At 45.4% G+C, this 52704-nt stretch carries 86 protein-coding genes (2 of these 86 only partly in view); 5 read left to right on the forward strand and 81 right to left on the reverse strand.

Annotated elements, in window-relative coordinates; genetic code table 11:
* The 39 genes from AAV35_RS12810 to AAV35_RS12985 form a co-directional block, all read right to left on the reverse strand.
* Positions 1-159: the beginning of a DUF4054 domain-containing protein gene (locus AAV35_RS12810; protein WP_008592669.1), read on the reverse strand. It extends 180 nt beyond the left edge of the window; 159 of the gene's 339 nt are visible here — the first part of the coding sequence; its start codon is at positions 157-159; its stop codon lies beyond the left edge, outside the window.
* A gap of 12 nt (positions 160-171) precedes the next feature.
* On the reverse strand, positions 172-501 hold the full coding sequence (locus AAV35_RS12815) for a hypothetical protein (protein ID WP_008592668.1): 330 nt from the start codon (positions 499-501) through the stop codon (positions 172-174).
* Entirely contained in the window at positions 501-1400 is a 900-nt protein-coding gene (locus AAV35_RS12820) for a DUF2184 domain-containing protein (RefSeq protein WP_008592666.1), read from the reverse strand. The genes AAV35_RS12815 and AAV35_RS12820 overlap by 1 nt, the downstream gene beginning before the upstream one ends.
* 25 nt (positions 1401-1425) lie before the next feature.
* Positions 1426-1884 carry a structural cement protein Gp24 gene (locus AAV35_RS12825; RefSeq protein ID WP_008592664.1) on the reverse strand — a complete coding sequence of 153 codons (459 nt, stop codon included), beginning with the start codon at positions 1882-1884 and terminating at the stop codon, positions 1426-1428.
* A gap of 18 nt (positions 1885-1902) precedes the next feature.
* Complete coding sequence (locus tag AAV35_RS12830) at positions 1903-2991, reverse strand: DUF2213 domain-containing protein (protein ID WP_008592662.1); 1089 nt, start codon at positions 2989-2991, stop codon at positions 1903-1905.
* A gap of 34 nt (positions 2992-3025) precedes the next feature.
* Entirely contained in the window at positions 3026-3361 is a 336-nt protein-coding gene (locus tag AAV35_RS12835) for a hypothetical protein (RefSeq protein ID WP_008592660.1), read from the reverse strand.
* A 14-nt stretch (positions 3362-3375) separates the two neighbouring features.
* Entirely contained in the window at positions 3376-4152 is a 777-nt protein-coding gene (locus AAV35_RS12840; RefSeq protein WP_052034771.1) for a phage head morphogenesis protein, read from the reverse strand.
* Positions 4139-5470, reverse strand: a complete 1332-nt coding sequence (locus AAV35_RS12845; RefSeq protein WP_008592657.1) for a DUF1073 domain-containing protein — start codon at positions 5468-5470, stop codon at positions 4139-4141. Before AAV35_RS12845 ends, AAV35_RS12840 begins: the two co-directional genes overlap by 14 nt.
* Before the next feature lie 12 nt (positions 5471-5482).
* Positions 5483-6943, reverse strand: coding sequence for a phage terminase large subunit (gene terL, locus AAV35_RS12850; protein ID WP_008592655.1), 1461 nt, complete (start codon positions 6941-6943; stop codon positions 5483-5485).
* Positions 6924-7328 (reverse strand): terminase small subunit, encoded by a 405-nt coding sequence (locus tag AAV35_RS12855; RefSeq protein WP_040609940.1) that lies wholly within the window; start codon positions 7326-7328, stop codon positions 6924-6926. The genes terL and AAV35_RS12855 overlap by 20 nt, the downstream gene beginning before the upstream one ends.
* Before the next feature lie 68 nt (positions 7329-7396).
* Positions 7397-8071 carry a hypothetical protein gene (locus tag AAV35_RS12860; RefSeq protein WP_008592651.1) on the reverse strand — a complete coding sequence of 225 codons (675 nt, stop codon included), beginning with the start codon at positions 8069-8071 and terminating at the stop codon, positions 7397-7399.
* 291 nt (positions 8072-8362) lie between these two features.
* A complete protein-coding gene (locus AAV35_RS12865; protein WP_008592649.1) occupies positions 8363-8788 on the reverse strand; it encodes a hypothetical protein in 426 nt (141 codons plus the stop codon).
* A 205-nt stretch (positions 8789-8993) separates the two neighbouring features.
* Positions 8994-9572 (reverse strand): hypothetical protein, encoded by a 579-nt coding sequence (locus AAV35_RS12870; protein WP_008592648.1) that lies wholly within the window; start codon positions 9570-9572, stop codon positions 8994-8996.
* A 104-nt stretch (positions 9573-9676) separates the two neighbouring features.
* Complete coding sequence (locus AAV35_RS12875) at positions 9677-10270, reverse strand: hypothetical protein (protein WP_008592646.1); 594 nt, start codon at positions 10268-10270, stop codon at positions 9677-9679.
* Entirely contained in the window at positions 10267-10473 is a 207-nt protein-coding gene (locus tag AAV35_RS12880) for an XtrA/YqaO family protein (protein WP_008592644.1), read from the reverse strand. The genes AAV35_RS12875 and AAV35_RS12880 overlap by 4 nt, the downstream gene beginning before the upstream one ends.
* Before the next feature lie 81 nt (positions 10474-10554).
* Complete coding sequence (locus AAV35_RS14420) at positions 10555-10701, reverse strand: hypothetical protein (protein ID WP_156330922.1); 147 nt, start codon at positions 10699-10701, stop codon at positions 10555-10557.
* A gap of 16 nt (positions 10702-10717) precedes the next feature.
* The gene (locus tag AAV35_RS14425; protein ID WP_156330921.1) at positions 10718-10894 is read right to left on the reverse strand and encodes a hypothetical protein; all 177 of its coding nucleotides are present in this window, start codon (positions 10892-10894) and stop codon (positions 10718-10720) included.
* Positions 10895-10898: 4 nt separating this feature from the next.
* Positions 10899-11096, reverse strand: a complete 198-nt coding sequence (locus AAV35_RS12885) for a hypothetical protein (RefSeq protein WP_008592642.1) — start codon at positions 11094-11096, stop codon at positions 10899-10901.
* The gene (locus tag AAV35_RS12890) at positions 11093-11497 is read right to left on the reverse strand and encodes a YopX family protein (protein WP_008592640.1); all 405 of its coding nucleotides are present in this window, start codon (positions 11495-11497) and stop codon (positions 11093-11095) included. The genes AAV35_RS12885 and AAV35_RS12890 overlap by 4 nt, the downstream gene beginning before the upstream one ends.
* A complete protein-coding gene (locus AAV35_RS12895) occupies positions 11494-11742 on the reverse strand; it encodes a hypothetical protein (protein ID WP_008592638.1) in 249 nt (82 codons plus the stop codon). The genes AAV35_RS12890 and AAV35_RS12895 overlap by 4 nt, the downstream gene beginning before the upstream one ends.
* A 4-nt stretch (positions 11743-11746) precedes the next feature.
* Positions 11747-12172 carry a YopX family protein gene (locus tag AAV35_RS12900; protein WP_008592636.1) on the reverse strand — a complete coding sequence of 142 codons (426 nt, stop codon included), beginning with the start codon at positions 12170-12172 and terminating at the stop codon, positions 11747-11749.
* Between the two features lie 3 nt (positions 12173-12175).
* The gene (locus tag AAV35_RS12905) at positions 12176-12598 is read right to left on the reverse strand and encodes a RusA family crossover junction endodeoxyribonuclease (protein ID WP_008592635.1); all 423 of its coding nucleotides are present in this window, start codon (positions 12596-12598) and stop codon (positions 12176-12178) included.
* 12 nt (positions 12599-12610) lie between these two features.
* Positions 12611-13123, reverse strand: coding sequence for a dUTP diphosphatase (locus AAV35_RS12910; RefSeq protein ID WP_040609930.1), 513 nt, complete (start codon positions 13121-13123; stop codon positions 12611-12613).
* Positions 13124-13142: 19 nt separating this feature from the next.
* Positions 13143-13538 (reverse strand): hypothetical protein, encoded by a 396-nt coding sequence (locus tag AAV35_RS12915; RefSeq protein WP_008592631.1) that lies wholly within the window; start codon positions 13536-13538, stop codon positions 13143-13145.
* Positions 13539-13702: 164 nt separating this feature from the next.
* Positions 13703-14221, reverse strand: coding sequence for a hypothetical protein (locus AAV35_RS12920; protein ID WP_008592629.1), 519 nt, complete (start codon positions 14219-14221; stop codon positions 13703-13705).
* On the reverse strand, positions 14208-14564 hold the full coding sequence (locus tag AAV35_RS12925) for a hypothetical protein (RefSeq protein ID WP_008592628.1): 357 nt from the start codon (positions 14562-14564) through the stop codon (positions 14208-14210). Before AAV35_RS12925 ends, AAV35_RS12920 begins: the two co-directional genes overlap by 14 nt.
* Positions 14545-14766, reverse strand: a complete 222-nt coding sequence (locus AAV35_RS12930) for a hypothetical protein (protein WP_008592626.1) — start codon at positions 14764-14766, stop codon at positions 14545-14547. Before AAV35_RS12930 ends, AAV35_RS12925 begins: the two co-directional genes overlap by 20 nt.
* A 15-nt stretch (positions 14767-14781) precedes the next feature.
* Positions 14782-15234 (reverse strand): class I SAM-dependent methyltransferase, encoded by a 453-nt coding sequence (locus AAV35_RS12935; RefSeq protein WP_008592623.1) that lies wholly within the window; start codon positions 15232-15234, stop codon positions 14782-14784.
* Between the two features lie 167 nt (positions 15235-15401).
* Positions 15402-15566, reverse strand: coding sequence for a hypothetical protein (locus AAV35_RS14430; RefSeq protein ID WP_156330920.1), 165 nt, complete (start codon positions 15564-15566; stop codon positions 15402-15404).
* Position 15567: 1 nt separating this feature from the next.
* Positions 15568-16527 (reverse strand): DnaA ATPase domain-containing protein, encoded by a 960-nt coding sequence (locus tag AAV35_RS12940; protein ID WP_237757046.1) that lies wholly within the window; start codon positions 16525-16527, stop codon positions 15568-15570.
* The gene (locus AAV35_RS14590; RefSeq protein ID WP_008592619.1) at positions 16409-17323 is read right to left on the reverse strand and encodes a replication protein; all 915 of its coding nucleotides are present in this window, start codon (positions 17321-17323) and stop codon (positions 16409-16411) included. The genes AAV35_RS12940 and AAV35_RS14590 overlap by 119 nt, the downstream gene beginning before the upstream one ends.
* A gap of 183 nt (positions 17324-17506) precedes the next feature.
* Entirely contained in the window at positions 17507-18388 is an 882-nt protein-coding gene (gene recT, locus AAV35_RS12950) for a recombination protein RecT (RefSeq protein ID WP_008592617.1), read from the reverse strand.
* Positions 18388-19338 (reverse strand): YqaJ viral recombinase family nuclease, encoded by a 951-nt coding sequence (locus AAV35_RS12955; protein WP_008592615.1) that lies wholly within the window; start codon positions 19336-19338, stop codon positions 18388-18390. Before AAV35_RS12955 ends, recT begins: the two co-directional genes overlap by 1 nt.
* Before the next feature lie 77 nt (positions 19339-19415).
* Positions 19416-19619, reverse strand: coding sequence for a hypothetical protein (locus tag AAV35_RS12960; RefSeq protein WP_008592613.1), 204 nt, complete (start codon positions 19617-19619; stop codon positions 19416-19418).
* Between the two features lie 282 nt (positions 19620-19901).
* Positions 19902-20192 carry a hypothetical protein gene (locus tag AAV35_RS12965; RefSeq protein ID WP_008592611.1) on the reverse strand — a complete coding sequence of 97 codons (291 nt, stop codon included), beginning with the start codon at positions 20190-20192 and terminating at the stop codon, positions 19902-19904.
* Complete coding sequence (locus AAV35_RS12970; protein WP_008592609.1) at positions 20189-20707, reverse strand: helix-turn-helix transcriptional regulator; 519 nt, start codon at positions 20705-20707, stop codon at positions 20189-20191. The genes AAV35_RS12965 and AAV35_RS12970 overlap by 4 nt, the downstream gene beginning before the upstream one ends.
* 68 nt (positions 20708-20775) lie before the next feature.
* Complete coding sequence (locus AAV35_RS12975) at positions 20776-21105, reverse strand: helix-turn-helix domain-containing protein (protein ID WP_008592607.1); 330 nt, start codon at positions 21103-21105, stop codon at positions 20776-20778.
* Positions 21106-21831, reverse strand: a complete 726-nt coding sequence (locus tag AAV35_RS12980) for a phage regulatory protein (protein ID WP_008592606.1) — start codon at positions 21829-21831, stop codon at positions 21106-21108.
* Positions 21832-21847: 16 nt separating this feature from the next.
* A complete protein-coding gene (locus AAV35_RS12985; protein WP_008592604.1) occupies positions 21848-22072 on the reverse strand; it encodes a helix-turn-helix transcriptional regulator in 225 nt (74 codons plus the stop codon).
* Positions 22073-22216: 144 nt separating this feature from the next.
* On the opposite strand from AAV35_RS12985, the gene AAV35_RS12990 reads away from it, so the two are divergent.
* From AAV35_RS12990 to AAV35_RS13010, 5 genes are all read left to right on the forward strand, one after another.
* Complete coding sequence (locus tag AAV35_RS12990) at positions 22217-22651, forward strand: helix-turn-helix transcriptional regulator (protein ID WP_008592603.1); 435 nt, start codon at positions 22217-22219, stop codon at positions 22649-22651.
* Positions 22652-22655: 4 nt separating this feature from the next.
* Complete coding sequence (locus AAV35_RS12995) at positions 22656-23747, forward strand: SAP domain-containing protein (protein WP_008592600.1); 1092 nt, start codon at positions 22656-22658, stop codon at positions 23745-23747.
* 151 nt (positions 23748-23898) lie between these two features.
* Positions 23899-24975, forward strand: a complete 1077-nt coding sequence (locus AAV35_RS13000; protein WP_008592597.1) for a type I restriction endonuclease — start codon at positions 23899-23901, stop codon at positions 24973-24975.
* Between the two features lie 85 nt (positions 24976-25060).
* Entirely contained in the window at positions 25061-25525 is a 465-nt protein-coding gene (locus AAV35_RS13005; RefSeq protein WP_008592594.1) for an ImmA/IrrE family metallo-endopeptidase, read from the forward strand.
* 88 nt (positions 25526-25613) lie between these two features.
* Positions 25614-26744: a site-specific integrase gene (locus AAV35_RS13010; protein WP_008592592.1), complete on the forward strand. Its 1131-nt coding sequence runs from the start codon at positions 25614-25616 to the stop codon at positions 26742-26744.
* A gap of 105 nt (positions 26745-26849) precedes the next feature.
* Here AAV35_RS13010 and rpsI read toward each other — a convergent pair whose 3' ends face one another.
* The 42 genes from rpsI to rpoC form a co-directional block, all read right to left on the reverse strand.
* On the reverse strand, positions 26850-27242 hold the full coding sequence (rpsI, locus tag AAV35_RS13015) for a 30S ribosomal protein S9 (RefSeq protein WP_008592590.1): 393 nt from the start codon (positions 27240-27242) through the stop codon (positions 26850-26852).
* A 31-nt stretch (positions 27243-27273) separates the two neighbouring features.
* Positions 27274-27711, reverse strand: coding sequence for a 50S ribosomal protein L13 (gene rplM / locus AAV35_RS13020; protein ID WP_008592588.1), 438 nt, complete (start codon positions 27709-27711; stop codon positions 27274-27276).
* Positions 27712-27892: 181 nt separating this feature from the next.
* On the reverse strand, positions 27893-28633 hold the full coding sequence (truA, locus tag AAV35_RS14435) for a tRNA pseudouridine(38-40) synthase TruA (RefSeq protein ID WP_008592586.1): 741 nt from the start codon (positions 28631-28633) through the stop codon (positions 27893-27895).
* Positions 28634-28639: 6 nt separating this feature from the next.
* Positions 28640-29437: an energy-coupling factor transporter transmembrane component T family protein gene (locus AAV35_RS14440; RefSeq protein WP_008592584.1), complete on the reverse strand. Its 798-nt coding sequence runs from the start codon at positions 29435-29437 to the stop codon at positions 28640-28642.
* Positions 29430-30302, reverse strand: coding sequence for an energy-coupling factor ABC transporter ATP-binding protein (locus AAV35_RS13035; RefSeq protein ID WP_008592583.1), 873 nt, complete (start codon positions 30300-30302; stop codon positions 29430-29432). Before AAV35_RS13035 ends, AAV35_RS14440 begins: the two co-directional genes overlap by 8 nt.
* Positions 30278-31114 (reverse strand): energy-coupling factor ABC transporter ATP-binding protein, encoded by an 837-nt coding sequence (locus AAV35_RS13040; RefSeq protein ID WP_008592580.1) that lies wholly within the window; start codon positions 31112-31114, stop codon positions 30278-30280. The genes AAV35_RS13035 and AAV35_RS13040 overlap by 25 nt, the downstream gene beginning before the upstream one ends.
* A 127-nt stretch (positions 31115-31241) precedes the next feature.
* Positions 31242-31598, reverse strand: a complete 357-nt coding sequence (rplQ, locus tag AAV35_RS13045; protein WP_008592578.1) for a 50S ribosomal protein L17 — start codon at positions 31596-31598, stop codon at positions 31242-31244.
* 36 nt (positions 31599-31634) lie between these two features.
* Positions 31635-32579: a DNA-directed RNA polymerase subunit alpha gene (locus AAV35_RS13050; protein WP_008592576.1), complete on the reverse strand. Its 945-nt coding sequence runs from the start codon at positions 32577-32579 to the stop codon at positions 31635-31637.
* A gap of 172 nt (positions 32580-32751) precedes the next feature.
* Positions 32752-33147 (reverse strand): 30S ribosomal protein S11, encoded by a 396-nt coding sequence (gene rpsK / locus AAV35_RS13055; protein ID WP_008592574.1) that lies wholly within the window; start codon positions 33145-33147, stop codon positions 32752-32754.
* Positions 33148-33171: 24 nt separating this feature from the next.
* Complete coding sequence (gene rpsM / locus AAV35_RS13060; protein ID WP_008592572.1) at positions 33172-33537, reverse strand: 30S ribosomal protein S13; 366 nt, start codon at positions 33535-33537, stop codon at positions 33172-33174.
* A gap of 24 nt (positions 33538-33561) precedes the next feature.
* Positions 33562-33675 carry a 50S ribosomal protein L36 gene (gene rpmJ, locus AAV35_RS13065; RefSeq protein WP_008592571.1) on the reverse strand — a complete coding sequence of 38 codons (114 nt, stop codon included), beginning with the start codon at positions 33673-33675 and terminating at the stop codon, positions 33562-33564.
* Positions 33676-33708: 33 nt separating this feature from the next.
* Positions 33709-33927: a translation initiation factor IF-1 gene (gene infA / locus AAV35_RS13070; protein WP_008592569.1), complete on the reverse strand. Its 219-nt coding sequence runs from the start codon at positions 33925-33927 to the stop codon at positions 33709-33711.
* On the reverse strand, positions 33905-34240 hold the full coding sequence (locus AAV35_RS13075) for a KOW domain-containing RNA-binding protein (RefSeq protein WP_008592567.1): 336 nt from the start codon (positions 34238-34240) through the stop codon (positions 33905-33907). Before AAV35_RS13075 ends, infA begins: the two co-directional genes overlap by 23 nt.
* A 212-nt stretch (positions 34241-34452) precedes the next feature.
* Positions 34453-35103 (reverse strand): adenylate kinase, encoded by a 651-nt coding sequence (locus AAV35_RS13080; RefSeq protein WP_008592564.1) that lies wholly within the window; start codon positions 35101-35103, stop codon positions 34453-34455.
* A 37-nt stretch (positions 35104-35140) separates the two neighbouring features.
* Positions 35141-36433, reverse strand: a complete 1293-nt coding sequence (secY, locus tag AAV35_RS13085; RefSeq protein WP_008592561.1) for a preprotein translocase subunit SecY — start codon at positions 36431-36433, stop codon at positions 35141-35143.
* Positions 36433-36873, reverse strand: coding sequence for a 50S ribosomal protein L15 (gene rplO / locus AAV35_RS13090; protein WP_008592559.1), 441 nt, complete (start codon positions 36871-36873; stop codon positions 36433-36435). The genes secY and rplO overlap by 1 nt, the downstream gene beginning before the upstream one ends.
* 27 nt (positions 36874-36900) lie before the next feature.
* Positions 36901-37083 carry a 50S ribosomal protein L30 gene (gene rpmD / locus AAV35_RS13095; RefSeq protein WP_008592558.1) on the reverse strand — a complete coding sequence of 61 codons (183 nt, stop codon included), beginning with the start codon at positions 37081-37083 and terminating at the stop codon, positions 36901-36903.
* 17 nt (positions 37084-37100) lie between these two features.
* Positions 37101-37598, reverse strand: coding sequence for a 30S ribosomal protein S5 (gene rpsE / locus AAV35_RS13100; RefSeq protein ID WP_008592556.1), 498 nt, complete (start codon positions 37596-37598; stop codon positions 37101-37103).
* Between the two features lie 20 nt (positions 37599-37618).
* Positions 37619-37981 (reverse strand): 50S ribosomal protein L18, encoded by a 363-nt coding sequence (rplR, locus tag AAV35_RS13105; protein ID WP_008592554.1) that lies wholly within the window; start codon positions 37979-37981, stop codon positions 37619-37621.
* A 29-nt stretch (positions 37982-38010) separates the two neighbouring features.
* Positions 38011-38547 carry a 50S ribosomal protein L6 gene (gene rplF / locus AAV35_RS13110; RefSeq protein WP_008592553.1) on the reverse strand — a complete coding sequence of 179 codons (537 nt, stop codon included), beginning with the start codon at positions 38545-38547 and terminating at the stop codon, positions 38011-38013.
* 30 nt (positions 38548-38577) lie between these two features.
* Positions 38578-38976 (reverse strand): 30S ribosomal protein S8, encoded by a 399-nt coding sequence (rpsH, locus tag AAV35_RS13115; RefSeq protein ID WP_008592551.1) that lies wholly within the window; start codon positions 38974-38976, stop codon positions 38578-38580.
* Between the two features lie 29 nt (positions 38977-39005).
* Positions 39006-39191, reverse strand: coding sequence for a type Z 30S ribosomal protein S14 (locus AAV35_RS13120; RefSeq protein WP_008592548.1), 186 nt, complete (start codon positions 39189-39191; stop codon positions 39006-39008).
* 25 nt (positions 39192-39216) lie between these two features.
* A complete protein-coding gene (gene rplE, locus AAV35_RS13125; protein WP_008592545.1) occupies positions 39217-39756 on the reverse strand; it encodes a 50S ribosomal protein L5 in 540 nt (179 codons plus the stop codon).
* Positions 39757-39783: 27 nt separating this feature from the next.
* Entirely contained in the window at positions 39784-40095 is a 312-nt protein-coding gene (gene rplX, locus AAV35_RS13130) for a 50S ribosomal protein L24 (protein WP_008592543.1), read from the reverse strand.
* A gap of 39 nt (positions 40096-40134) precedes the next feature.
* On the reverse strand, positions 40135-40503 hold the full coding sequence (rplN, locus tag AAV35_RS13135; protein ID WP_008592542.1) for a 50S ribosomal protein L14: 369 nt from the start codon (positions 40501-40503) through the stop codon (positions 40135-40137).
* Between the two features lie 41 nt (positions 40504-40544).
* On the reverse strand, positions 40545-40808 hold the full coding sequence (gene rpsQ / locus AAV35_RS13140) for a 30S ribosomal protein S17 (RefSeq protein ID WP_008592540.1): 264 nt from the start codon (positions 40806-40808) through the stop codon (positions 40545-40547).
* Between the two features lie 24 nt (positions 40809-40832).
* Positions 40833-41033 carry a 50S ribosomal protein L29 gene (rpmC, locus tag AAV35_RS13145; protein ID WP_008592538.1) on the reverse strand — a complete coding sequence of 67 codons (201 nt, stop codon included), beginning with the start codon at positions 41031-41033 and terminating at the stop codon, positions 40833-40835.
* The gene (rplP, locus tag AAV35_RS13150) at positions 41023-41457 is read right to left on the reverse strand and encodes a 50S ribosomal protein L16 (RefSeq protein WP_008592536.1); all 435 of its coding nucleotides are present in this window, start codon (positions 41455-41457) and stop codon (positions 41023-41025) included. Before rplP ends, rpmC begins: the two co-directional genes overlap by 11 nt.
* An 18-nt stretch (positions 41458-41475) precedes the next feature.
* A complete protein-coding gene (rpsC, locus tag AAV35_RS13155) occupies positions 41476-42117 on the reverse strand; it encodes a 30S ribosomal protein S3 (RefSeq protein ID WP_008592535.1) in 642 nt (213 codons plus the stop codon).
* Positions 42118-42120: 3 nt separating this feature from the next.
* Positions 42121-42462, reverse strand: coding sequence for a 50S ribosomal protein L22 (gene rplV / locus AAV35_RS13160; RefSeq protein ID WP_008592533.1), 342 nt, complete (start codon positions 42460-42462; stop codon positions 42121-42123).
* A 20-nt stretch (positions 42463-42482) separates the two neighbouring features.
* Positions 42483-42761, reverse strand: a complete 279-nt coding sequence (rpsS, locus tag AAV35_RS13165; RefSeq protein WP_008592531.1) for a 30S ribosomal protein S19 — start codon at positions 42759-42761, stop codon at positions 42483-42485.
* A 58-nt stretch (positions 42762-42819) separates the two neighbouring features.
* Positions 42820-43653, reverse strand: coding sequence for a 50S ribosomal protein L2 (rplB, locus tag AAV35_RS13170; RefSeq protein ID WP_008592529.1), 834 nt, complete (start codon positions 43651-43653; stop codon positions 42820-42822).
* A gap of 25 nt (positions 43654-43678) precedes the next feature.
* Complete coding sequence (rplW, locus tag AAV35_RS13175; RefSeq protein ID WP_008592527.1) at positions 43679-43966, reverse strand: 50S ribosomal protein L23; 288 nt, start codon at positions 43964-43966, stop codon at positions 43679-43681.
* Positions 43966-44589, reverse strand: a complete 624-nt coding sequence (gene rplD, locus AAV35_RS13180) for a 50S ribosomal protein L4 (protein WP_008592526.1) — start codon at positions 44587-44589, stop codon at positions 43966-43968. Before rplD ends, rplW begins: the two co-directional genes overlap by 1 nt.
* A gap of 24 nt (positions 44590-44613) precedes the next feature.
* Positions 44614-45243, reverse strand: a complete 630-nt coding sequence (gene rplC / locus AAV35_RS13185; protein WP_008592524.1) for a 50S ribosomal protein L3 — start codon at positions 45241-45243, stop codon at positions 44614-44616.
* Between the two features lie 29 nt (positions 45244-45272).
* Positions 45273-45581, reverse strand: coding sequence for a 30S ribosomal protein S10 (gene rpsJ, locus AAV35_RS13190; RefSeq protein ID WP_008592522.1), 309 nt, complete (start codon positions 45579-45581; stop codon positions 45273-45275).
* A 319-nt stretch (positions 45582-45900) separates the two neighbouring features.
* On the reverse strand, positions 45901-47091 hold the full coding sequence (tuf, locus tag AAV35_RS13195) for an elongation factor Tu (RefSeq protein ID WP_008592520.1): 1191 nt from the start codon (positions 47089-47091) through the stop codon (positions 45901-45903).
* Between the two features lie 123 nt (positions 47092-47214).
* Entirely contained in the window at positions 47215-49293 is a 2079-nt protein-coding gene (gene fusA / locus AAV35_RS13200; RefSeq protein WP_008592518.1) for an elongation factor G, read from the reverse strand.
* A gap of 42 nt (positions 49294-49335) precedes the next feature.
* The gene (gene rpsG, locus AAV35_RS13205; protein WP_008592515.1) at positions 49336-49806 is read right to left on the reverse strand and encodes a 30S ribosomal protein S7; all 471 of its coding nucleotides are present in this window, start codon (positions 49804-49806) and stop codon (positions 49336-49338) included.
* 38 nt (positions 49807-49844) lie between these two features.
* The gene (gene rpsL, locus AAV35_RS13210; RefSeq protein ID WP_008592513.1) at positions 49845-50258 is read right to left on the reverse strand and encodes a 30S ribosomal protein S12; all 414 of its coding nucleotides are present in this window, start codon (positions 50256-50258) and stop codon (positions 49845-49847) included.
* Between the two features lie 95 nt (positions 50259-50353).
* On the reverse strand, positions 50354-50602 hold the full coding sequence (locus AAV35_RS13215; RefSeq protein WP_008592510.1) for a ribosomal L7Ae/L30e/S12e/Gadd45 family protein: 249 nt from the start codon (positions 50600-50602) through the stop codon (positions 50354-50356).
* 123 nt (positions 50603-50725) lie between these two features.
* Positions 50726-52704: the 3' portion of a DNA-directed RNA polymerase subunit beta' gene (gene rpoC / locus AAV35_RS13220; protein ID WP_008592509.1), read on the reverse strand. It continues 1630 nt past the right edge of the window; 1979 of the gene's 3609 nt are visible here — the last part of the coding sequence; its start codon lies off the right edge, out of view; the stop codon is at positions 50726-50728.

Here is a 52704-nt window from a genome sequence, read left to right on the forward strand (position 1 = left end):
TAAATAACGCGCCGCTCGTTCTTGATATCTCTCCTTAATACCAGAAGAGGACACTTCTAAAGAAGCATCCTCAATGTAAATATCAATGCTCTCATTTGGCATAGTGTCCAGATGAGTAGCGATGGATTTCACTTTATCCGCTGTAGTAAGAGGATCCATGAGATCAACTCCTTATTCCTCGTCATTTCCCTCGCCTTGCAATTCTACAAGTTTATCGGCGATAGCTTCCTGTACGCCTTTACGGTCATCGGCCTGTTGCCACTCTTCCAAGAGATCAAGAGAAACGGTGTCATTGATTAGTTCGACAGCACCATCGACATTGAAGTCTTTCGTGCTTTTCGCCTTTTCGTGAGCGATGACTTCTCCTTTTTCTATCACCTTTTGCATGATGGGATGAGCACTGCATTTTTTCCAATCCTCATCACTTACATTGTTTGTGCCTGGAAGAAGCATGACGCCCGCCACATGACGGACGTACTTGCCTTTATTATGAATGATCATTAAATGCCATCTCCTCTCACAATCGCCATTGGATAACGAATGATCGCACCGCCTGTACGTTCTTCAAGCGGAATCTTGAAGTTCGGGAATTTATACTCTTGCTGATGACGGGTGATGTCCATCGATACAAGCATCTCTACCACAGTAGGAGAGCTGTCGAATACAAGAAAGCTGTCCGTTTGTCCATCTCCCATGCCTTCAAGGTCCGATGTAGACTCAATAGAAGAGAACCACCCTTGACTGGTCAGATACTCCATAACTGTCTTGTCCGTGTTCTCGTTATATTCCTTCTCTAGTTCTTCCATAGCATCTGGCGTAACAACAAGCGTATCGGCCTGATGGCCCGGAAGACGATTAACAGCAGAACGGGCTTGACGTAGATCAGCAACAAGTTCCTTCCCTGTCTTGTCTTTCCACTTAGTAGAATTGCCTGCTTTGTTGTTATCAAGTGCTTTTACTTGAATACCTTCCGCATTAGCGACACCGAGAATGCCGTATTTTGCGTCTCCTTTCCACACGAGACGGTTCTCTTTTTCGGAGATAGCACGACGAGCTGTCGCTGCTTTTGTCGTCTCGATAGGTGTGCCGCTCATTTGCCCCTGGCGGAGCTCTTGTACGGAATAACGGAAAGCTGCAGCAATAGAGTAAATGTTCTCCGTGTGCCGCTCCATGTCTGCATCGACAAGTTCAATGTCGTCAGAGCCGGGAGCCAATACTTTCGCCGCTCCAGAACGCTTGATCACGTCATAGGAATACGTTTCTGCACCGGCTGGCACGTTTGATTTCACGTTGAAAATACTACGCGCTTTCAGTTCTTCTTTATTTGCTTCATAAATCGTATTGTCGATTGAGTTAAGGTCTTGAGGACGGATCAGTCCGTCTATTTTAAAGTCTGGCATGTTATTCACTCCTCATTTTCATTTTTTAGGGTAGGTTGATTTCCAGTTGTGCAAGATCTCCAGCAGCAGCGGATGAGCGGAAACGAGCAGATGGGAGAGCTGTCACTTCTGTAGTCGCTGTGCTGTCCGGACGGAAGTTGCCTGTGGTGTTATCGACGACCGGCTTATCACTTGCTACGACATCTTCGATAACTTCTACCCAGATGACGCCTTTCGTTACGACAGCAACCGGGGTCTGTGTTTTGTATTTCTGGTCGTCTGCTTGATTGACCCAGTCATGAACTTCCTGAGCTAGGGCAACACCTTCAAATGAGCCACCTGCAAATGGCACGGCTGTCTCTGGGTCTGTTCCAAGCTGCACTGCTACCCCGTAAGGGATGACCTCTGCAGCTGCTTTGGTATTAGCACTGTAATCCTGAAAGTTTGCTAGTTTTCCTTTGCCGGTAGCTTCCGGGAGGTACTTTCCATAGTTAGTGATTGGCATATTCATTCACTCCTTTTATTATTTAGAATTGCGCAGATTCAAGCGCTTCTGTTGTTTCTCTTGCAACGCTGCATCGGAAGAGTATTCGTTTCCTGTGTGAAGGTGGTTCTCTCCTGTGGAAGAAAAGCCGTCCTGCTTCGAGCGTTCTACTGTAGCATCATAGAAAGCATTGATATAATCATCAGACTTTTCGTCACCTTTGAAGTCTGGATTGACTGTCTGAATAACCGCTTCTTTGATGTCACGCTCTTTCTTGCCGGTGAAGTCAAAGTCATCACCGAGAAAAGATTTCGCACCGGACACAAGCTCCACACGCTCCTGGACTTTCTTATCTAGTGCATCTTCCGTGAGGTCTTTCTTCTTCGCTTCATCGAGCTCTGTTTTCGTCTGCCTGTGCTCGGCTTCGAGGGAGTCATACTTCCCTTGCAGCTTGTCATAGTCTTTTGCCTTGCCTTCTGCAGATTCTTTCTGAGCTTCCAGGGTGTCCAGTCGTGATTTCACTACCGGATCTACTTCGTACTCTTTACCATCAATTGTGTATTTAGGCATATTACTGCCACCTCCATCATTTTTTAATTGCCACGCAGCACTATCATTACGGATACTGACATCCGGTCCTGCGCGGCCTTGTTCGACAATCGCAATGTGATTGATATCAATATTGCGCTGGGCATACTCATAGTTATCTCCGTTATACGTCCCGCTTTCGGCGACGACATCAGACAAAAAACCAATGCTGATTTCTCGCTGATCTCCGTTTTTGATTTTGTCAATCAGTCCAGAGTCTGTAACGGTCAGAGACGTCTTAATCATGCCGTTTTCTACACGACTGTCTGTATGGCTCAGGCCCTTCGCATACTGGCTGTGATTATCCAATGTCACCGGTTCAGTGGGATGTCCATCCGTGACAGCTTTAGACCGTGCGGATTGGATGGTGAGGTCACTGAACACATCATCCGGAAGTTTCGCCTCCATTTGCACGGTTCCATCCTGTCGTTGATACGGAAAGACGCCGGGCCGAGTAATCGGAGCATCTACGGTCAAATAGCCCTCTGATGTTTCCTGGTAATCCATAATCATGACTTTGTCATACCGCTGTACCTTCAAATGTTCTCACCCCCTTTAAGGCATAAAAATAACGCTACCCTTTACGGAAGCGTTGGTTGTTTTGATTTACATCCACTTTTTCGTATGTCTTTTCAAATATATCCGGCTTACACGGGTAAAACTCTCCGTTCACGCCTTTTATGATGTAGTCACCCACACTGGCTTTCATGTCGCCTTCCAATGTTTTAATTATCATATGTCCTTCTGGTGTCCCGTCCGGTTCTGGTCCAGCACTTATCGGGCGCCCCATAAATTCTGCAATCTCCATGTCGTTATATTCCTTATGAACGCCATGTTTACAAGGAATCTCTTCGACTAATCTAAATTGTACAGCTTCAATCACTACTGGTTTCTTTCGATACTTCGCCATTGTCATTCCCTCCTTTAATCGAATACAGGTTCTGCTTGGCATCTGCAGGAAAAATCCTCCCCAGGAAGGCCGACAGCCGGTGGATCATCATAGGGGAACTCTTCACCATTCAATGATTCATGACTATCTCTCACTCGTTCATCTCCAGCAGTACGCCACGTGAATTTTTCCACACCCATGTTCTTATGACGTTCTGCTGTCAGTTGGCCGAATATGGTGCCTGTCTGGTCTTTGGCAATGAACTCCGCTCTCCGTATCGTCATGCCTGCCTGCTTCACAAGTTCATCACGGATCCCTTTTATCGTGGAGCTTTTCTTCGCTCCCTGGAGGATGACGCGCTCAATGTTTGTCATGTAACTGTCTTTGATGTCTGTAATGTAACTGACGTTCTCTTGTACAGCCGCTTCCAAAAAGTCAGCCATCTTGTCGTTGTTATCAATCGGAGACACGCCTTTGATTCTTCCCTGATCCTCCATGTTCTTGAGGTTCATTTTATCGAGCAACTTAATATGTTTCATAGCAATATTCGTGGAGATATGCACGTCATAAATAGCATTGGCCACGTTCTTGATGATGCCTACTGCTGAAATGATGGAGCTTAACGGACCGTCCACTCTCTCTTCCAGAGCATCGGACCGCTTCAATGCTTTGATATCCTCCTTAATCTGCTCATCAAACACGTTTAGCGTTTCCCGGTGCAGATCTCGCACCTGCTTTTTTAAAGCGCGACCATAACTGACGGCTATCGCATTCGGAAAACGTGTAGAGGGGGCTTTTCTAGCCATCCTCATCACGACTCTCTTTATACTTACCGTACACTTCTTCGGCCATCCGACGTTGCGCTGCTTCATCACCGGAGAATGCCAGAGTTTCTTCCAATCCATAACGACCAAAGCGGGTGTCCCTCACTTCGTCCGACATCAGCACGCTGTTCATGATGTAAATGTTGTCGGTCTCCGCGACAATTTTACGGATCTCTGCATCTGTCTTGCTGTCCACTTCCCAGAGCGGATTGAATTGGATTTCCCAGTCAATTGATTCTGGGTCAATGCGTCCGCCAACTTCATCCTCACACCACAATACAATGCGTATGAGTTTCTCCAGCTGCGGCTTCATCTCGTTTTCCTGCATGGCAGCAATGCGAGAGTAGTAATTCATCACATCATATTGAGCGCCTGTGATGGTACCCGCTTCCTGCCCTTTAATCACCGACTTCGGCATCCTGGTAGCACCGGAAAGCATTTCCCACCCATAATCGAGAAGTTCTTTGATACCGCCTACGTTTGTCGATTGTTTTGTGAGAGATTCATCTTCCCCGATGATAGCAAGGGCCTCTGTTCTAAACATGAAATCCATCAACATACCAAGTTCCCGGCGCTGTTCCTGGTTCATGTCCTCAATGTCTTTACTGCTGTATGTCTTGAATGTAAAGTCATGAAGAATTTGACCGACACTCCATAAGGACGTGTCCATCACCGTAAGGATGTCGTATAACGGTTCCAGAAGCGGCTGCCCTTTCGTCTCATCTTCCAGTTTGCGCGTCTGGTCATGGAGTAAGCGGCTCTCATGTACCCTTTTTTCTCGGTCGCTTCCCTCGGTTTTCGGCAATTTGTAATGTTCCACCTTGCCATAAGCAGACGAAAACACATCTTTGTTTGTTACCATATCTTCTATCTTGTGACCGCTGAATGCATGGATGTAATCAAGACGCTTTAACTTGTCGTATTCGATTTTCTTATCCAGTTCGACCGGAGAGCTTTGCGTTACACCCAAGCTGATTAAGCCATCACCTGTGAGACGTTCAAAGTGTCGCATATCCTGAAAAGCTTCTTTTGCTCCCAGGTCTCTCAGCTTTTGCATAATAGCGTTCTTCAAGTCCTCATCTTCCATCTTCAAGGTGAACCAGTTCCGGGTCATATCCTCGGCAGGTATGTTGATGATGTTCTGCACGATCATGTTCGACGCATATAGTTCTTTCAATTCTTGCCTACTTAATACACGTCGATGACTGGGGGTCTGCCGGGTGAGCGGGTCTTTCTCACTCCCTTTGCCATTGCCTTGCATAAAGTCATTGCGCATTTGTTTTGCTCGTTCGATATTCGTAGTCAACGTGTCACCTCCTTAACTTCTCAACATTTTCTTGTAACGATCGAGAGGGTTCGTCTTCTTCCCTTGCAGCTTAATGAGTGCCTGTGTCGTCGAATCCACCATGTCGTCGTTCTTTCCATTCGGAAATGATGTGAATTCCTCGATGAGGTCATTTACCCAAGGGGCGATAGATGGATGTGGTAAGTAAACGTTACCGGACTCAACAGAAGGAGCCACGGCGTTCGCTCTCACTTCTTTACCACCTTCTGGGTTCACAGGTATCAACCCAGCAATTTCATCCTTCAACATTTGAATAACAGCAGGACCGTTCGCCTTGTCCTCGATATATTTCGATTTCGCCTCTGGATACTTGCTTGTCATGTTACGAATGGCTTTCATGGTCTCCGGCAAGCTCATACGATCACGGAATTGATCAAGTAGAAAGAAGTTTGCTTTCTGTTTGCCCCACACCTGGCCAACCACATAATCAGAGGAACCGCTGTCTTTAAACGTACAGTCCCACGACTGAGCTTTCTTATCCCACACCTTCGGAAGTACGACCACGCCCTCTGGATTTGCTAATCGTGCCTTCGTTGCTTCGTCCGGAACGTAGAACTTCCACCAGTGTCTATTGAAGATGGAGCCACCAGCCGGAGAGGGTCTTTGTTGATACAGAGCGGTCCATGTACGAGTACCTACTTCTATCTTCTTACTCTCTGCCCACTCTTCATCAAAGCCAAGTTCTGTACATAGCGGCTCGCCTTTTTCGCGTCCGAGTAAATCATCTTCATCTTCGGCGATAGCTGGCATTCGTATACGCTCCCAGTTATAGGGACTACGTTCTAACAGACGACCAACAAAATCATCTTCATGCCACCGCGTCATGATAACGACAACAGACCCGCCTTTGTGTAAGCGGGTCGATAATGTGGACTCCCATTCCCCCCAAACCTTCTCGCGGATGGTAGAGGAGTCAGCTTCTTCTTTGTTTTTGAATGGGTCATCTATTAAAAGCAGATCCGCACCTTCGCCGGTAATGGAACCTCCAATACCAGTGGCAATCATGCCGCCACGTCCTCCATCAATACCCCAGTTGTTTTGGGCTGCATTGATACCGGACAGGGAGACATCAAACAACCGCTTCCCATATTCATCTAATTTCTCCCGATTCAATCGCCCGAATTTCCGAGCCAATCCGTCCGAATAAGAAGCGGCTATGACTCGCTTGTCTGGGTTTCTGGATAGAAAATAAGAGGGGAAAGACTCTGTTACCGTCATCGATTTCCCGTGGCGCGGTGGCATTTCAATGATGATGTGTTTTTGTTCTCCAATGGCAATCGGTTCTAAGCTATCGGCAATGTATTCAGTGTGCCGAAAATGTGTGTAAGCTCCCCGATGCACCCGGACCACATAATCACGAAAGGAGCGGCGGGCCAATTCATCCTGGGCCGCTACCGCAACAGCTTCTCTTTGTTCAGTCGTCAGAGTTGGCAATCTTCCTCAACTCCTCCACAGTGAGGTCGGATAGATCGACGTTATTCTGAACTTCCCCGGAATGCTCGACGCGCTCAATAAATGCCCCGTTCGTTTTCGCTATGAACTCTGAAGCTTTAAGTCGGTCTTTGGGTTCAACCATTCTGTCACGCATCATTCCTGTCCAGAACTCTCTTACCTCTTTCATGTCGGCTGTCCTTGAATCCTCAAGCTCTTTGTTACGTTTTTCTATATATTTATAAATTGCAGGTTTTTGCAGGTTCTCCTGACCAATACGATGTGCTGTCTTAGCACTGTACCCCGCATTTCTTGCTGCTTCTGAAGCGTTCCCGGTTTTAATGTAATAGTCAGCAAAGCGTTTTTGTTTTTCGGTCATTTTAGCCATCACATAACACCTTCCCCCTTGAGCTAATCGCATACAAAAAAGCCACCCGCTATGGATGACTTCATGATTTATTCTTTATGAAATTCTAACTCGACTTTATTAAGCTGGCTTTCATCTCCGTTTGTGTTCGAAAACCATTCGCTGTTTTCCTGTTCGGTCAGTGGCTCGTAAAACGTCATGGTGAATGACTCCGGATCCTCATAATCCAGATACGTCTGAAAATGCGTTTTCTCTCTTATACCAGGGTCCATATTTCCGAACTCTCCAGTAGCGAATGTTGTCTGTTCCTGCTGATCCGTAATGAACTCCGTGTCTTCTACGGAAAAAAGAGGAGCGTCTCCGTTATTCATTTGCTCGCCCATCATCGTAATACTTTTATCACCGTTGATGTCTTCGGTTAAGGCGAGAGCGTATTTTACTTCATAATCATCAAATGTAATGTTGTTCATGCCATCATCACCTGTATCCTCATTGACAAAACGATACAGAATCTTTTCTTCGTTCATACCATTGATTAACGTATCATAATCATTGTTCTTGTTGGCGACTTCCAGTGGATCGTCGGAGCTCGTCTGCGGTTCTGCTTCAGTTTCTTCGCTTTGTGTAGCTTCCGCATTCTCCATACTTTCCGTTTGTTCCGCGTTTTCCTCATTGGTCGAAGCACTACTGGACTCTGACTCTTCACCATTACCACAGGCACTCAATAACGCACCTATGAGCAACACAAATAAAACATTCTTCATACATTTGACCCCCTTCTTTACCTCTATCTTACAACTACGTTCAGAAGAAAGAAAGGTACATTTTATTTACTAGAGGAATGACCCAGGCTCACAACCTCATTTCCACAAAAGCGAGCAACAGTATCACTAACAACCACACAAGACATGCATACGTGATGGTCATGGAGTCACCCTCCCTTATTTTCTAACAGAAAAGACACCCGCGAGGGTGCCTGTGCAAAAAAATATTCCTGCTTCCTGGCCAGGGCTTCCTGCCTGTCCGTCCTGCCATCCATTATATCCTAGTCGTTTTTACGCTTGCAACGAACCGGACAAGTATGACATCTCTGCCATTTGCTTCACAATACTATTTTTAATACGGAAGATGTGCCTCTCGGACAATCCCATGTGATTACCTATTGCTCTCATACTCATCCCATCGAGCAGACACTCCAGCACTGCCTTCTCTCTTTCGTCCTCGATGATGGACATACGCTCCTGCACAAATAACACTTTCTTCTCCAGACGATTGATCCATGTATGCTTTTTATCCCGACGCACTACTTCACGAGCCACAGGATCACTCGACTCCCCTTGTGCTTTCGGCATAGCAGCTTCCTCCCCGTACATCGTCGTAAGTCCTGTACCGGCATCTTCTAACAAATGACGCTGCCTTTTAATCTCATTGAGCATCCAATTATAGTCGCGGAGAGCGTCCTCAATCTGCTTTTTGTTCATACTTCCACCTCATCTCTAGGTATTTGGCATAATCACTTTGTTTGACCGGTTGTAAAACGCCTGTGCGTTTATCTCTGCGTAAACGACTGACTTTCCATCGTATTTTGTATGTTTTCTTAATATAATTTCCTCCTCTGCAATAAAAAAGAGGACACAAACCAAGCGCGTTAACGCTCAATCCGTGTCCTCCAGTGGCCTGGTAGAACTATAAGTGTTTTTGTGTTATCTTTTTTGCAAGTTTTTGAGATTTAGCTCTCACCTTTGTTACTGAACCTTCATGTTCTTCTTCTTCAGTTGCAAGAACAGCCTCATAACTACTTTCTATATCATGAATTTCATCCCTTAGTTCTCCTATCAACTTAAAATTTTCTATAGATACGCAATCTGGATCCCAGTTTTGCATATTGGAAAGTATCTCTTCTATCTTAGTTAAATCTTTTTTTGTTTCTTCTAGTGGTTCGACATTATAGATATTATGACTTTCATGCAAACCCATGAGAAAATCAATGCTCTTTAATTTGTGGTTCATTACTCTCAATTGACTTTTCAAAAAAACCTCATATTTTGTTCTTTTCAACTCAGCTTCGCTTTCTTTCTCTTCCCTTGCGTGTGAAATCTGTTTTTCTACAGCTTTTAGTGAACTCTCTCCAGCTTTTCTTGCACCTAAATATGCCCCTCCTAATGTAGCTAATCCTCCAAGGGTTATTGTTAGTATTGCTTCAATAGATACATAATCAAAAAAATCATTATGTTGCTTAATTATTTCTACAGGGATTGGACTCAAAACTCTCACCTCTCATTGAACTTAATGCAGTCCACCTCTAACATAATACCTTTCTCAAAACGAAAATAAGCATCTGGTTCTTCCAGTAGGCTAGTAGAAGCAAACTAAAGTTCAGTATGTTGCTGTTCAGTGATAAATATATAATTATTTTCTTGTACAGAAACCACAATTGATGTTTCGTACATTTTATTCGATTGTATTCTGTACACTATTTGTACTTTGTATTCTTTAAGTTCGATCCCCTTAAGTACATTTAATACTACCCCATCGGTAGTATAGCTTATCTCATTAATATTCTTAGCTTTTATCAGATGTTCTATTTCCTCTTCTTTCTCTTCTATTGACGCTACAGCCTTAACATCAGTAATTGGAGAGGAGTTTTTATTCTGAAAATATATCCCCATAATTTTATCGGGGTCCGGATTTTCCATTATAAGCTTACCTTTATTTAAAAAAACATGATTTCTCTTCAGTTCAAATAAAGGCAATAATTTCATTTCTTCAGCTTTTTGTGTTTTCTCAAATATTTCTTTGCTCAACTCTACAGAGTCTCTACTAGCTTTAGCCGCTTTAAGACTCACTATTACTGAAAATAGCAGAAGGAGGGGTGAAGCTATAGACACTCCTAATGAAATGTAATCAAATGTACTCTTTTCTCCTAAATTACTTAATACATCGATCCAATCTTGCTTTGTCAAAACTCTTCCCCCTCATCAAACTTCACCCGCTTCACCTTCCCTTGGTGAGTAATTACTTTCGTCTCCCCATGATCTGGCAAAGTGGTAATTTTTGCTTTTCCATTACAGTATACAACACAGAAAGGGGAATTTCCTTCCGGCATATCCATTTCCAAGTTAAGTTTCCCATCTTCAATAGTAGTATCAACGTTATTCAATCGCATTGAGCAGGCCCCCTATGGTATAATAATGAACAGGGATAATGGTCGGGGGCGCTGCTCTCGGCTGTTTTTATTTGTTACTCGTTACTCAATCTCCCCACTCCATTCTTTTACATCTTCCTCATTCGCCCGTTTGATCACGAAAGCTTCTCCATCTACAAACACAATGTCTGTCATGTCGTCATCCAGAGCTTTCAGGCGACCGATGACAAATTGTCCGGCATCACTCATGATTTGCTCCCTCCTTTTATTTAATTCCTAGCTTTTCGTAATAGCCTTCCACTGCTCTCTGTATCATATTCACCCGAACATATTTGCGGAGAGCCAGAAATTCTTCAATTTCTCTTTCTGATAGATCGCTGATTTTCTTGTCGCTGAAATACTGGATACGCTCTTTCATAATTTCGATTTCTGCCTGGTTCATAAGCTCACCCCTTCTTTTTATAATCAAATGCTTCATTCCAAAACTTTGAACCTTCTCTCCCGATGATAATAATCAATGCTCCTGCGATGAATACCGGCGATGCAAAAGCTAGTGCGATATGCGCCGTCCAATCATCTCTGGCGTTTAACAGAAAGCTGATACCCAGGCCAATCATGATGTATACGATGGGTATAGCTATCATTGGTCGCCCTCCTGTTCATGAATGTTGCCGACGATTTCTACCGTGTCGTAATAATTTCCATCAGCACTCTCCGTACCATGTAACGACCAATCCTCTCCGATTTGCCAAGCAGGATATAAAATGTAGCTGGGTGAGCCGCCTTGCCGCCATTTGACCTCAAATATCCCTTTAAGGCCTTGTGACCACGCTTCAACTATATCCCCCTCAAATATTGGAACCTCATTACGATCATGCAATCCAGTAAACATCATCAACTCCCCTTCATCCTCGATCGTCACCGGATTACCTTCTACATACAACCTCCATCCTGCGCTTCCAAATACGATAGACACGCCGTCCTCGCCGACGTAGTACATTTCTTTGGTTATAGGGTCGAATACTCTGAAATGTGCTGTTTTCATTTCGTTACCTCTCCTTTTCGCTTATCCAGATATTCGTGAGCCGCTTCCGTTAAATTAAAATCGGGATCAGGGTTATTCGTGATAGTAAGCTGTTTCACTTCTTCCGAGGTAATGATGTCTAAGCAGGTAATAACTCCCGCTCTCGGATGGATTGTGGGTCTTACATACCTTACGCCCCATTCAGTCTTGCAACGCTTCATGAAAGCATTGAATTGCTCATTTGTCATAGCCTTTCTTTCACTCATACCGTCAACCTCCTATCAATTCTGAATGTTCGTAGATGTTGCCGATTACTTCCGCATACTCATCCGTTGTTCCCTCGAATGAAGGCGGGACCATGAGGTCGTAGTAATCTTTTCCGTTGTCGTGACACTGGTACATAAAAGCCCCGTTCCTGAACTCCACAATCAAATACGGTCTACTCAAATCAGTGGAAAGGATGTCCCCTTCGTAGATGTTCCATCCATTTTTGTCGTAAAGTCCTGTGAATTGCATGTACTTTAAATGTTCCATGTGTGGCAAGTGTATATCCAATTGCGGGTCGCCGTGCCGAATGTCTGTGCATGAGAGCCCTTGCCCTCTATCTTCCAAAGTGAACACAATGTCCGTATCCTCTCCGCAATAAAGCATCTCACCCTCTACGTCATCCCATGCTCTGAATTTAATTTCTCTCATGATTTAACCTACCTCCAATTCCGTCACTTGCACTTCAACCCTGGGAACCTCGCTGTAAAACTTGGAAACGATCAAGTCCACGATCATGCTATCGTCTTTATAAATCACACCGTTCATAGCATCTTCAATGCCTTTCGCATAGTTCGTATTATCCGGCTTTGTTTTAGGTCGTATAATTCCTGCCTCCGCTTGCTTTCTGTGTTGTTTTGAGAAGCTTTTCGGCATCGGGCGGTGTACGACGATAAAAACATTCAGCGGCCCTTCCAGTGGCTTTTTTGGTGCATGTTGCTGGGCTATCAGCTTCACCTGCTTTTTATAGTTTCGAGAAGCAGCCGGGTCATACATAACCGTTTTACCGTAGCGATTCTTTCCGGCCCTGGGCCTGCCTTGAGCAACAGGTGCACCGGGAATCGTGAATTCAACCATCATCGGAGCACCTCAATAGCCTGTAAGCTGTCTGGTATGATTTTTTTCATTCTTGGCAAGGTATCCTTTTTCAATCTCGCCTTCCGTAAATCCGAGCATCCGTCCGAGTTCCAGGTAAGAAAAGAACAGCTTCCTCCAAAGGTATTTGTGATTGTTCCCGTAGTCATATCTCACGTTACGCTGTAAGCCAATAGCCAAGTCATAGACTTTTAAAAACGCTGTGGTAACATCCTCAAATTCAACATCCATCGGAGTCATTTTTGCTGCGTCAATATACAGATCATTACCGAGCGATAGGATAAAATGCAGCCCGTCTCCAAACTCCTCTCTAATAACTTCTTGTGGGCTTGGCGGCTTATTGCTCCAGACCTTAAAGCACCTCGTCTCGTTCGCTAACTCACCGAGTTCCACCTGCAGCGCAAGAAACTTCCAATCGTTCGTCTTCAATTCTGCGATGTCCGGGTGCTGCTTGATAATATGAGCATCGAGACCGCCCTGGATCTCTTGTAATTTCGCTATATCCATCTTCATGTGTTCCATCTCCTTAAAACCATTTTTCTGCATCAGCTTCCACGTCTATGCCTTCAAATCGCGCCAGTGCTACCCGTAACTCTAATTGCTCCAGCGTTTCCGCCATCGTTGCAGAGACACCGCGCGCATGAAGTTCATCAATCGCTACTTTTTTGCGGAGTTCTTTGTTCGTCATCTTCTTCTTCCCGTACACCCTTGTCTGCTCGGTAGTAGCTTTGCTCTTTGGCCAGTGATAGCTCCACACCCGGCGCTCCAGGGTAGGTTTAGCTATTCCGTTTTCAGCTGCTTGTTTGTAATCGTCGGGAGTAATACGTTCATACATAGAATTACCTCCTTCTCCTTTAAAATTCATCCATCGCTTCACGTTCGTTCCAATGCGGGCATGTGCCGTGCTTCTCAACGTAATCATCTAACCTCTCCTTTATCCCTTATAGGGGGTATTAATAGGCGGTGGGTAAACTCCGACTAATACTCCGTAACAGCATGAATCGCATGTGCCCCAACGTTGGTGATATTCATCATTGGGGTCCAGTTTCTTTCCGCATTCTTCGCATTTCTCATTTACATCTTCCATCATTCATCCTCCTCCAATGCTTCTTTAGCGACTTGGCGATAGTCATAACGGTGAAATACACCGTTTATATCAATGTCTGTTTGTAGAGTCATGCTGTATATGCTCTCTAACGCTGTTGTAAGTCGGCGGTTCTGTTCCTTCAAACTTTCATTCTCGTGTGCCGCTATCGTTAGTTGATTGTAGAGTTCTTTTCGCTCCACGGATTTATAAGGCTTATCTAAATAATTAGATGCTTGCAGGCTTTTTTCGATGTCACGGAATGCCGCGTTTTTCGTGTGGGATAACTCCTTTTCGAGAAAACGAATGTAGTCCACCCTTTCCATACCGTCGCCGCGTAATTGTGTTTGCGCTTGTGTGATGGAATCGATACGCTCCTGCTGTTGCTTGATGGTTGATTTCATTTCTCCAAAAACACTACCCAAAGCTGTCATCGTATCATCATCGAAGTGGGAGGCGTTTCCGATGTATTCGATTCGTTTCCATAACTCTTCTACTCGCTTCATGTCATTTTTTCTCACGATGCCACCCCTTCAAATTCATAATCGTCGTATCAATCTCATCTGCATCAATCGGCTTGTTCCGTTTCGTTTGATTACGCAGATGGTGATAATCAGCCCGCAAGTCCTGGATAGATGCCCGTAATTGTTTCTGTTCCTGTAATAGCTTCTTGCGTCGAACGCTTTTCTTCGTTACGGGCAGGAGGGTATTTTCAATGTGCAAAAGTCGTTTCTTTTTATCGTTAATTTCAGAAGCAACGCCCCAGCTTTCTAGTTTGTTTATTATGCCTTTTCTGGCTCTTAGAACCGATTCTAAAGCTCCCATAGCGATATTTCTGAACGTCTCATGTATTGATGTGGCCATCCTTCTCACTCTCCTGTTTTGTTGTAGTGGATTCGCCTGGGAGATCTTGCTGATTCAAGAAATCGATTAACGATTCTTTCTTCACAATAATTATCTCTTTATCTTCTCCCTTTTCATCTACGATGAACACATCTCCTCTGTCTGTTTCTTGGAGTCTGACTGTTTCTTCGCCAGTAACGTCTTTAGCCATGAATGGGTCCATTTCTTCACTCTCCTTTTATTTCATGAATACCATCCAGTGTGTTTTCGACCTTCGATTTCCGAATAAAGGCTTTTGTCCAATTGCCTCGATAACTTCACTGGTGCTAATCTGATCTTCGTTCCATTTGAAAATGAGCGTACCGTTCTTCTTAAGAACCCTCATACATTCATTGAAGCCTTGTTTTAAATCGAATTGCCACAAATCGTCTAACTTGCCGTACTTTTTAGCGAGCCAGGAATCGTCTCCGGCCTTCAAAAGATGTGGGGGATCGAATACGACCATGTAGAAGGATTCGTCTTCGAACGGCATGTACCTAAAATCAGCAACAACATCCGGGTTTACTTCTAGCTTTCTCCCGTCGCATAGCTCCTCCGATAACTGCCTGTTATCCATGTAGAGCGTGTCATCATGCTCCTTGTCGAACCAGAACATCCGGCTACCACAGCAAGCGTCTAAAATCTTCTTCATTCCTTTCACTCTCCCGTCTTTACTGCGACTAAGATAATCAGAGAGACAATCCATATGCCGATGACAATGGTTAACTGTGTAGTCATGCCGACACCTCCATCAATCTTTTTCGCTTATAGAAATTATTACGATAGCCACTACAATGATTATCCAGACTACATCTGATGTCATGCCGACACTCCCATGCCAAAATACTGTTTGATGCGGTCGATATGCTTCCTGGATTGCCTTCTTGCCTCTGCCCGGCATTGTTCGTTCGGGCAAGGGGTGATGCGAGTGCTTACATTATCGTAATCATACGTTCGTCCGGTTCCTCTACAGTTCTCGCACATGTTATTCGTCCTCCCTGAGTCGATAATCTTGCCCTTCGACTTCATACAAGTTTTCTTTTCCGGTCATTCCGAACAGCCGGCTTGAAGCTGCATAGCCTATCTTGTCGCTTAAAGAGCCTTTCGCTTCATTGGAGCTGAAGATGATCGGGCGTTTATGCCTCCAGCGTTCGTTAATAATTTGGTAATACATACCTTCCTTAGACTCCGACCACTTCGCTTTCCCCAGGTCATCCCAAACAAGGACATCCGCATTGCAGGCCCCTCGAATTAAGTCCTGAAGTTTCTTACCTTCGTCGTTCGACATCTTCGCCTGAATCAAGTCCTCCATGAAGACCACGTCTGAAACGCATAGAACCTGGCACCCTCGGTCGTGCTTGGATAACGATCCATCTGATAATTCATCACGGACTCGAATGTTTTCGATGATGTAACGTGCCAGGGCCATTTGCAGGTGCGTTTTGCCTAATCCGAAATTATTGTGAGCCTGTTTAAAGCTGTATCGCTCGGCAGGATCCATATTTCTTATTTCGCTTTCTCCGTACACAGCAATGAAGCCCAAACTGTTCACTTTCGGTTTTTCTTTCAAAATTGTGTCGATGTCCTCCATGTACTGAAACGTAGCATTAAACAATGTTTTCTGAACTTCTGTCTTGCGCTCGTATTGTTTGAAACCAGCCTCTTCAAACTCTTCCGGAATCAAAGCATTCTGAAAGCGCCGTTCTAATTTCTTTTGTTCTGCGCAGCTGCATGGCTTGAAGAAATCTCGGAGTTCAACATTTCCGTCTGCACGTGTGACCTCTTTTTTGTAAAGGGCAGCCCCCGTACCACCACAGTCCGGACATTCAGCTGTATCCGAAGGCTTGTTCCGCTTGGGCTCGTCGTCGTTCGAGTTCTGCTGCGCTAGCTCCTTTGCCTGAGCTATACGTTTTTGAAGTTCGGGACTTTTGAGTGCTTCCTGGATGCTTTGCATCTTTAGTTTCCTCCTTTTGCTCATAGTGTTTATCAAGAATGAAACCGACACAGTAGTTCAAACCGTTTATTTTCTGCCTTCGATGCTTGCGATTTTGAGTGAATGAATCAATGCACTCTTCCAAATACTGAATCGCATCATCGACTGGAACACCGTAGTCAATGATCTCTTTCGCCGCTTCATAATCCTTAGGATTCGGATTCAACCTTTGATTAAAATCCAGATAAGCCTTAACGAGTTTTCCTGATGCTATTTCGTTCGTCACGGTTTCCGGCGTCCCGACATCAGATTCGTTTTTAATCTCGTGCGCGCTTGTTGTAGTATTATTGTCTTTATATTTGTTTTTAATATTGTATTTCTTGGTGGTGTAATTGCCCCCCTGTGGAGGGGGTGAATCCGCACCCTGTAGAGTAGGTTTATTGATCCCCTGTGTACTTTCTTCACCCTGTGGTGGTTTAGAACCATTTTTCTCAATAGACCACTCTTCAAAGTTCTTATTAAAGCCAATTGCTCTTGGCTGGTTAAACGTAGCTTCTTTTGCCACATACAGAACGTTGTTATCGATCAGTTGGTTCAACTGTTTTTTCACTGACGATTTATCCATTCCGGCCAGCTTGGAGATGAAGGACAGCGAAAGACTATGACTCTTTCTATTAAATCCGTAAGTGTATCTCCAAACGATCATGATGAGCTTAAATTGTGTTCCGTTAAATCTATATTTCGGAATCTCATCTAGCAGTTCGTTCGCAATTTTTACATATCCTTCTTCTATCTGTGGGTTGGCCACTTCCTTCACCCCCTTTTTATTACTGCCCTCGTTCAATGATTGCTGTCATCTTCTCTATTCGCTTCAATTGATAGCCAGGGTAGGAGTGGCGGACATAACCCGCCACATACTTTTTAAAGAGTCGCCCTGGATCCTGACTGTCTTTGCTGAGACTGATATACGCATGTGGAATAGCTACTTTTCTCATTGCTGGTCAAACAGACCCTCTGCCGCTTTCTGGACATCTTCGTCAGCCTGTTCTTCCTTTTGCTGTGGTTGTTCTTCTTCCACCTCAGTTGCTTCCACTTGAATGTAGTCCTCGTTGTGAATTGAATGAGCATCGTCTGTGATATCTTTTCTGACTGTTTCATCGTGAGAAGCTTGGTCCTGAATCTCTACGCTGATCGGAAGGTATTTGAACATCCGACGAATGACTGTCTTCTTCGCCATTTCCTCGTAGTCCGTTTTCCAAGGACCATTGCTTCCTGCCTTAGATCTCTGCTTCACCAGGTCGATGTCATTCTTGCTGAAGACTTCGAATTGGTACCCGCCATCTTTGAAATGAGCGACGGCATAAACAAAGACCATATCTCCTCGCGTTCCAAAAGCTGGTTTGTGAACTAATTTCGGGTGCAACCCTAGCTCATACTCGAATTCATCGTTCTCGTAGACCGCATGAGCATAAATGCTTTCGATGTGTCCGGACCGTCTGGCTAGGTCGATCATGCCTTTGTAACCGATGATGAATTGAACGTCTGTCTCTTTCATCTTTCCGTTGTAGAAAGGGACAAGGTAGCAATGACCCATGAGCCCCGGTTCCAGTCCTAGCTGAGCCGCTTGCATCACCGCTCCCATGAGAGAAGGAACAGATGCTTCCAATAGTTTAGGATTCTGACGGATCGTTGTTAGAGCGATGCGTCCTAGACGATCGGCATCCATGTGTTTCGGAAGTGCTCGTTCGAACTCCGGTCCCATCTTCTTGAGGTAAGCCTGGATCGTGTTTACGCTGTTGCCCCCTCCATTATTGGAAGGAGCATTATTTTTCTTCTGAGACAATTGATTTTTCGCTGTGTTGTTCGTCGCCATTATTTAGCCTCCTTGAAACGCAAAGGACGGCTGGAGCTGACTTTAGAGTATTTCTCGTATAAGTCAGGTTCTTCCGCTTTCAGACGCTTGGAATCAACCGTCCTGCGTTCTTGATTTTTGAAAGTAACTACATAGTGATTGGAGAACCCTTTTTCATAAGTTCCGAGTTTCTCTTTAAGCTGGTTCTCATATTTCTTCTTACGTTCCTTGATTTCTTTCTCTTCCTCTTTAATTTGTTCCAGTCCATCAAGCAACTTGTCCGCTTCTGCATCGAGATCTGTTTCACTCTCAGGCTCTGCTTCCGGATACATGCTTTTCAAAAGAGCTGTTGAAGCATCGGAACCATCGATTTCTGGAGGTTCCTGTTTCAGAACATTCTCTTCCCAAAACTCTTTTTCTAGGTCGATAAGGTTTGCGATGAGCTCCTCATCCCGTTCAATTTTTTTATAAACGAACTTATTACCGCCGATGAGTACAGCGATCCACCAGGCATCCGCTCCGGTCACGGCCATATAATGTTGACATTGGAGCAGGTAAGCCATTGGCGTTTCGTCACCGGTCCATTCGTCCTTTAGATACTCACTAGCTGTCTTGCATTCAAGACCTTCGTTTTTTCCGACAATAAGACGATCAACGTTTGCAAGCATCCATTCGTGCTCTGGATGCTGGAGAACTGCATTCCGCTTCCGTACCTTCATTCCAGTGCGGAGGGTGAATTCTTTCGCAACAACTTCTTCGAGCACATTACCGAAGTGAGCAGCCTCTGCATTGGAAGACTCAGACTCTATCTCTCCTACCTTTTCCATGTAAACGACCACCGGGCTTTTCCATTTGTTAAATCCAGCGATAGAAGCTGCGTCTGAGCCGCCGATCCCTTTCTTTCGTGATTCGAGCCACTCTTTGTGCTCCATGTCCGACGTGCTTTGCATTACCTGCGCTTTAACGCCCATATTGGACCTCCTCCTAATTTCTGATATAATATTGTCAAAGAACTTTCCTAAGTGACTCACGTTGCCGCGTGAGTTTTTTATTGGGCAATTTCCTCAGAAGCCTTCAACGTCTGCAGAAGCTCCTGGCTTTCAGCTGTCAGCGTTTCTTTAAGGAAAAATTCTTCGTCGATGACATAGATCTCGTCTCCGACATACACTTCATTGCCAAGACCGTCTACACCGTAGACCTCCGCTTCTGCCAGACCTTCACGTTCTAACTTCTCCACCACTGGATGATTCATCTTATTTACTCCCTTCCGTCAGCTGCAGAGACAGTGACATATGCGGTGTCTCTAAGGAGTCTCCGCAGCTGAGTGATAGATGCAAGCTCACTGTCCCGAGCAGGATACCTCCTGCCCAGGATTGCGGGCTTGCGCCCACAAGTGCTATAATAGATTTGTGATAACTAGTGTTACCCCTCAACAGTCACTCATCCGCCAATGAGTGGCTGTTTTTATGTGCCATAAGCCATAGCAACGTAGAGAAAAACATAGGATAGCAACCAGCAAACGATGTGCGCTTTTTCATGACTCGCCATAATAATCCCTCCCGCGCCGTATAACGAGTTCAGCACTTACACCTTCAACGTGCAGTTGACTTAACAAATTTTCATAATGGTTGTGGCGCTTCTTTCGTTCTTTCATGACTTCCAGCTCCCTGGAGGATCGTATAAACCCTTCTGCTGCAGACACAGCACCTTCATAATTGTTCTGCATGATTTCCTCACCCATCTTATTCAGCAAGTCCCAGGCACATCTGAATTCTTTCGTGGCCTCCGTTACATCTTCGCGTAAAAACTGTTTATCGATATTCATGATTTGACGTACCCCCTGCTTTGTAGTTTGCGCTGGTGCTCATCCCAAACGTCCTCCCAGCTAATGTTGTAGGACTTGCAGATCTCTGCTAGATATAAGATGGATGCGTGGATACTATCTGCAACTTCCATAGCTGTATTCTTAATGTTCTCCCGTTCGTAAGAAGCAACGTAATCAGGATTCATTGTGATGCTGCATTGATCCAGCGCTTCCGCTGCCTCTTGCATTTCTTCCTGGAGTTTCATGTGTATCGATGTGCGGTGTGTGTCAGCCGCCGGGCCGTCGAGAGGATCAATGTGCCATCCCATGTATTCTGACACTGTATGAAGCGCAAGCATCGGGTCATTATGCTGCTTGATGTAATGGTTCGTGAGCTCCGGCTGAATCTTTCTCTCCCCATTTTCGAATTTACTGATGCTCTCTCTGGATAAGAACGTGTCCAGTGATAGTTGCTCCTGGGATTGTCCCCTCTCCTGTCTGAGTTCCTTTAATTTTCTTCCGCTTTTACTTTTCAACGTTACCTCCTCCTTTTGGTTTGTACCGGTTTCAGTACCTACGTTTTATTTCATGAGTGGTATCTTGTTTATAGAGCTTCTTTATGGGAGAACCCTAAGTCTCTAACCTTGTGTGTAGTGTCTAGATTCTTACGGATCCACGTCTTCACTTCATCTTTTGGATAAAGGGCACGATCACCTACACGCACTTTAGGGAAGTCCGATCGATGGATAATGTGAGCATCCAGTGTTTGAGTGCTTACGTTGAAAATATGCTCGGCAAGTTGTTTTTTATTGAGTAGATAAGGAAGCTCACTTTCTTTTTGGACATCCGCTTGAGCCCGCTCTGCAATTTCGTAGAACATGTCGTAGATTTTGTCGGAGAATCCTACTTCCGGTTGCAATTCAGCTTTGAACATTTAGATCACCTCCCGGATAACCTGTTGCTTATTGGCACTTTCAATTTCCATACGTAAGCTAGTGTCCGGCTGCCACAGACTGATGTACCTGAGCCCTTCTTCAAATTGCTTCTTCGGAAGGTCACCATACCTTGGAATCATGAAGTGGTTTTTGAAGTCCCGCCAAAAATTAGAGAAAACCTGACGACTCAATTCTTTGTATGCCGAGGAACTCTTCCCGCCGATGACTTCCATGATTTTGGCATTGGCACTCTTTCTAATTCGATGTTCTTCCGTTCCATCGATACGCATCGTTTCTTCCAGGTGTGTGAGACGTTCATTGTGCTGGTTCAATGTTTCATCATGCTCAAGCGAAAATTTCATTGCTGCTTTCAGTTGATCTTTTTCAGATAATCCTTTCGGTTGCTGAAACTGCTTTTCCATTTCTTCAAAGCGAGTGACGTATTCAGCAGTGAAGAGAACTCCTTTTTCTCCAGTCATTTTGTTCGCTACCATGTCGCACCCCTTTTTCGTCAAAAGGAAGCAAGGTCGCTGCTCTCCTTTAGAGTCTGAGTAGTAGTGCGGAATGAAGAAATCCAACGAGCGCAATTCTGCGCTGGTTAAAATGCTTTGATATTGCCTGATGGATCTCATCAACTCTTTGTGTTCTTTGCCGATGGTGTCGGCAACGTCTCTGCTGTCTGTGACGAGTTGTCCTTCTGAAGCAATTACTTTTATTTGATTCATTTGATTACCCCTTTCTTTATATTGCATTTTTTGCAACTGAATTATTAAAAAAATATTCTATTTCTACCCCAAAGTATCTGGCTATTGCATGGATCTCTTCCGCCTTAAATGGTTGGTTGCCGGATTCTTTCCTGTGATAAGGGTAAAGGCTTTTCATTCCAAGTATTTCAGCCATTTCTCCTTGAGATAGTTTGTGTTTTTTTCTCAATTGCTTTATTTTCTCAAGGTTGAGTTCAGACATTTTTCTCACCTCCTGTTGCATTTATTGCAACGCTATAACTGAATTATAAATCGCAAATAATGCAAATTCAATAATTAATTAGCGTTTTTTGCAATTTTTATTTGCTGAAATTGCAAAAGTGCTAGAATAAAAGGAGAATACTTTATGGAGGCTACCATTATGGCGGACAGTGTACTAGGTGCACGATTACGCAAACTGAGAGAACAACATGAACTAACCCAAAAAAGAGCTGCTTCTATATTCGGATTGACTAACTTTCAATTATCACGATATGAAAAAGGTCAGACTAACCCTGATCCAGATTTGATCAGAAAGTTTGCTGAGTACTTCGAAGTAACTACAGATTACCTCCTCGGCCGCTCAGACGACCCTAACCAGACCGAAGACGAAAACTTCGATCCACTGGAAGAACTTAAACAGTTTATGATAGAGAACAATATGCAGGATATGGATCTGGGCTTTTATGACATAGAAAAATGGAAGCAACTTTCTCGTGAGGACATCGAGGATGTAAAGAAGCATTTTGAATATGTGTTGCATCGGGCTCAAGAGAGGAACAAAAAAGAACAGGGAGAGTAATATCATGGGGATTCTAAGTTGGCTCAAGAAATTAAGTGGAGACTCTGAAAATCAAAAAAACACCACCGATCTTTCTTCCTCTACTAAATCGGACGGCACCCATTTTGATATAAACCCCGTCTATAGAAAGAAACTTTCTAATGACTTATTTCCAGGTGAAGTGTTGTTGTTGAACTGGATCAACGGAAACAGTATCCCAGAGAGCTTTCCCAACTACTTTGCATACCATTACGGTATAGATGCTTCGTCTTCATTAGACAGATTAATTTCAGGCGGTTTCCTGAGATATGCTACCGCTACTGAAACTATCACTAAGCTCAAAAACGATGAATTAAAAGAGATCTTAAAATCTCATGACCTGAAGGTTTCTGGGAAAAAGGCAGACTTAATTGATAGAATCCAAGAATATTTGTCTTCTAACGAAATTGAAGAAGAAGTAAACAAATACTCCAGCAAGCTCTTCCTTACTGATAAAGGCCAAGAAGTATTTGAGGAATTTTATTATATCGTTCCTGCGCATAGGTTTGGATCTAAGGATGGCAGTTACAATGTAGCCAATGCGATTAAATTCATAAAGAATTCAAAAGCTGGGGTTACTAATTATGACATAGCCTTAGATCTTCTGAAAAAAGAAGAGAAATCCAATTTGAAAAGCGAGAACTTTGGACTCTACAGAAACAATAAACTTTATCTATACGACTTGCACAAACGTGAAGCGATGAACGATTACTCATTTATGTATATACTACAAGTCTTTATTATGGATATGAGTGGATTAGATAATGCCCAATATATTGATAAACCCGAGTCTATAATGTTTGCTCCTGGTATAAGAAACAATATAATTAAAGAGATAGAAAGAAATCAGATGAACGAAAGTCAGGTGCACACCAAGTTTTCTGAGGCTTGGAATCATTTAATACCCGATCTTCCTTTTCATTATCTAACTGAAGAAGAATGCCTTTCAGCTTTATGGTTATTTATTGATGAAGAAGAAGAGAAAGCTAGGCAACTTATCACCAATTCTTATAAAAATTTAAACAAAAATGAAATCACCAAGAAGACTAATTTGTATTTTCTTGATGATTTAATATAGGCACTTTGAGGATGCGCTGCAAAGGCTGTACAAGAAACAAGCGAATATTTAACGCGTCGAATGGCGTGTTTTTATTTTATATATTGTTGGCGAATTTTGTATTTTCAAGGTGTAAGAGGAACTAATCAATATTACATAAGGGGTGGAGAAAATGACAACATTTAACGAGAAAATCAGAACTTTATCCGAGAGAGTCGCTCAAATTAAGGATTCTATTACTACAGAAGAAGCTACAAAAACGAGCATTATCATGCCTTTCTTTCAGCATTTGGGCTACGATGTGTTTAACCCTGCAGAATTCACTCCTGAGTACACTGCGGATGTGGGAATTAAAAAAGGTGAAAAAGTCGACTATGCAATAATGCACGAGGCACAACCCGTAATACTTATTGAAGCAAAGTCAGTGAATGAACCATTGACTAAGCACGACTCTCAACTTTTTCGTTACTTTGGAACAACTACAGCAAAATTCGCTATTTTAACTAACGGTGTAACTTATAAATTTTTTACTGACTTAGAAGAGCAGAACAAGATGGACGCTTCTCCTTTCTTCGAATTTGATCTTATGGAAGTCCGAGAGAATCAATTAAATGAACTAGCCAAGTTTAAAAAAGATAGCTTCGACTTGGATAAGATCTTCAACACTGCTTCTGAGTTGAAGTACACTGGACTGATAAAAAGCTTCCTCCACGACCTTTGGGAAGAACCTACAGATGACTTTGTAATGTTTATTCTTAACCAAATTTATGAAGGAAGAAAGACAAAGAATGTTGTTGCTCAGTTCGAACCTATCGTCCAAAAGTCTTTCAAGCAATTCATTAATGAGTTGGTGAACGACAAGCTAAATGCTGCCTTGAAATCTACAAGTAGTGATGATTCTTCACCAAATATCCAGGAGATCGAAGAAATTGAGGAAGAAGAACAACTTCCTTCAGAACCAGAAATTGTTACAACTGAAGAAGAAATACAAGGATATACAATCGCCCGCTTGATGTTATCGGAGGTAGTAGATGAAGACAGAGTCTATTATCGAGATAACAAGAGCTACTTTAATATCCTTTTAGATAATAACATTCGTCGTTGGATCTGCAGATTGGGATTGAACAACGAAAACAATAAGTATGTTCAGTTTAATGATGAGGAAAAAACCACTTATCAACTTGAAAAGATTTCGGATTTAATGAAGTACAAAAATAAATTTGCAGAACTAGCAGAGAACTTCAAATAAATCAGTTATCAAGAAGGCGTGCATTTGTGCGCCTTTTGTTTTATACTTGAATCGAACATACGTTCTTTTACCGGAGGTACATATTATGAACTACACTACTACTCACTTAGAAGATGCAGTAAATGAATTACTAAAAAGCATCGGAATCATCCATCCCTCACAACTAGATATCTTCATCGTCGCTCCCCGATTAGGAATAGATCTCATCTTTTCTAACACTGAAACTCATTTCGAAGGCACCACAGTCTACTTAAATATCAACCTGCCACCTGATGAATTATGGTTTGCCTTCGCTCACGAACTTTGCCATATACAAAGACACGCTGGCAACCAACTCTTTTTACCAATGGACTTTGTTGCACTCCAGGAGGCGCAAGCAGAAAATTTCGCTCTTCATTTCTGTATCCCTACCTATTTATTAAAGAAGGTCAAGCTACCCAACGATATCCCCTCAGCGAAACAAGTAGTGGCAGGAGCCTTCAATGTTCCAGAAAGTGCAGCTGAAAAACGCTTGGTACAAATAGATAACAGAATCAAAAGTTTTGGCTGATTTTGTACCGGTAGAAACCGACTTGATTTTCATTTGTACAACCGAACCTTCAATTGGAACTATACGATTAGCATAAGGAGGAATAGACATGGCTTATATACGTAGAAGAAACAAAGGGTGGAGTTTTACTGTGGATTTAGGAATAGATCCAGCTACAGGAAAGCGCAAGCAGCTCACAAAGTCGGGCTTCCCGACAAAGAAAGAAGCTCAACGTGCTGTTGCTCAAATTGAAATGCAACTGGAACAAAATACGTATCAACCGGACCGCCGCTTCTCGTTTAAAGAGGTATACGAAGAATGGTGGAGCATCCACTCTCAAACGATTAAAGAGAGCACACAGGCCTTTGTGCAGTCGAAAGTAAACAGACATATCTTACCCCGGTTCGGCCATTTAAAGATCAGAGAGATATCCCCTACGTACTGTCAGCGCATGATTAATGAAATCGCTACGGAAATAAAGTCTGTGTCGGATATTAAGGTCCAGGCGAACCAGATCTTCAAATATGCCTTGAAGATGGACTATATCGCAAAGAACCCTATGCAGCATACAGTCATTCCGAAGAGAGATGAGGGAGAACTGGTCACGAAGATGGATGAGAAAAACTTCTGGAACAAACATGAAGTTATCCACTTCCTATCCACAGCAAAAGAAGAATTGGATATGAGGAACTATTTAATGTTTTACTTGCTGATTTACACCGGGATCCGGAAAGGAGAATTAGCTGCTCTTGAATGGAAGGACATTGACCTGGAGAAACGGACCATGTACATCAACAAGACGATGTTTTTCAAGAACAAAAAGGAGGTCATTCAAACAGCGAAGAAGAAAGCAAGTATCCGCTCCATCCGTATTGATGAAAATACCGCTGCACTCTTGCGCAAATGGAAGCTCCAGCAGAGTGAATGGCTATTGGAGAGAGGTATTAATCCTGAAACCAAATACGTGCTCACACGAGCCGATGGACGCCCTCTCAGACTTGCTCACCCTAATGACAAGTTGAACTCTCTCATCGATAAGCATAATCTCTCTCCAATCACCGTTCACGGCTTTCGACACACGCATGCCTCCCTCTTATTCGAAGCAGGAGCCACGATCAAAGAAGTCCAGGAACGATTAGGACATCGAGATATCCAGACCACCATGAATGTTTATGCTCACGTTACCGATGCTTCGAAAGGTAAAACCGCTGATCTGTTTGCTCAATTTATGGACCAATAAAACGTAAGTGGTCACGAATGTGGTCAAAATGTGGTCATTTGCCCATTTCAGGCATAGAAAAAGCCCTTCTCCCGATAAAGGGAAAAGGGCTTAAATACTGCCATATTAACGCTTCGAGAACTGTGGTGCACGACGTGCTTTCTTAAGACCGTATTTCTTACGCTCTTTCATACGTGCATCACGAGTAAGGAATCCAGCGCGTTTCAGTGGAGTACGGTATTCAGGGTCCGCTTCGAGAAGCGCACGTGCTACACCGTGACGGATCGCACCTGCCTGACCTGTGAATCCACCACCGTCAACGTTTGCGTAAACGTCGTAGTTTCCTTGTGTTTCTGTAACGACAAGAGGCTGGTTCAAAATCTTACGAAGAGTTTCCAATGGGAAATAGTCCTGTGCATCAGTTTTATTTACGATTACCTGGCCGGTACCTGGGACTAGACGTACGCGTGCTGTAGACTTCTTACGACGTCCCGTGCCGGAGTATTGTACTTGTGCCACTCTTAATTACCTCCTTTGTTATTAGCTATGATTAGCCGCGAAGTTCGTAAACTTCTGGTTGTTGTGCTTCGTGCTTATGATTTTCACCTGCGTAGACATGAAGTTTTTTGCTCATCTTACGTCCGAGACTTCCTTTTGGAAGCATGCCTTTGATGGATTTCTCCAGCATACGCTCAGGGAATTTCTCGCGCATTTCGTTAGCGGAACGGACTTTCAAACCACCTGGGTGATTGGAGTGACGATAATATTTCTTATCCTGCCACTTATTTCCTGAAAGTTCGATTTTCTCTGCATTAATAATGATTACGTGATCGCCAGTGTCAACGTGTGGAGTGTATGTCGCTTTGTGCTTTCCGCGAAGGATGGAAGCAACTTCAGTAGATAGACGACCAAGTGTCTGTCCAGCTGCATCCACAACATACCATTTGCGTTCCACGTTTGCTTCATTAGCCATGAATGTTGTACGCATGTCGGGTTCCCTCCTGATTTTTCATTAGATTTTTACTCTGATTCGATTTATATTTCAATACGATTAGTTTCCGGGGCTAATCGTGGTATAGAAATTAAATGCCACAAGATATCATATAACATTTTCATACCAAATGTCAATAGGCACACCAGGATTCGTTGCTTTTTTCCCGGAAAGAATATCAGTAGCTCACTTCCCACAAAAACAGGCCGTGACCGGGGGTCGTGAAACCTGCGAGCCTGCGGTTGTGTTCCGCAAGAGCCCGGGGTATCGTGTCGATTTCTTTTTTCCCCTCCCCGATCTCAAGCAGGGTACCCATCATAATCCGGACCATATTGTACAAAAAGCCGTTTCCTCTTACGATGAACTCCAGTTCTTCCCCTGTTACGTTCAATTCTGCCCGGGATACCGTACGGATTTTGTTTCCTTTCAGCGTAGTCTTCGCCGAACAGAATGCAGTAAAATCGTGAGTGCCGAGAAACTGTTTTACGGCTTCCTGCATTTTTTCTATGTCAAGATTCCGGGGATGATGATAGACCGTTCTCCTACGGAACACGTCCCGGGAACGGACCGGTCTTACATAATAACGATACTCTTTCTCTTTGACGTCGAACTGGGCGTGGAAACTTTCTTCCACGTATTCTGCCTGTTTGACATAAATATCAGAAGGAAGCAGGGTCTCAAGCGCCCTCACCCAGCGATTTTCAGGCACTGCAAGAGAAGTGTCGAAATGGAAGACCTGACCTTTGGCATGGACGCCGGCATCCGTACGCCCGGAAGCGATGATGCGTACGTGTTCTCCTTTATGCATAGTTCGGAGCGCCTTCTCCAGCTCTTCCTGCACCGTTTTTCCGTTAGGCTGGATCTGAAATCCCGAATAGCCGGTGCCGTCGTATTCCACTGTACATTTTACCCGTTTCATTATATTTCACACCCTCGTTCCTATCGTGGCCGCCATAATGAGACAGAACAAGAAAAACACGATGTAATCTTTTTTCCGGAAAAGCAGGGCCCGGATCTTCGTCCGGCCCTCCCCGCCCTGGTACCCTCTTGCTTCCATCGCCATCGCGAGCTCTTCGGCACGCTTGAATGCACTGACAAACAGAGGGATAAGGAGCGGGATGACGGCGCTCATCCTGTCTTTCAGACTCCCGGTACGGAAATCCACGCCCCGGGAAGCCTGGGCTTTTGATATCTTCTCCGCTTCCTGCATAAGCGTCGGGATAAAACGCAGGGAGATTGACATCATCAGTGCCAGTTCGTGGACAGGGAAGCGCAGTTTTTTCAACGGATGAAGCAGATACTCGATAGCATCCGTAATTTCTATCGGAGACGTCGTCAACGTCAGTAACGACGTGAACAGAATAAGCAGGAAGAAACGCAAGGACAGCGTCCCGCCCTGGATCAGTGACTCTTCATAAAACGGAAAGCCGAGCACCGAGAATAGTATATCCCCCTGCCTTGAAACGAACAGGTGCAGGAGGAAAGTGAAAACGATCAGAAACCATACGGGTTTCAGGCCTTTCACAATAAACGACAGCGGGACTCTCGTGGCAAGGGCAGTCCCTATGGCGAAGGCGGTGAGAATACTGTAGCTCCACACGGAATTAGCAAAGAATACGATAATGACGAAAAAGAAAATAACGAGAATTTTCGTCCTCGGATCCAATCGATGAATGAGAGAAGTACCCGGGACATACTGCCCGATGATCATCGAATTATTCATAATCGTCTCTCCTTCCCAGCCGGGATGTGAGTTCCTTTGCTAATTCAGCAAGGGGCTGTTTGTCGTATTCGATCGAAACACCGAACTCTTTCTCAATCTTCTCCAGGAACTCGAGCACTTCCGGTATATCGAGCTGCACCTGACGCAGTTCTTCTTTTCTTTTGAACACATCGAGCGGTGCTCCCTCCATATATTTCCTGCCCTCATTCAAAATGACGACCTCGTCGGCATACGTCAGGGCATCCTCCATACTGTGAGTCACAAGTACGGTGGTAAGTTCCTCACTCTCATGGAGGGAATAGAACATATCCATCATTTCTTTCTGACCCCTCGGATCAAGACCCGCCGTAGGCTCGTCCAGAACGAGCACTTTCGGCTTCATGGCGAGCACGCCCGCGATGGCCACTCTTCTCATCTGTCCGCCGCTTAAATCAAACGGCGACTTCTCTTTCATATCTTCCGGAAGCTGCACGGCTTCAAGAGCTTTGTTTACCCGCTCCCTGATTTCTTCCTCATCCACACCGAAATTTTTCGGCCCGAAAGCGATGTCTTTCTCCACCGTCTCCTCAAATAATTGGTGTTCCGGGTACTGAAAAACGATGCCGGTTTTTTCACGCAAACTGCGTAAATTTTTATTTTTCCTTCCGGCTTCGATGACGAAATCTCCGACCTTCACACTTCCGGAAGTCGGCTGCAACAGCGCATTAATGTGCTGGATAAGCGTGGATTTCCCCGATCCGGTATGCCCGATGATTGCAGTATACGATCCCGAAGGCACATGAAGGGAGAGATTTTCGAGCGCTCTGAATTCAAACGGCGTCCCCGGGCTGTATGTATATGTTACTTCGTTGAATGTAAGTTCCATAGCTCCTCCACCATCTCCTCATGATTTAGCGGTTCCTTCCGAAAAGAAACGCCGTACTGTTTCATCTCCTCCGTCAGCTTTGCTACAAACGGCACATCAAGGCCGATGAAGGAAAGGGAGTCTTTATGGGCAAACACTTCCCGCGGGGTGCCTTCGAACCACACTTCCCCTTTGTTCATTACGATCACCCTGTCCGCTGCCACAATCTCCCGCAAGTCATGGGTAATGGTCACGAGAGACATATTCGACTTTTCCTGAACGTCCCGGACCGTTTTCAGTATTTCCTGACGACCTTTCGGATCGAGCATAGCTGTAGCCTCGTCGAGCAGCATATAATCAGGCGCAATCGCCAGTACTCCAGCAATGGCCACACGCTGCTTCTGGCCTCCGGAGAGCCGGTGAGGTTCGTGGTTCTCGTAGGTTTCCATCTGTACATCCCTCAGACTTCCGGCTACTTTCTCCACCATTTCTTCCCTTGGCACTCCCTGGTTTTCCATACCGAATGCAATGTCATCCCGGACAGTCGTGCCGACAAACTGGTTGTCGGGGTTCTGAAAAACCATCCCCACTTTTTTTCTGATTTCCCACACAGACTCCGGGTTCACACTCATACCGTCCACACTGACTTTCCCGTTTTCGGCAAAGAGGAGCCCATTCATCAATTTGGCAATCGTCGACTTGCCGGACCCGTTGTGACCGATAATCGCCACCCACTCGCCTTTCTCGATGAAAAAATCGACATCTTTCAACACGGGCGGGGCGTCTTCCTGGTAGCGGAACGTCACACCTTCAAATTCTATCCTGTCCTTCATTTCCTGGCCTCCTCTTTGCTATTTCCCGGGAAATAGGGTGGAAATCAACTAACTTCCTGCACAAAAAAAGGGCTGGAGTTAACCTCACGAATGAGATACCGTCCTGCCCTTTCGCTATTATCAGACTTTATACAAGTTCGATAATCGCCATTTTTGCGCCGTCACCTTTACGCGCATCAAGTTTCAATACACGAGTGTAACCGCCCTGACGGTCTGCATAACGCGGACCAACGTCAGAGAACAGCTTCTGAAGAGCAGTTTCGGCTCCTTCTTCGTCTGCATCCTGCTTGTAAAGGAACGACTCTGCCTGGCGGCGTGCATGCAAGTCGCCACGCTTACCAAGTGTAATCATTTTTTCTACAGAGGAACGAAGTTCTTTCGCTTTCGCTTCCGTTGTTTCCAGACGTTCATGGATAATCAGATCCGTGGTGAGATTGCGCATCATTGCCACACGGTGTTCTGTTTTACGACCTAGTTTTCTCATCGATAACCCTCCTTTTCAGATGTTTCCTCTTTATCGTCAGTCTTCTTTACGAAGGCCAAGGTTAAGTTCATTCAGTTTGTGCTTAACTTCTTCCAACGATTTTCTGCCGAGGTTACGGACTTTCATCATATCGTCTTCACTCTTATTAGCCAGCTCCTGAACCGTGTTGATACCAGCACGTTTCAGGCAGTTGTAAGAACGAACCGAGAGATCCAGTTCTTCGATCGTCATCTCAAGAACTTTTTCTTTCTGATCTTCTTCTTTTTCTACCATAATTTCGGCATTTTTCGCTTCATCCGTCAATCCGACGAAGATGTTCAAATGCTCCATATATACTTTAGCCCCTAAAGAGATCGCCTCTTCCGGACGGATGCTGCCATCCGTCGATACATCCAGTGTAAGTTTATCGTAGTTGGAGATGTGCCCGATACGGGTGTTCTCCACCTGATACGTTACACGGGAGACAGGGGTGAAGATAGAGTCAACCGGAATTACTCCTATTGGTAAATCTTCGTGGTTGTTCCCTTCAGCCGGGCGATATCCTCGACCGCTTTCAGCTGTAATACGCATACGCAGATTCGTATTACTATCAAGGGTAGCGATGTGAAGTTCCGGATTCAGTACTTCAACGTCACTATCATGAGTAATATCAGCAGCGGTGACTTTTCCTTCACCCTGGACATCGATTTCCAAAGTCTTCTCGTCATCAGAATAAATCTTCAGAGCAAGTTTCTTCAGATTCAAAACGACAGTGGTTACGTCTTCCATGACACCTTCGATCGTCGAAAATTCATGAAGGACCCCGTCAATTTGTACAGATGTCACAGCGGCACCGGGAAGGGAGGATAATAGGATACGACGCAAGGAGTTACCTAGTGTTGTACCATACCCACGCTCAAGCGGCTCGACGACGAATTTACCAAAAGTAGAATCATCGCTGATCTCCACCGTTTCAATGTTTGGTTTCTCAATTTCGATCATTTACACAAAAACCTCCTTCAAAACGTCGAAACCCCGGTCAGACAGAAGTCCAACCGAAATTCCTCAGGCAGGCAGCCCCTCTACCAGTAAACTGCATCTCTAAGGTTAAACGCATGGCTGTTATTGGTGGTTATAACCCTTAAAGAGGGCGATAAAACAATTCAGACTATAATTACACGCGACGACGTTTCGGTGGACGGCAACCGTTGTGTGGAACCGGCGTTACATCTCTGATAGCTGTGATTTCGATACCTACTGCCTGGATGGAGCGGATAGCCGCTTCACGGCCGGCGCCAGGCCCTTTAACAGCTACTTCAAGATCTTTCATGCCGTTATCCATAGCTTCTTTTGCAGAAGTTTCTGCAGCCATTTGTGCTGCAAATGGAGTAGATTTACGGGAGCCTTTGAAACCGAGAGTTCCGGCACTGCTCCAGCTGATCACATTACCTTGCACATCTGTAATCGTGATAATCGTGTTGTTGAAAGTAGAGCGGATATGAGCAATACCACTCTCCACATTCTTTTTCACGCGACGTTTCCGGGTACGGGTGTTCTTACGTGCTACCATAACTATACCTCCTTTATCAATTGATTATTTACGTTTGTTTGCTACTGTACGACGAGGACCTTTACGGGTACGGGAGTTGTTTTTCGTCTTCTGGCCGCGACTTGGAAGACCACGACGGTGACGAAGCCCACGGTAAGAGCCGATTTCAATCAGACGCTTAACGTTAAGGGAGTTCTCACGACGAAGGTCACCTTCGACGTTGTAGTTGTTCAGTTCAGTACGAATTTTCGTAAGTTCATCTTCCGTAAGATCACGGACACGGGTAGATTCATCTACTCCGGCATCCTGTACAATTTGACTTGCCAGGGATTTACCGATTCCGTAAACATAAGTCAATGAGATAGAAATTCGCTTATCACGAGGGATATCAACACCTGCTATACGTGCCATAGGGAACGTGCACCTCCTTTTTTATTAACCTTGTTTCTGTTTGTGTTTCGGGTTATCACAGATTACCATTACTTTGCCATTACGACGAACGACTTTACATTTATCACAAATCTTCTTAACAGAAGCCCTTACCTTCATCATTCATACCTCCTTGTTATATCGGAGCTTATTCTATTTATAACGGTACGTTATCCGTCCTTTAGTAAGATCATACGGGGACAGTTCCACTGTCACTTTATCACCTGGAAGAATACGGATGAAGTTCATGCGTATTTTACCGGAGACGTGAGCAAGTACCGTATGCTGATTCTCAAGTTCGACTTTGAACTGAGCGTTCGGCAATGTCTCCACTACGGTTCCTTCAATTTCAATTACATCTTCTTTCGCCATCGAGTTGCTCTCCCTTCTCTAAATCAGTCACCAGTTCATTGATATATTTACTAACAGCAAATCGAAGCTTGCCGTTTGTGACACGACCTGTTTCCAGAAGGCTGCTTTGGACTTCCGGAGAGATGAAGTTCGTGCAGGACACATGCTGCATGTTCTTCTTCTTCGGCCTGTCGTATTTCCTCTTCTCTCCGTCAGCAAGCATTACAGCGCCATCTTCAAGTTTATCAATGACTACCGCATATTGACCTGCTTCCCGTCCACGCTCAATACGAACAATTTGACCTATTCGCGGACTCGATTCCGATTCACTCACAGTACGATCACCTTCATTTAAAGTAATAAACACAGTAATCGCGTCGGAGAGGAACTACAAGCTCCTGCCGTTTCGCATTACCACTTTCGGACACTAACTTTGAACATAACAAGGAACACTTTCAATTTCAAGAAAAAAGTTTCGCTATTACGTGAAAGGTTACCGTGCCCATCCATGGCAACCCTCATTTACTCCGGGTTCTCTGTTTCACCTTAAGAAAGATGCTGAAGGCGTTCATCAATATCGTTGAATACTTCCTCGATATTTCTGTTGCCCTCTACCGTAACGAGATAGCCCTTCTCTTCGTAAAAGTCCAGAAGAGGCTGAGCCTGTTCCACGTTCACTTCGAGTCGGTTTTTCACTGTTTCCGGCTGATCGTCTTCCCTCTGGATAAGAACAGCACCGTCGTTATCGCATTTGCCTGGTGTTTTCGGAGGATTGAATTGAACGTGGTACGTAGCTCCACATTCAGGGCAGACTCTCCTGCCGGTCAACCGGTCCACAAGTATTGTTTGTGGAACATCTATGTGAAGCACATAGTCGAGAGATGTCTCCAGCTCTCCAAGCAGATTCTCAAGAGCTTCTGCCTGTTCAAGCGTGCGCGGGAAACCGTCAAGGAGGAATCCTTTCTGGCAGTCCGGCTTGCTGAGACGTTCACGGACGATTCCGATCGTGACCTCATCCGGAACCAGCGCCCCTTCATCCATATATGATTTAGCTTCTTTGCCTAGTTCTGTGCCTTCTTTGATAGCTGAGCGGAACATATCTCCGGTAGAGATATGAGGAATGTTATATTTTTCGACTATTTTCTCTGCCTGGGTGCCTTTTCCGGCTCCAGGGAGACCCATCAAAATTAAATTCAACTTTTTCCCTCTCTCCCGTATCTTAGTTTTACACTATTTATTTAATGAAGCCTTTATAATGTCGCTTCACCAGCTGACCTTCCAGTTGCTTCATCGTATTCAGTGCAACACCTACCACGATCAAGAGACCAGTTCCTCCGATCTGTATGCTTGGCGGAAGCCCTGCAAGGGAGCCAAGAATAATCGGAAGGACAGATACAGCCGCCAAAAAGAGTGATCCTACGAAAGTTAAACGGTACATAACCCGTGTCAAATACTTCTCCGTATTCGCACCGGGACGTATTCCCGGGATATACCCGCCTTGCTTCTTAAGGTTTTCAGCCATTTGTTCAGGGTTCACCTGTACAAACGTATAGAAGTATGTGAACGCTATGATAAGCGCTACATAAATAATCATACCCGGCCAATTCTCATAATTGAAAATGTACTCGATCGTTGAAGCGATCTCGCTATTTTCAAAGAATCCGGCTATCGTTCTTGGAGCAATAATGAAAGAAATCGCGAATATGACTGGAATAACTCCAGCAGCGTTCACTTTGATCGGCAAGTGGGTGGAATGCCCACCGACTGGAGATCTGTTTACCTGACGTTTTGCATACTGAATAGGGATTTTACGCAGCGCCTGCTGAATGAACACGACTCCCACAATAACTGCAACAATCACAAGAGCAATGAGAGCCACGATGACGAGGTTGATGAAGAGTTCCTCTCCTGCGCCAGTTATATACTGATCATACAACTGGTTCACACCATTCGGAATTGCAGCAACAATACCTGCGAAAATTAAAATTGAAATCCCATTTCCTACGCCATGGGAAGTGATTTGCTCACCAAGCCACATAAGGAATGCAGTCCCGCCTGTCAGTACGAGCGCAATAGCTGCGAACTGAGGAATACCAGGGTTTGAGATCAGCTGACCTCCTGCCATGGCATTGAAACCAATGGACATACCAATGGCCTGTATGAAGGCAAGGACAATAGTTCCATAGCGGGTAAACTGAGCTAATTTCCGGCGTCCCACTTCACCCTGCTTTTTCCACTCTGCAAATTTAGGAACGACGTCCATCTGCAGAAGCTGCATGATAATAGAAGCAGTGATGTAAGGCATAATCCCCATCGCAAAGATGGAGAAGTTCTGTAATGCCCCACCTCCGAATGTATTCAGAAAGCCGAAAGCGTTCTGTTCATCCATGAAGTTGATTGCTTCATTATTTGTAAACGGCACGGGGATAAATGACCCCAGCCGGAATACGATAAGCATAAGCAGGGTGAAAATGATTTTTCGCCGGAGATCACCCACGCGCATAAAATTGGAGATTGTCCGGAACATTAAATCACCTCAGTTTGACCGCCCGCCGCTTCGATTGCTTCTTTGGCAGAAGCCGAGAACTTATGAGCTTTTACTGTGAGTTTCCTATCAATGTTACCTTTTCCTAGGATCTTAACACCAGCTTTTACTTTGCTGACAGTACCTGTTTCAAGCAGAAGCTCCGGAGTTACTTCCGTGCCTTCTTCGAAACGATTCAAAGTCTCTAAGTTCACAACTGTATATTCCGTACGGTGAATGTTCGTGAAACCACGCTTAGGCACGCGTTGGAATAAAGGCATTTGGCCACCTTCGAAACCTGGACGGATTTTGCTCCCGGAGCGCTGACCCTGTCCTTTGTGTCCACGACCGGATGTTTTTCCGTTACCGGAAGCCATCCCACGTCCTACGCGGTTACGTTTTTGACGGGACCCTACTTTGGAATGTAGTTCATGAAGTTTCATGTGAGCACCTCCTTATTTATAAATTGATTATACTTCTTTTACATCAGCCAGGTGTGAAATCTTATTGACCATTCCACGCATAGCCGGATTGTCTTCTACGACTACTGACTGGCGAATTTTATTAAGTCCTAGCGCTTTAACGGTGTCCTTCTGGTCCTGCGGACGGCCGATTACACTGCGCGTGAGGGTAACTTCTAACTTTTGAGCCATTGTATTTCCCTCCTATCCTACAGTTCTTCCACGGATTTCCCACGAAGTCTTGCCACATCTTCGGCACGCTTCAATTCAGTAAGACCCTTGATAGTAGCACGGATCATGTTGATTGGCGTGTTCGAGCCAAGAGACTTCGAAAGGATGTCCTGCACACCTGCAAGTTCGAGTACGGCACGGACAGGTCCGCCTGCGATAACACCGGTACCTTCTGCGGCCGGTTTCAACAGCACGTTACCGGCGCCGAAGCGACCGTGAATTTCGTGAGGAATCGTTGTATTTTTAATTGGTACAGTTACCAGGTTCTTTTTCGCATCATCAATTGCTTTTTTGATGGCGTCCGGAACTTCCTGCGCTTTGGCAGTACCGAAACCGACATGACCGTCTTTGTCGCCCACTACTACAAGTGCGGCAAAACGGAAACGACGTCCACCTTTCACCACTTTCGCAACGCGGTTGATCGTAACAACGCGCTCTTCAAGATCTAGTTTGTTAGGGTCAATCTTTGTACTCATACATGTCCCTCCTTTTACGATTAAAATTGTAGTCCAGCTTCACGAGCTGCATCGGCCAAAGCTTGTACACGGCCGTGATAAAGATAACCACCGCGGTCAAATACTACTGTTTCATAGCCTTTTTCTTTCGCACGTTCTGCAACGAGCTGACCAATGCGTTTAGCAGCTTCAACGTTGCCGCCACGATCAAGGTCGAACCCTTTGTCCATTGTCGATGCACTGGCTACTGTCGTTTCGCTCACATCATCGATCAATTGTGCGTAAATATGGTTGTTGGAACGATAAACGTTCAGACGTGGACGCTCCGCAGTACCGGAGATGTTCTTACGGACACGTGCATGACGTTTCTTACGCATAGTGTTTTTATCGGTCTTTGAGATCATTTAAGTCACTCCTTTCTTACCCTGACACCTTATTTAGCTGTCTTACCTTCTTTAGTACGGACAGTTTCGTTCTCGTAACGGATCCCTTTGCCTTTGTAAGGCTCAGGAGGACGAATCGCACGGATGTTAGCGGCCACTGCTCCGACGAGCTCTTTATCAATGCCTTTGATGACGATTCTAGTGTTCGTAGGAACTTCGATATCGATACCTTCGCGGTTTTCGATTTCTACCGGGTGGGAGTAGCCGGCGTTTACGGTTACTTTTTCACCCTGTTTTTGAGCACGATATCCGACACCGCGGATTTCAAGTGCTTTTTCAAAACCCTGGGACACTCCTACAACCATGTTGTTGATAAGACTGCGTGTCGTACCGTGAAGAGCTTTATGCTCCTGCTTATCACTCGGACGCTCTACAGTAAGAACGTTGTCTTCCTGTTTCACGCTCATTTCGTCGGAGATAGTGGTAGCCAGCTCCCCTTTTGGTCCTTTTACTGCAACTCTGCTGTTTTCCTGGGTGACTTCTACACCTTCAGGCAGTTCAATTGGTAATACACCAATACGTGACATTCATTACACCTCCTGTTCGTATCTGTTTTCTTACCAGATGTAAGCAAGCACTTCGCCACCGATAGCTTGTGCACGTGCTTCTTTATCTGTCAAAACACCTTTTGATGTGGAAACGACTGCAATACCAAGGCCGTTAAGAACTCTCGGCACCTCGTCAGCCTGTGCATACACACGAAGACCCGGTTTCGAAATCTTCTTGATGCCTGAAATTACTTTCTGCTCTGTCTGGCTGTACTTCATGAAAATACGAAGTATGCCCTGCTTACCATCCTCTACCTGTTCATAGTCACGAATGAAACCCTCACGTTTAAGGATATCAGCGATCTCTCTTTTCAGGTTAGAAGCCGGTAGCTCCAACTTCTCGTGACGTACCATATTCGCGTTACGAATACGAGTCAGCATATCTGCAATTGGATCTGTCATTGTCATAACTTTTACCTCCTTCCCAGTCCTCGGGTTTACCAGCTGGCTTTTTTGACGCCAGGAATTTGTCCTTTATATGCTAGTTCGCGGAAACATATACGGCACAACTTGAATTTACGAAGTACGGAATGCGGACGTCCGCAACGTTCACAACGAGTGTATTCACGTACCTGGAATTTCTGTTTGCGCTGTTGTTTCGCAACCATTGATTTTTTAGCCACTATTTTCCCTCCTTATAGTCAGTTCTTAGTTTTTAAACGGCATGCCGAACTGAGCTAATAGTTCACGAGACTCTTCGTCTGATTCAGCACTGGTAACGATAACGATATCCATACCACGTACTTTGTTAACTTTGTCATAGTCGATTTCCGGGAAAATCAATTGTTCTTTCACACCTAGAGTGTAGTTACCGCGGCCGTCGAATGCTTTCTTGGAGATACCACGGAAGTCACGGACACGTGGCAATGACACGGCGATCAACTTCTGAAAGAATTCGTACATGCGCTCTCCGCGCAGAGTAACTTTAGCTCCGATTGGCATTCCTTCACGAAGACGGAATCCAGCGATAGATTTCTTCGCTTTCGTTACCATCGGTTTCTGACCGGAGATAAGCTCCAGTTCCTCTACCGCGTTATCGAGTGCTTTAGCGTTCTGCACAGCATCGCCTACACCCATGTTAATAACGATTTTTTCAATTTTAGGAGTTTCCATTACGGAATCGTAGTTGAACTTTTCCATAAGAGATGGAACAATTTCTTTTTGATACTTCTGTTGAAGTTCGTTCATCGGTAAGCCCTCCTTTCGCCAGTTGGATTATTTATCTAGTGCTTCACCGGATTTTTTCGCGATACGAACCTTTTTACCGTTCTCTGTCTTATGACCGATTCTTGTCGGTTCACCGGACTTAGGATCGATCGGCAAAACGTTGGATACATGGATAGCTGCTTCCTGAGTAAGGATACCGCCCTGAGGATTATCCTGAGAAGGCTGAGCGTGTTTTTTCACTTCGTTGACGCCTTCAACGAGGACACGTTCTTTCTTAGGGTAAGCTTCAAGTACCGTACCTTGCTTTCCTTTATCTTTTCCAGAGATAACCATGACTTTGTCACCTTTTTTTACGTGCATACTTCGCGCACCTCCTTACCACGGCTTTCATAGTTTTGTTTATAGAACTTCCGGAGCTAGTGAAACGATCTTCATGAATTTGTGTTCACGAAGTTCACGGGCTACTGGTCCGAAAATACGGGTACCTCTTGGTCCTTTATCTTCACGGATGATAACCGCAGCGTTTTCGTCGAAACGAATGTAAGAACCGTCTTTACGACGTGCACCACTTTTCGTACGTACGATGACAGCCTGCACAACTTCACCTTTTTTAACAACGCCCCCTGGTGTTGCTTGTTTAACCGTAGCAGTGATGATATCACCGATGTTCGCAGTCTTACGACCGGAACCGCCCAGCACTTTAATGGTTTGGATTTCGCGTGCACCAGAGTTGTCTGCAACTTTTAGACGTGATTCCTGTTGGATCATTTACGTGTAACCTCCCTTCGGAATATCTCCGAATCATCTTTTTAGATAGTAACTGCTTCTTCGATTACTTCTACGAGACGGAAACGTTTTGTAGCGGATAGAGGGCGGGTTTCCATGATGCGTACCACATCTCCCTGTTTCGCCTGGTTGTTTTCGTCATGCGTTTTAAATTTCTTGGAATATTTAACACGCTTGCCGTAAAGCTTGTGGAATTTATACGTTTCAACAAGTACAGTGATCGTTTTGTCCATTTTGTCGGACACAACGCGACCAGTATATACCTTACGATTATTACGTTCAGCCATGTGAGGGTGTCCTCCTCTCCATTATTAATTGTTCGTGCTTAGTTCACGTTCGCGTGCAACTGTTTTCATACGGGCGATGGACTTGCGAACCTGACGAATGCGAGCAGTGTTCTCAAGTTGGCCGGTAGCCAGTTGGAAACGCAGATTAAAAAGTTCTTCTTTAAGAGACTTTACCTTCTGTTCAATTTCGGCAGTGGTTAATTCGCGGATTTCATTAGCCTTCATTGATTTCACCACCAATTTCTTCACGTTTTACAAATTTAGTACGAATCGGGAGCTTATGAGAAGCCAGACGCAACGCTTCACGTGCTACCTCTTCCGATACCCCGGCGATTTCGAACATGATTTTTCCTGGTTTAACAACTGCGATAAAACCTTCCGGAGCACCTTTACCGGAACCCATACGAACTTCGAGGGGCTTCGATGTATACGGCTTGTCAGGGAAGATTTTGATCCATACTTTACCGCTACGCTTCATGTAACGGGTCATGGCAATACGGGAAGCTTCGATCTGACGGGCAGTGATCCACGCCGGATCTACAGCCTGAAGTCCATATTCACCAAACGCTACAGAAGTTCCGCCTTTTGCGCGGCCTTTCAGACTTGGACGATGTTGACGACGATATTTAACACGTTTTGGCATTAACATAATGCGGTTCCCCCTTTCTTATTGATTGCCTTTTGTTGGAAGAACTTCGCCACGATAAATCCACACTTTAACACCCAGTTTACCGTACGTGGTGTCAGCTTCTGCAGTACCATAGTCGATATCTGCACGCAATGTGTGTAGTGGTACAGTTCCTTCACTGTAATATTCAGCACGGGCGATGTCAGCTCCGCCGAGACGGCCGGAAACTTGAGTGCGGATACCTTTGGCACCTGCACGCATGGAGCGTTGAATGCTCTGTTTTTGTGCACGACGGAAAGATACGCGATTTTCCAGCTGTTTAGCGATACTGTCAGACACTAAAGTAGCATCAAGATCAGGCTTTTTAACCTCGATAATGTTGATGTGAACTCGTTTGCCTGTGCGGTTGTTCAATTCTTTACGTAGAGCTTCCACTTCGGAACCACCTTTACCGATAACCATTCCGGGCTTTGCGGTATGGATCGTTACGTTCACGCGATTCGCAGCACGTTCGATCTCGATAGTTGATACAGAAGCTTCGCTTAGACGATTTTCGATATATTCACGGATTTCAATATCTTCGTGGAGCAGGTTTGCATATTCGTTGTCTGCGTACCATTTCGACTCCCAGTCGCGAATGACACCGACACGGAAACCTATCGGATTAACTTTTTGGCCCACTGATTATCCCTCCTTCTTTTCTGATACGACCACTGTGATGTGGCTGGTTCTTTTGTTGATCTGACTTGCGCGTCCCATAGCGCGTGGACGGAAACGTTTAAGTGTTACGCCTTCGTCTACGAAAGCTTCGGAAACGACGAGGTTGTCAGGATCCAGTTCGTTGTTGTGCTCAGCGTTAGCGATAGCTGAGTTTAATACTTTTTCAATAATCGGGGAAGCTCTGCGATTCGTGTTGCGTAGTGTCGCAATAGCATCACCGGTGTCCATTCCTCGAATCAAGTCGATGACTAAACGCGCTTTACGAGGAGCGATACGGACTGTTTTAGCAACTGCTTTAGCTTGCATGGAAGTGCCTCCTCTCTACCTTAGCGTTTTGTTTTTCTGTCGTCACCAGAGTGCCCTTTGAACGTACGGGTCGGTGCGAATTCACCCAGTTTGTGTCCTACCATGTCTTCTGTAACATAAACTGGTACATGTTTACGTCCGTCATATACAGCAATTGTCTGACCGACGAAGTTTGGGAAAATTGTGGAACGGCGTGACCACGTTTTGATCACGTGACTATTGTTACCTTCGTTGTTGCTTTCGACTTTTTTCATCAAATGGTCATCTACAAAAGGTCCCTTTTTCAGGCTGCGGCCCATTGATAAACCTCCCTTCGCGATTGAGAGACGGGGTTGTTATCCCGCCCTTTCAATCCCGTTATTTTTTGCCTTTTCTGCGTACAATATATTTATCAGTAGATTTATTACGTTTACGCGTCTTGTAACCAAGAGTCGGCTGACCCCATGGTGTAACTGGAGATGGCATACCGATAGGGGCACGGCCTTCACCACCACCGTGTGGGTGATCACTAGGGTTCATAACAGAACCACGTACGGCAGGGCGCTTACCTTGCCAGCGGGAACGTCCGGCTTTACCGACGCTGATAAGTTCATGCTCAACGTTTCCTACCTCACCGATTGTTGCACGGCACGTACTGAGGATTAGACGAACCTCTCCGGAAGTAAGACGTACAAGTGTGTACTTGCCTTCACGACCGAGAATCTGACCGGAAGCACCTGCGGAGCGTATAAGCTGACCGCCGCGTCCTGGTTTCAGCTCGACATTGTGTACTGTCGTACCTACCGGCATGTCGATCAGTTGTTTTGCGTTACCCGGTCTGATGTCTGCATCTTTCCCGGAAGAAATTTCTTTGCCTACTTTAAGACCTTTCGGTGCAAGGATGTAGCGCTTCTCCCCATCTGCATAGTTGATCAATGCAATGTTAGCGGAACGGTTTGGATCATATTCGATCGTAGCAACGCGTCCTGGTATTCCGTCTTTATCGCGTTTAAAGTCGATAACACGGTACTGACGCTTGTGCCCGCCGCCTTGATGACGAACCGTGATACGACCGTGCGTGTTACGTCCACCGCGTTTGTGCAGCGGAGTAAGCAGGGAGCGTTCCGGTTTGTCCGTAGTAATTTCTGCGAAGTCTGACATAGACATATGCCGACGACCATTAGTTATTGGACGGAATTTTTTAATCGCCATCTTTTTTCCCTCCTTCAGGTTTTATTTATACTTCAAAAAACTCGATTTCTTCACTATTTTCAGTAAGTGTAACAATCGCACGTTTCTTATCGGAACGGTATCCACCGTACCTGCCCATACGCTTGAACTTACCTTTGCGGTTGATAGTGTTGACGCTGGCTACTTCTACTCCGAAAATCTCTTCGACTGCTTTTCTGATCTCCGTTTTATTAGCTTTTGTTTCCACTTCAAACGTGTATTTCTTTTCTCCCATAAGATCGGCAGAATTCTCAGTGATTACGGGGCGCTTAATAATATCGCGTGGTTCTTTCATTATGAGAGCACCTCCCCTACTTTTTCAGCCGCATCTTTCGTTACAATAACTTTGTCATGCGTAAGCAAATCAAGAACGCTTACCTGGTCAAACGTTACCGTTTCAACTTTTGGCAGGTTATTGGAAGAAAGAACGACATTTTCTTCTTTCTGTGCTGTAATGATAAGTGCACTTTCGTTTGCGTCCAGTGCTTTAAGGAAGTTGACTACTTCTTTCGTTTTCGGAGCGTCCATGGACAGCTCTTCTACGGCATAAAGGTTTTCTTCCTGTACTTTTGAAGAATAAGCAGAACGAAGTGCAAGACGACGTACTTTTTTAGGCAGTTTGTAACTGTAGCTGCGTGGTGTAGGGCCGAATACTGTTCCGCCGCCTACCCATTGCGGGGCACGGATAGTACCTTGACGGGCACGACCTGTACCTTTCTGGCGCCATGGTTTACGTCCACCGCCGCTTACTTCGCCGCGTGTCTTCACTTTATGCGTCCCCTGACGCTTGGAAGCCTGCTGCATAAGAACAGTCTCGTGAAGCACGTGTGTGTTCGGTTCGATACCGAATACCGCATCGTTCAAATCCAAATCTCCAACTTTCGAACCGCTTTGGTTAAATAGTGCTACTTTAGGCATGACATATCCTCCTTTCGTTTATTATTAGTTAGCCTTGACCGCACTTTGAACTTGTACGTAAGATTTTTTCGCACCAGGTACGTTACCTTTAACGAGAAGCAGGTTGCGCTCAGCGTCAACTTTCACTACTTCAAGGTTTTGGATCGTTACCTGATTGCCACCCATCTGACCCGGAAGGTCTTTGCCTTTAAATACGTGCATGGAGTTGATATCCCCAAGCGTACCAGGGCGACGGTGATAGCGTGAACCGTGTGTTTCAGGTCCGCGGGAGTGGTTGAAACGTTTGATCGTTCCCTGGAACCCTTTCCCTTTGGATGTTCCTGTTACGTCGATTGCGTCACCTTCTGCGAATAAATCCACCTTAACTTCCTGACCAAGTTCATAGTCGTCAGTATTAACGTTACGGACTTCACGAACGTAGCGCTTAGGTGTTGTGTTAGCTTTTTTAGCATGTCCTGTTTCAGGCTTTTTCACACGATTCGCTTTTTGATCAGCGAAACCTAATTGAATGGAATCGTAACCGTCATTTTCCGCAGTTTTCTTCTGAAGAACTACGTTCGGCTCAGCCTGGATTACTGTTACAGGTACAAGTTCTCCGTTTTCGGAGAAAATCTGAGTCATACCGACTTTACGTCCTAAGATACTTTTCGTCATCCGTTACACCTCCTATTATATCGTTTCATTTATAGTTTGATTTCAATATCTACACCAGACGGCAGGTCCAGACGCATCAATGCATCGACCGTTTGTGGTGTCGGGTTTACAATGTCGATAAGACGCTTGTGCGTGCGCATTTCAAACTGCTCACGAGCATCTTTGAATTTGTGGGTCGCACGTAGTACAGTGTACACAGATTTGTCTGTAGGAAGCGGGATCGGACCCGATACTTCAGCTCCAGAACGGTTAGCTGTATCTACAATCTTTTCAGCGGACTGATCCAGGACTCTGTGATCGAACGCCTTCAAACGAATACGAATTTTCTCTTTTGCCATTATTTTCCCTCCTTTATCGCCTATTTTCAAAACAGACTGGCTCCACGAAAATTCCTTGACACACCCGCCATGGCAAAGGGGCCGGGTGTGTCAACAACCTTCCGTATCATCGTCTTTCATGACCAACATTAAACATTATAAAGAAAAACCCCCTTGAATGCAAGGGGTTCAGTTAATTTTTATGTGATCATCCTTAAATAGTTTACCTATTTTTTTCGCTCAACGCAACTCCGTTTTGAAAACTTCTTCACGAATGGAAATGTTCTGTACACAAAAAAAGATCAGGGGAGCATCCCCTGATCTTTCCGGGCTTTCATTATTACTCGTCGATACGGGCAACAACGCCGGCGCCTACAGTACGTCCACCTTCACGGATGGAGAACTTCGTACCGTCTTCGATTGCGATTGGAGAGATAAGGTTAACTGTCATCTCTACGTTATCGCCAGGCATTACCATTTCTACTCCCTCAGGAAGTTCGATAACGCCAGTTACGTCCGTAGTACGGAAGTAGAACTGTGGACGGTAGTTGTCGAAGAATGGAGTGTGACGTCCACCTTCATCTTTTGAAAGTACATATACTTCCGCGTGGAATTTCGTGTGCGGCGTGATACTACCCGGCTTGGCAAGAACCTGACCGCGGTTGATTTCTTCACGCGCTACACCACGTAGAAGTGCACCAATGTTGTCGCCGGCTTCTGCATAGTCGAGAAGCTTACGGAACATTTCAACACCAGTTACAGTAGTTTTCTTAGCTTCTGGAGCAAGACCGATGATTTCTACATCGTCACCGACTTTAACCTGTCCACGCTCAACACGGCCAGTCGCAACTGTACCACGGCCAGTGATGGAGAAAACGTCCTCAACAGGCATCATGAATGGCTTGTCTGTGTCACGGTCCGGTGTTGGGATGTGAGCATCAACTTCAGCCATAAGGTCAAGGATAGCCTGCTCGTGGTCAGCATCGCCTTCGATAGCTTTAAGAGCAGAACCTTTAACAACCGGAGACTCGTCTCCGTCGAAGTCATACTCGGATAGAAGATCGCGAACTTCCATTTCAACCAGTTCAAGAAGTTCTTCGTCGTCTACCATGTCAGTTTTGTTAAGGAAAACAACGATAGCCGGAACACCGACCTGACGGGATAGAAGGATGTGCTCACGAGTTTGTGGCATCGGACCGTCAGCTGCGGATACTACAAGGATAGCTCCGTCCATTTGAGCTGCACCAGTGATCATGTTTTTAACATAGTCAGCGTGACCTGGACAGTCTACGTGTGCATAGTGACGAGTTTCAGTTTCGTACTCAACGTGAGCTGTAGAAATAGTGATTCCACGCTCGCGCTCTTCAGGTGCTCCATCGATAGAGTCGTATGCGCGAGCTTCCCCGCTGCCGGAAGTTTTGTGAAGTACAGTTGTGATTGCTGCAGTTAGAGTTGTTTTACCATGGTCAACGTGTCCGATAGTACCAATGTTAACGTGGGACTTTGACCGGTCGAATTTTTCTTTAGCCATTCTATAGTTCCTCCTTTAATATAATGAAAATGTATTTATAAAGGTATTGGATGGAGCAGGGAAGAAACCAAATTCTTCTCTGCTTACCATACAATTATTCCTTTTAAACGTCAATAAGATTAATTAACCACCGACGTTTTTCTTAATGATCTCTTCGGAAATGCTCTTCGGCACTTCTGCGTAGTGATCAAAGTACATCGTGTACGCTCCACGGCCCTGCGTGTTGGAACGAAGAGCAGTCGCGTAACCGAACATTTCGGAAAGCGGTACGTACGCGTTTACGACCTGAGCCGGTCCGCGTGCTTCCATACCGTCTACACGGCCACGACGTGACGTAACGTCACCCATGATGTCTCCCATGTACTCTTCAGGGATGACGATTTCTACTCTCATCATCGGCTCAAGAAGTACCGGCTGACATTTGCCTTTCGCTTCTTTAAGCGCCATGGAACCAGCTACTTTAAACGCCATTTCGTTAGAGTCTACATCGTGGTAGCTTCCATCGAAAAGAGTAGCTTTAACGTCGACAAGCGGGTAGCCGGCCAATACACCGTTTTCCATTGATTCTCTGAGTCCCTGTTCAACGGAAGGGATATATTCACGTGGTACTACACCACCGACGATTTTGTTTACGAATTCGAAACCGGCACCTTCTTCGTTAGGCTCGATAGTGACCCATACGTGTCCGTACTGACCGCGTCCGCCGGACTGACGTACGAATTTACCTTCCACATTCGCAGAAGCGCGGAATGTTTCACGATAGGCAACCTGTGGAGCACCGATGTCGGCATCCACTTTGAATTCACGTTTCAGACGGTCAACGATGATGTCCAGGTGAAGTTCACCCATACCGGAGATGATTGTCTGACCGGTTTCTTCATGTGTTTCCGTACGGAATGTAGGATCTTCTTCCGCCAGTTTACCGAGAGCGATGGACATTTTGTCCTGGTCAGCTTTCGATTTCGGCTCGATCGCTACGTCGATTACCGGCTCAGGGAATTCCATGGTTTCAAGAATAACGAGATTCTTTTCATCACACAGTGTGTCTCCTGTTCCGGTATCTTTAAGTCCGACGGCACCGGCGATGTCACCGGCGTACACTTGTGAAATCTCTTCACGGGAGTTTGCGTGCATCTGCAGGATACGACCTACACGCTCACGCTTATCCTTCGTGGAGTTTTTCACGTATGAACCGGATTTCAACGTACCGGAGTAGACCCGGAAGAAAGTAAGTTTACCGACGTAAGGGTCTGTCGCTACTTTAAATGCAAGTGCGGAGAACGGCTCGCTGTCGTCAGGTCTACGTACTACTTCTTCTTCCGTCTGTGGTACATGGCCTTCGATGGCATGTACGTCCAGTGGAGATGGAAGGTAGTCGATAACTCCGTCAACAAGTAGCTGAACACCTTTGTTTTTAAAGGCAGATCCGCAGTATACCGGGTAGAACTCAACGTCCAGGGTACCCTGACGAATAGCTTTCTTAAGCTCGTCGTTGTTGATTTCTTCTCCTTCGAGATATTTCATCATAAGCTCTTCGTCAAGTTCTGCAACGGACTCGATAAGTTTACCACGGTATTCTTCCGCCTGTTCTTTATACTCATCCGGGATTTCGCGGGCTTCCGCACGCGTTCCGAGATCATCAAGATAGTAGAAGGCTTGCATAGAGATCAGATCGATAATTCCTTCGAAGTGATCTTCGGCACCGATTGGAAGCTGTACAGCCGCAGCGTTAGCTCCGAGACGTTCCTGAAGGGTTCCTAGGGAGTAGATGAAATCTGCTCCTACTTTATCCATCTTGTTGACGAATACGATACGCGGAACGCCGTACGTCGTCGCCTGGCGCCATACTGTTTCTGTCTGAGGTTCTACACCGGACTGGGCGTCCAGTACAGCAATGGATCCGTCCAATACACGCAGGGAACGTTCCACTTCGACTGTGAAGTCTACGTGTCCCGGTGTATCGATGATGTTGATACGGTGACCTTTCCATTGTGCTGTCGTTGCTGCAGAAGTAATCGTGATTCCACGCTCCTGCTCCTGGGACATCCAGTCCATCTGAGAAGCACCTTCGTGTGTTTCCCCGATTTTGTGAATACGCCCCGTGTAGAAAAGGATACGTTCTGTTGCTGTCGTTTTACCGGCATCGATGTGAGCCATGATGCCAATGTTCCGAGTATTTTCCAAGGAGAACTCTCTAGGCATGAATCCTTCTCCTCCCTAATTAAGAATTTTTGTTTCTCGTACTTACCAGCGATAGTGAGCGAATGCTTTGTTCGCTTCGGCCATCTTGTGCATTTCTTCACGGCGTTTCACGGCAGCACCCGTATTGTTTGCTGCGTCAAGAATTTCATTCGCCAGACGTTCCTGCATTGTCTTCTCGCCGCGTAGACGCGCATAGTTTACAAGAAAACGGAGTCCGAGTGCCTGACGACGCTCCGGACGAACTTCAACCGGTACCTGATAGTTGGAACCACCGACGCGGCGGGCGCGTACTTCAAGTACTGGCATTACGTTCTTCATGGCTTCATCAAAAGCCTCCATGGCATCATTTCCGCTACGTTCCTGAACGAGTTCAAATGCTTTGTAAAGAATAGTCTGGGCTTTACCGCGCTTACCATGTACCATAATCTGGTTGATCAGACGCGTTACTAGCTTGGAATCATAAATAGGGTCGGCTAACACATCACGTTTAGCTACTGGACCTTTACGTGGCATATGTCCCCCTCCTTCCTTCGAGTGTTGATCGTTTTATTTTACTGCTTAGGTTTTTTTCTACCGTACTTGGAACGGCCTTGTCTGCGGCCTTCTACCGGTGCTGTGTCAAGCGCACCGCGAACAACGTGATAACGTACACCTGGCAAGTCTTTAACACGACCGCCACGGATAAGTACCACACTGTGCTCCTGAAGATTGTGCCCCATTCCTGGAATGTAGGCGTTCACTTCGAGCTGGTTAGTCAAACGCACACGTGCATATTTACGAAGAGCCGAGTTCGGTTTCTTCGGAGCCATTGTACCGACACGGGTACATACACCACGTTTTTGTGGAGACGGCTCGTCAGTCATGCGTTTTCTGTAACTGTTATACCCCTTGTTAAGAGCTGGTGAGTCAGTTTTTTTACTTTTACTCACACGGCCTTTACGTACGAGTTGGTTAATTGTTGGCATGATGTTGTCCTCCCTTCATTTCTTAATACCACACATCCAGGTGGTTCATAAAAAGGCAAAAAACAAAGCTTTCGCGCAACACGCGCCAAAACCTGTCATTTAATAGCCACTGTTGCAGCACCTACATCAATTCCGCAGGCGTTTCCGAGTTCTTTTGCTGATGGAACTTCATGGTAGTCAACGGAAAATTGACGGGCGACTTTGATCACCTTTCCTGTAACTTCCGGATCGGCATCTGCTGCCACTATCACTTCCGTTACTGTTCCGGCTTTAATCGCTTTGATGGTCTGCTTTGTTCCAATCACTAAATTCGATTTAGCCTGTGCTACTTTTTCATAAGACAATAGCATATCCTCCAAAGTAACAAGGTTGTGGAAGCACCTTGATTATAGTACCACCCTATCCTATGAGTGTCAACACTCCATAGAGTTTTTTTCTCAAGGCACTTCCTTCTGTCACCCTTGTATTTAAGCTTGCGTAGGTTCTTCCTGAACCTGCTCTTCCCGGTTCTTGTTCTCGTGTTCGGACTGGATCGTACGATAACGATTCATGCCGGTACCCGCAGGCACAAGTTTACCGATAATAACGTTCTCTTTAAGACCAAGTAGTTCATCGCGTTTTCCTTTGATCGCTGCATCGGTCAGGACACGAGTCGTTTCCTGGAAGGAAGCAGCCGAAAGGAAGCTGTCCGTTTCAAGGGAAGCCTTCGTAATACCAAGGATGACCGGTCTGCCGACTGCCGGCTGCCCGCCTTCCATGAGCACACGCTGGTTGGCTTCTTTGAACTGATGGATTTCCATGAGAGTCCCTGGAAGTACATCCGTATCACCGGAGTCCAGCACACGCACCTTACGAAGCATCTGGCGCACCATTACTTCTACGTGTTTATCGGAAATTTCCACCCCTTGCATACGGTACACTTTCTGAACTTCTTTAAGGAGGTAAGCTTCCACCCCTTCAAGACCTCTTACCTGAAGCAGTTCTTTCGGATCGATAGAACCTTCCGTAAGAGCGTCCCCGGATTTCACTTCATCTCCGACGTTCAGTTTCATTCTTGCCCCGTAAGGAGCTGTATAACTTCGGGATTCTACGGCTCCCTGTACAGTGATTTCAAGTTTCTCTTTAACTTCTTTCACATCATACACCGAACCGTCGATTTCTGAGATGACCGCCTGTCCTTTCGGATTACGTGCCTCCACGATCTCCTGGATACGCGGAAGACCCTGCGTGATGTCATCTCCGGCAACTCCGCCTGTGTGGAACGTACGCATAGTAAGCTGCGTACCAGGTTCACCGATAGACTGAGCAGCAATGATTCCTACTGCCTCTCCGACTTCCACTTCGTCACCTGTTGCCAGGTTACGACCGTAACACTTCTTACAAACGCCGTGTTTCGTATGACAAGTGAAGGCCGAGCGGATAGTTACCTCTTCCACTCCGGAATCTTCAATCGTTTTCGCTGCTTCTTCGGAGATGATTTCGTTACGCACAGCCAGCACCTCTCCGGTCTCCGGATGAGTCACTTTCTGGAATGACGTCCGTCCAACGAGACGATCCACGAGCGGTTCGATGACTTCGGAACCTTCTTTAAGAGCGGACACGTTCAGTCCTCTGTCCGTTCCGCAATCATCTTCACGTACAATTACATCCTGAGCCACGTCTACAAGACGACGGGTGAGGTACCCGGAGTCGGCAGTCTTAAGCGCGGTGTCCGCTAGACCTTTACGTGCCCCGTGTGTGGAAATAAAGTACTCAAGAACAGTAAGACCTTCCCGGAAACTGGACTTGATCGGAAGTTCGATGATCTGTCCGGACGGGTTAGCCATCAAACCACGCATACCGGCGAGCTGAGTGAAGTTGGATGCGTTACCACGCGCTCCGGAATCACTCATCATGTAAATCGGGTTGGTAGTATCGAGAGACGCCATCAGACGTTCCTGAATCGTATCTTTCGCCTGTGACCAGATTTCAATGACGCGGTTATAACGCTCTGTATCTGTAATTAGACCACGGCGGTACTGCTTGGAGACTTTATCCACTTTCGCCTGTGCCTCATCGAGAATTTCTTCTTTGTCACTCAGTACTACTACGTCGGAAACCCCGACTGTAATACCGGCCTTCGTGGAATATTTGAAACCGAGATCTTTCATCTCATCCAGCATACGGGACGTTTCACTGATAGAGAAGCGCTTGAACACTTCAGCGATGATATCACCGAGTATACCTTTTTTGAAAGGTGGTACAACTTCTCTTTGCTTCAGATCTTCGTGGACATCCGTACCTTTGTCGATGAAGTAATGATCAGGTGTTTTAATTTCCAGGTTGCTCTGAGTCGGTTCGTTCATGTAAGGGAACGAAGCCGGAAGCATGTCGTTGAAAATAAGTTTCCCGACAGTCGTAACGAGCATCTGGTTCTTCTGTGCTTCAGTGAAAGTTTCATTCTTCA

The sequence above is a fragment of the Salimicrobium jeotgali genome (genome assembly GCF_001685435.2).
Classification (GTDB): Bacteria; Bacillota; Bacilli; order Bacillales; family Halobacillaceae; genus Salimicrobium; species Salimicrobium album.

Bases quoted from the DNA above. Each gene is read 5' to 3' on its own strand.
- fusA (WP_008592518.1), bottom strand. From the start codon at position 49,293: ATGCCTAGAGAGTTCTCCTTGGAAAATACTCGGAACATTGGCATCATG.
- AAV35_RS13050 (WP_008592576.1), bottom strand. From the start codon at position 32,579: ATGATCGAAATTGAGAAACCAAACATTGAAACGGTGGAGATCAGCGAT.
- rpmD (WP_008592558.1), bottom strand. From the start codon at position 37,083: ATGGCTCAAAAGTTAGAAGTTACCCTCACGCGCAGTGTAATCGGCCGT.
- AAV35_RS12925 (WP_008592628.1), bottom strand. From the start codon at position 14,564: ATGGCCACATCAATACATGAGACGTTCAGAAATATCGCTATGGGAGCT.
- rplO (WP_008592559.1), bottom strand. From the start codon at position 36,873: ATGAAACTTCATGAACTACATTCCAAAGTAGGGTCCCGTCAAAAACGT.
- AAV35_RS12855 (WP_040609940.1), bottom strand. From the start codon at position 7,328: ATGGCTAAAATGACCGAAAAACAAAAACGCTTTGCTGACTATTACATT.
- rpsM (WP_008592572.1), bottom strand. From the start codon at position 33,537: ATGGCACGTATAGCAGGTGTTGATATCCCTCGTGATAAGCGAATTTCT.
- rpsQ (WP_008592540.1), bottom strand. From the start codon at position 40,808: ATGGCTGAACGTAATAATCGTAAGGTATATACTGGTCGCGTTGTGTCC.
- AAV35_RS13000 (WP_008592597.1), top strand. From the start codon at position 23,899: ATGACAACATTTAACGAGAAAATCAGAACTTTATCCGAGAGAGTCGCT.
- AAV35_RS12900 (WP_008592636.1), bottom strand. From the start codon at position 12,172: ATGAGAGAAATTAAATTCAGAGCATGGGATGACGTAGAGGGTGAGATG.
- rplM (WP_008592588.1), bottom strand. From the start codon at position 27,711: ATGCGTACAACATTCATGGCTAATGAAGCAAACGTGGAACGCAAATGG.
- AAV35_RS14440 (WP_008592584.1), bottom strand. From the start codon at position 29,437: ATGAATAATTCGATGATCATCGGGCAGTATGTCCCGGGTACTTCTCTC.
- AAV35_RS12910 (WP_040609930.1), bottom strand. From the start codon at position 13,123: ATGGATATAGCGAAATTACAAGAGATCCAGGGCGGTCTCGATGCTCAT.
- AAV35_RS12990 (WP_008592603.1), top strand. From the start codon at position 22,217: ATGGAGGCTACCATTATGGCGGACAGTGTACTAGGTGCACGATTACGC.
- rplC (WP_008592524.1), bottom strand. From the start codon at position 45,243: ATGACGAAAAGTATCTTAGGACGTAAAGTCGGTATGACTCAGATTTTC.
- rpmC (WP_008592538.1), bottom strand. From the start codon at position 41,033: ATGAAGGCTAATGAAATCCGCGAATTAACCACTGCCGAAATTGAACAG.
- AAV35_RS14430 (WP_156330920.1), bottom strand. From the start codon at position 15,566: ATGTGCGAGAACTGTAGAGGAACCGGACGAACGTATGATTACGATAAT.
- truA (WP_008592586.1), bottom strand. From the start codon at position 28,633: ATGAAACGGGTAAAATGTACAGTGGAATACGACGGCACCGGCTATTCG.
- rplR (WP_008592554.1), bottom strand. From the start codon at position 37,981: ATGATCTCAAAGACCGATAAAAACACTATGCGTAAGAAACGTCATGCA.
- rplQ (WP_008592578.1), bottom strand. From the start codon at position 31,598: ATGAGAAAACTAGGTCGTAAAACAGAACACCGTGTGGCAATGATGCGC.
- secY (WP_008592561.1), bottom strand. From the start codon at position 36,433: ATGTTCCGGACAATCTCCAATTTTATGCGCGTGGGTGATCTCCGGCGA.
- AAV35_RS12955 (WP_008592615.1), bottom strand. From the start codon at position 19,338: ATGGGCGTTAAAGCGCAGGTAATGCAAAGCACGTCGGACATGGAGCAC.
- AAV35_RS12860 (WP_008592651.1), bottom strand. From the start codon at position 8,071: ATGAAGAATGTTTTATTTGTGTTGCTCATAGGTGCGTTATTGAGTGCC.
- AAV35_RS12975 (WP_008592607.1), bottom strand. From the start codon at position 21,105: ATGTTCAAAGCTGAATTGCAACCGGAAGTAGGATTCTCCGACAAAATC.
- tuf (WP_008592520.1), bottom strand. From the start codon at position 47,091: ATGGCTAAAGAAAAATTCGACCGGTCAAAGTCCCACGTTAACATTGGT.
- AAV35_RS13010 (WP_008592592.1), top strand. From the start codon at position 25,614: ATGGCTTATATACGTAGAAGAAACAAAGGGTGGAGTTTTACTGTGGAT.
- AAV35_RS12835 (WP_008592660.1), bottom strand. From the start codon at position 3,361: ATGGCGAAGTATCGAAAGAAACCAGTAGTGATTGAAGCTGTACAATTT.
- AAV35_RS12885 (WP_008592642.1), bottom strand. From the start codon at position 11,096: ATGATAGCTATACCCATCGTATACATCATGATTGGCCTGGGTATCAGC.
- AAV35_RS12815 (WP_008592668.1), bottom strand. From the start codon at position 501: ATGATCATTCATAATAAAGGCAAGTACGTCCGTCATGTGGCGGGCGTC.
- AAV35_RS13040 (WP_008592580.1), bottom strand. From the start codon at position 31,114: ATGAAGGACAGGATAGAATTTGAAGGTGTGACGTTCCGCTACCAGGAA.
- AAV35_RS12840 (WP_052034771.1), bottom strand. From the start codon at position 4,152: ATGAGGATGGCTAGAAAAGCCCCCTCTACACGTTTTCCGAATGCGATA.
- rplN (WP_008592542.1), bottom strand. From the start codon at position 40,503: ATGATCCAACAGGAATCACGTCTAAAAGTTGCAGACAACTCTGGTGCA.
- rpsK (WP_008592574.1), bottom strand. From the start codon at position 33,147: ATGGTAGCACGTAAGAACACCCGTACCCGGAAACGTCGCGTGAAAAAG.
- AAV35_RS12995 (WP_008592600.1), top strand. From the start codon at position 22,656: ATGGGGATTCTAAGTTGGCTCAAGAAATTAAGTGGAGACTCTGAAAAT.
- rpsG (WP_008592515.1), bottom strand. From the start codon at position 49,806: ATGCCACGTAAAGGTCCAGTAGCTAAACGTGATGTGTTAGCCGACCCT.
- rplF (WP_008592553.1), bottom strand. From the start codon at position 38,547: ATGTCACGTATTGGTGTATTACCAATTGAACTGCCTGAAGGTGTAGAA.
- AAV35_RS12895 (WP_008592638.1), bottom strand. From the start codon at position 11,742: ATGAGTGAAAGAAAGGCTATGACAAATGAGCAATTCAATGCTTTCATG.
- AAV35_RS12880 (WP_008592644.1), bottom strand. From the start codon at position 10,473: ATGCGATTGAATAACGTTGATACTACTATTGAAGATGGGAAACTTAAC.
- AAV35_RS12985 (WP_008592604.1), bottom strand. From the start codon at position 22,072: ATGTCTGAACTCAACCTTGAGAAAATAAAGCAATTGAGAAAAAAACAC.
- AAV35_RS12915 (WP_008592631.1), bottom strand. From the start codon at position 13,538: ATGATTACGTTGAGAAGCACGGCACATGCCCGCATTGGAACGAACGTG.
- infA (WP_008592569.1), bottom strand. From the start codon at position 33,927: ATGGCGAAAGAAGATGTAATTGAAATTGAAGGAACCGTAGTGGAGACA.
- rpmJ (WP_008592571.1), bottom strand. From the start codon at position 33,675: ATGAAGGTAAGGGCTTCTGTTAAGAAGATTTGTGATAAATGTAAAGTC.
- AAV35_RS12825 (WP_008592664.1), bottom strand. From the start codon at position 1,884: ATGCCAATCACTAACTATGGAAAGTACCTCCCGGAAGCTACCGGCAAA.
- rpsJ (WP_008592522.1), bottom strand. From the start codon at position 45,581: ATGGCAAAAGAGAAAATTCGTATTCGTTTGAAGGCGTTCGATCACAGA.
- rpsH (WP_008592551.1), bottom strand. From the start codon at position 38,976: ATGACAATGACAGATCCAATTGCAGATATGCTGACTCGTATTCGTAAC.
- rpsS (WP_008592531.1), bottom strand. From the start codon at position 42,761: ATGGGCCGCAGCCTGAAAAAGGGACCTTTTGTAGATGACCATTTGATG.
- rplX (WP_008592543.1), bottom strand. From the start codon at position 40,095: ATGCACGTAAAAAAAGGTGACAAAGTCATGGTTATCTCTGGAAAAGAT.
- AAV35_RS12905 (WP_008592635.1), bottom strand. From the start codon at position 12,598: ATGGTTGAATTCACGATTCCCGGTGCACCTGTTGCTCAAGGCAGGCCC.
- rplW (WP_008592527.1), bottom strand. From the start codon at position 43,966: ATGAAAGAACCACGCGATATTATTAAGCGCCCCGTAATCACTGAGAAT.
- recT (WP_008592617.1), bottom strand. From the start codon at position 18,388: ATGGCGACGAACAACACAGCGAAAAATCAATTGTCTCAGAAGAAAAAT.
- AAV35_RS12865 (WP_008592649.1), bottom strand. From the start codon at position 8,788: ATGAACAAAAAGCAGATTGAGGACGCTCTCCGCGACTATAATTGGATG.
- AAV35_RS12890 (WP_008592640.1), bottom strand. From the start codon at position 11,497: ATGAAAACAGCACATTTCAGAGTATTCGACCCTATAACCAAAGAAATG.
- rplE (WP_008592545.1), bottom strand. From the start codon at position 39,756: ATGAACGAACTTCAACAGAAGTATCAAAAAGAAATTGTTCCATCTCTT.
- AAV35_RS12965 (WP_008592611.1), bottom strand. From the start codon at position 20,192: ATGAATATCGATAAACAGTTTTTACGCGAAGATGTAACGGAGGCCACG.
- rplV (WP_008592533.1), bottom strand. From the start codon at position 42,462: ATGCAAGCTAAAGCAGTTGCTAAAACAGTCCGTATCGCTCCTCGTAAA.
- AAV35_RS12930 (WP_008592626.1), bottom strand. From the start codon at position 14,766: ATGGACCCATTCATGGCTAAAGACGTTACTGGCGAAGAAACAGTCAGA.
- AAV35_RS14425 (WP_156330921.1), bottom strand. From the start codon at position 10,894: ATGAACCAGGCAGAAATCGAAATTATGAAAGAGCGTATCCAGTATTTC.
- AAV35_RS12960 (WP_008592613.1), bottom strand. From the start codon at position 19,619: ATGAATCATCCAGTGGTGGAGAAGTTAGAACGTGAAGGTCTGGCAGAA.
- rpsL (WP_008592513.1), bottom strand. From the start codon at position 50,258: ATGCCAACAATTAACCAACTCGTACGTAAAGGCCGTGTGAGTAAAAGT.
- rplP (WP_008592536.1), bottom strand. From the start codon at position 41,457: ATGTTAATGCCAAAACGTGTTAAATATCGTCGTCAACATCGTCCAAGT.
- rplD (WP_008592526.1), bottom strand. From the start codon at position 44,589: ATGCCTAAAGTAGCACTATTTAACCAAAGCGGTTCGAAAGTTGGAGAT.
- AAV35_RS12820 (WP_008592666.1), bottom strand. From the start codon at position 1,400: ATGCCAGACTTTAAAATAGACGGACTGATCCGTCCTCAAGACCTTAAC.
- rplB (WP_008592529.1), bottom strand. From the start codon at position 43,653: ATGGCGATTAAAAAATTCCGTCCAATAACTAATGGTCGTCGGCATATG.
- AAV35_RS13035 (WP_008592583.1), bottom strand. From the start codon at position 30,302: ATGGAACTTACATTCAACGAAGTAACATATACATACAGCCCGGGGACG.
- AAV35_RS13005 (WP_008592594.1), top strand. From the start codon at position 25,061: ATGAACTACACTACTACTCACTTAGAAGATGCAGTAAATGAATTACTA.
- rpsE (WP_008592556.1), bottom strand. From the start codon at position 37,598: ATGAGTACAAAGATTGACCCTAACAAACTAGATCTTGAAGAGCGCGTT.
- AAV35_RS12980 (WP_008592606.1), bottom strand. From the start codon at position 21,831: ATGAATCAAATAAAAGTAATTGCTTCAGAAGGACAACTCGTCACAGAC.
- AAV35_RS12935 (WP_008592623.1), bottom strand. From the start codon at position 15,234: ATGAAGAAGATTTTAGACGCTTGCTGTGGTAGCCGGATGTTCTGGTTC.
- AAV35_RS14420 (WP_156330922.1), bottom strand. From the start codon at position 10,701: ATGAGTGATGCCGGACAATTTGTCATCGGTCGCCTGAAAGCTCTGGAT.